Here is a 56268-nt window from a genome sequence, read left to right on the forward strand (position 1 = left end):
TTTCTGCAATGTGCTGCGCTTAACCGCATGATCCAGTTAGGTAAGCCCGACTCTTATAAAGTCGAAGACTAATTCCTCTCCTTACTTCGGATTGGTGTGTCCTTTTTTCCTTTCATGCAACAAAGCCACTGCGAGTTGGTTTGGTGGGTTTGCGGATTTGGGGCAGTACGACTGCGCTGAGTATGAGTTGCTTGAGTCGTTGCAAAGCTTCTTCCCGATTTTGTTCTTGGCTACGGTGTTCTTGAGCTTTGATGACAACAACCCCATCCTGGGTTATGCGTCGGTCGTTTAGCTTGAGAAGTTGCTGTTTATAGAAAGCAGGTAGTGATGAAGCTTCAATGTCAAAGCGTAAGTGAATGGCTGTAGCAACTTTGTTGACGTTTTGACCCCCTGCTCCTTGAGAACGAATCGCGCTAATTTCGAGTTCGTTATCGGGGATGATGATTTTATTCTTAATTTGCAGCATAATTTATATATAGCTTACCCCGTGCGATCGCCTGTTCACCAATTACTTCTCCTTTGAGGAGAGTTTGATAAAACAAGGGTAGAGTTTGAGCTACCACTAATGACTACCACCAAAATTCATTCAGTTGTCGGCATTCATAACGTTACTCTGTTGGTGTTTTACACAGAGGCCGATTGCTGGCAATTTCGGTTGATTAGTTCTGGTGGTGCAGTGAATGGTTACGCGCAAACTTTACTATACGCCCGAAGCTGCGGAGAAAGCAGGGCGTGAGTGGATTGGATAGGGTAATTAACGTTAACGTTGCGTGTCTACTGCTCTAAGTCCACTCTTAGAGGTACTGCCCCTCCTCTAACTGTGTTATCAGCACAGCGCCTCACTTTTCGGCTTCTGGTGGAAGGCGGAAGCTAAGAGAATCGAACTCTTGACGGTGTTAACCGCAGCCGCTTTCAAGGCGGTTTCCTCGTCCATGCCGGACAGCTTCCTTAAAGGGGTGTCTGAGGAGGCTTGAACTCCCTAATGACTGGTTCCACAAACCAGCGCCGCGACCGCTTTGGCTTCAGACACCATCAGTGGATACTGGTCGGATTTGAACCGACATCTTTCTGCTTGCAAGGCAGACGCTTTCCCAGTTAAGCTACAGACCCATAAGCAGGAGTGGTAGGACTTGAACCTACATCGGTCGATTTAGAAGATCGATGCCTTATCCATTAGGCAACACTCCCATAAATTGGTAGCCCTGACAGGATTTGAACCTGTAACCCTCTGTTTGTAGGACAGTTGCTCCACCATTGAGCTACAGGGCTAAAAGAGCGATCGACGAGACTCGAACTCGTACCGTGAGTTTGGAAGACTCTGATGCTGCCTTTACACCACGATCGCATTAAGCTGGGGACAGGAATTGAACCTGCAACCTACTGATTACAAGTCAGTTGCTCTGCCACATTGAGCTACACCAGCATTTGGTAGCGGAGCCGGGATTTGAACCCGGTACGTGAAGGCTTATGAGACCCCAGAGCGCACCATAGCTCCATCTCCGCGAGTACCCCTGACAGGACTTGAACCTGCAACAAACCCGGTTTAAGCGGGCTACGTCTGCCAATTGCGTCACAGGGGTTTGATTTGGTGGGCTGTGTAGGGGTTGAACCTACGCACTTCTGCTTAAGAGGCAGTTGCTCTGCCAACTGAGCTAACAGCCCAAGGTGGGTCGCCCAGGGGTTGAACCTGGATAAGTCCGCTTAAAAGGCGGCTGCATACCCGCTCTGCCAACGACCCAAGTTGGTACTCCCGACAGGAGTTGAACCTGTAACAATTCCGTCCCTCAAACGGAAGCGTTTACCAATTTCGCCACGGGAGCATCAGTACCCTTGACAGGACTCGAACCTGCAAAACACTCGGTCTAGACGAGCGACGGTTTCCAATTACGTCACAAGGGCAAAGGTCGGGATGGCAGGATTAGAAAGAGCAACCTTCAGCTCCCAAAGCTGCCGCGCTACCAAGTTGCGCCACACCCCGTTGGTACTCCCGATGGGATTTGAACCCACACACAGACTGTTTTTGAGACAGCCGCCTCTTCCAATTGGGCTACAGGAGTATAAGCTGGGAAGGAAGGAATCGAACCCTCAAACTTCGCATTCAAAGTGCGACGGCTTTGCCTGTTTGCCTACTTCCCAATAAATGGCTGCCCCAGCAAGAGTCGAACTTGCAACCTCGCGGTTAACAGCCGCTTGCTCTGCCATTGAGCTATGGGGCAATGTGCCAGTCCCCCAGGTCAGAATCGAACTGACGACCTTCTGTTATTCAGACAGACGCTACTACCAAAACTGAGCTACCAGGGGATAAGGCGAGAACGGAGGGACTTGAACCCCCACTCTTGGCTACGCCACGCTACGCGAACAGGTTCGTAATCTGAGATGTTATCCAGTTACACCACGTTCTCATAAAGCGGAGAAGGAGGGATTTGAACCCGCTAATTACAAGCTTGAAAGACTTGCCGCTCGACCACTTCGCTTCTGCACCATATATGCCATGTAAGTTGAAAAAGCTGTTGATTCATAAACAGGAATTGAACCTGCTAACGACTGTTTAAGAGACAGTTGCCTTACCATTAGGCGAATATGTAAGCTTTTTCGGTCAGGACACAGCAACGCAGAGACTAGGACTTGAACCCAGAACAACAGTTTTGGAGACTGTGGTGTTGCCAATTACACCATCCCTGCATTTGGTAGCAGTGGTGGGATTTGAACCCACATTTACCAAGTTATGAGCTTGGGGCTTTGCCATTAAGCTACACTGCAATGTTTGGAAGCCTTGACGGGAGTTGCACCCGCTTCTCTCTGACTGAGAATCAGAACGACTTATCTATTCGTCCACAAGGCTACACGGGGATGATGGGATTTGAACCCACGGTCTTTCGCTCGACAGGCGACTGCTTTAAACCAGACTAAGCTACACCCCCACGTTGGGTGGCAATCTATGAAGTTTTCAAGGTTCAGAAGTGTTTGCTCTATGCCTTTTTGAGGGGCTGTAGTGCTTTACTACATATATACTACATAATGTATTACAAGGTGTCAAGGGCATACTACAAAATTTTTAAAAGAAGTGAGAGGACAGTGTTATGTAATCGCGGTATTGCCCTCTCTGACTAGGATTGAGTAAATTACTCAGATTCACTCAGGCGTTGTGCATTCCAAAATTGTTCGGCAAATGCAACTGCTGGGTGAATTGGGGCTTTGGGCTTGGTTTTCAGTACCATTCCTGCTTCATGTGGCAGACGGTTGCTCTTTCTTGGTTGAGTTGCATTTTTCGCACGCTGTTACAACGTTGTCCCAAGTATGCTGTCCACCTTTTGAGCGGGGTATTACATGGTCAAGCGTTAGATGCTTGGTGCTACCGCAGTATTGGCAGGTGTGGTTGTCTCGTCTCAATACTTCACGACGGTTTACAGGCGGTACTTTCCAGTACCGTTCAGGATTGCCAACAGTCAAGCGGATGTGTTCAGGCACTTGTAGTACAACGCTGGGAGAGCGAACTTGCCACAGCTTAGTGCTATTAAAATCCAACGATTCTGCCTGACCCGTGACTAATAGCACAATTGCTCGTTTGATATTGATACGTGAAGCGTGGTAAGTAGTTCTTGGAGAAAACTACAACTGAATTTTGTAGTATATGTGGCTGCCCAAAAGGTGGTTGAGCTTCCATAAGTTGATTCACTCCTAAAATAAAAAAATAACCCCCGCCAAAGAGTGAAAAGAAGCGGGGGTCACGTAGTTGATACTTTTTGCCCTATATCGGTGCTGTGAGACATTTGCACCTCCCGCTCTGGATAAGTTGATCCGGATTCAGCCAACAGGCTAACGCTCCCTCTTGGCCAACGCTTGCAGATAGGCAAACAGCACAATTGCTCTGCCTGAACCCCTGGCAGGTTTGCAATGCACTTTTGAGGAAGAAGAGAATCTGCGGCTCATCAATTTTTTGTAGTATCTGTAATTTTGAGGAATATTTATATACTACAACTGTAATATATATCTGTCCACTACCAGTGTTAGAGGATATAGGCAGGCAACGAATTTTCCGAAATAGTTAAGCTAGGCGGTGTAGTCCTTATTAGGAAAGCAACTTATAAATAACTTCTATAAATAACTAGGGGAAAATTACCCCAACAAAAGCCCAGTCATCCCGGCTGGGTTTTTGGTTTAAGGCGATGTCTGACGAAAATCCGCTTGCCTTTTGTAATTATTTTAATACATTTGTATTGTTAAACTTGATTAAGGGGATGTTTGCGGAACTAATTGGTTTATTCAGGTTCAGTATCTCCAGACTCTAGATTATCTGAAGATACTGCGCTATCACCTTGCACAGTTTTAAGTGCTGATTCCAGACGATAACCAGCTTCCCGAAGATAATATCCAGCCGCGCCCAGGTCTTCAAACACGTTGTCAAATTGCGGATGCGTTTGCCCAAATATCTTGCTGAAGCGTGAGCTAATTCGCTCCAGTTCTTCTTTGATAGCAATTAGGGATTGAGTATCATCGTCCATACCTACCTACCATAAATATCTTTTAATACAGCTTCTAGCCCCGCATTTAAATCTTGCAGTGCTGCATCCACACTGTCATAACTTTCTTTTCCCTCCCACAGCATTCCACCACAATCGAGTGCGCGTACAAAAGAATTGAGAGGACTATCTACGTCATAACCAATTTCAATCCAACCTTCATGTTCATTCACCCAACGATCAATATTTGGGTAAGTTTTTTCAAATGAAACTTTCATATTTTCCTTAAGAACTAATCACCACATCACTCATCATCGGGTAAATACAACCCAACCCACTGCTCTGCAATCTGTTGGTATCAAAACCTCGGCAGCACTGTACCCGTGCCAGCATCCTTTTTAGAGCGAACATACCCCTTGGTAGTATCGCTTTTTTTCTGCCCCAACTGGTCTTGCACCTCAAACAGTGGCTTAATTTCCACCGCCCTCGTTGCATGAGAATGTCGCAACCAGTGACATGAAAACTTCACCTTCGCTACCTCAGATATATCCTGAATCAATCTTTTAATCGAGCGATCGCTCAATGGCAAACCCCGCTTTTTTGGGTCAGGTGACATATTGGGAAAAACTGGCATCTTGTCACTAGCCATCCCTCGGTACTTTTTGAGCAACTTTGATGTCTTGTGGTCTAAGCCAATCTCCCGGTACTTGCCACCTTTGCCCCGAAACTTAATTGTGTAATACCCGCGCTGTCTATCTTCTGGTAACGGGTCAAATTGCCATTTAAAGTTATGCCAATACAACCCCGGATAATCTTCTTTGGGTTGGCCTGGTTCATCACCGGGAACAGTTACACGTCCTACTTCACCAACCCGCATTCCACTATAAAACAGCAAACTAAAAATTAGCCAGTGCTTACCCCCCAACTGCTTGGCAGCTTGAGCTAGTTTCTCCATCTCCCAATCTTCTAAATACCGTTCTGCCTTCGGTAATTCACTAAAGTTATCGTAATTTATGGTACTGGCTATATTCCGCAAGAAATAGCCACAATTCTCAGCCGAACCATAACTCCACAGAGAGCGCAACATCAAAATCTGGTTTGATTTAGTATAAGGGGAAACCTCACCCCAAGAAGCAACAAATTCAAGTAACAATGGTAGCTGGATTAATCTTAAATCGGGTATGCCTTCATTTCGTACCCATAAGAGTAATTTTTGACCAAACCGATAGTATTTTCGCTTAGTTTGCTCCCGATTTTGACTGCCAGCCCAAGCTAAAATTAACTCTTCATCGTGACTAACAGCAGGTGTGCGGTAATAATACTGTCGAATTACCTCCTCTACCAATTCTGGAGTTACTTGTGGCGAAGTGTTGGGCTTGACAACGTTTCCTGACTTAGCAGGGAGAACTTCTACGGAGCTAACCTCAATATTAGTAACATCCATAAAGGAAATAAGAGTTACGCGACCATCAACATATAGCTTCCTGGAAGTGCGGTTTCAGGAAGCTTTTATTTTATTCTAAGGCTTAAGTGGATGTGCGGGGACTGCCTATTCCAGTATTGGTGGTCAAGCAATGTCGCGTTTTTTGTGAATAGGTGTAGCATTTGGATTTTGAATATGTAGTTTATTAATTGGCGATGCCTGCGGCGGGCGAGTACGCCATCGCCTACTTTGTGCGCTCATCATGATAATGTCAAGGTAAGTATCAAGATAGATGACGCGCTCACTCGGTCGCGGACAATCCGGGTTTACCTAGACATTACCTAGATATGAGCAATACAGGGAAAACAAAGAAGCTGGCATCTTTTAACTGTGACCAAAAGATGTGGGAGGAGTTTATCGCTCATTGCAACTCGAAAGGCACGACAGCAACAGCCACACTCACGCAATTTATTGAGCTATACCTAGATGGTTCTCTAGATGACCTTGATGTAATTGCTGGTAATGAAGATAAACGTCTGGACTCTTTAGAACAAAAAATTGAAGAGATAACAGCCCGAATGACACAGTTGGCTGAGGCGATTATGAAAATTCAAAATTATTTAAATAATCAACCGAAGCGGCAAAATAAATCGTACAACAACAATTCATACTATCAAGGGCAAACTCCAAGAATCCAACCGCTAACGGCAGAAAATTTAGCTGTCAGACTTAATGTAAATGCAGAAACTGTACGTGAGCAGCGAGTTAATCTACCACCACCGCTTTTTGTGGCATGGTGCAAGGGCAAGGATAGAGGAGGGTTAGGCTGGGAATTTAACGAAAGTACAGGACTATATCATCCTGTAAGGTAGTATTTTGAATTTACAGATTCCGTGCGAGGAAACGTAAGCCATCATTTGCGAGCGCATACTTCAAAAGTTGAAATACAAATTAGTGTAAGTCTGAAGTGAGATAAATAAGAGAACGGAAATTTATGATAAACCGCCGTTTTTGGGGTGTAGCTACTTTACTTGCGCTCTTTGTTGGGTGTTCACCAGCCCAATCCCAATTACCACCTAGCACTGAACTTTCCCCATCAATCAGTGTGCATTTGCTCTTGGGAAATCCCAGCAGTGCTACTCCAACAAGCATTACACCCGACAATTACCTGATGGTCAAAAATCAATATGCACTTTCCTACAACAACAGTAAGGGAACTGCTAATTGGGTAGCTTGGCAGTTAAATAAGTCATGGCTGGGAGATGCAGACAGGCAAAATAATTTCCGTCCTGATAATACTTTGCCGAATGGTTGGGTGCGGATAACTCCTTCTATGTATTCTGGCTCTGGTTATGACAGAGGCCATATTGCACCATCGGGCGATCGCACCAAGACAACAGAAGATAATGCGGCCACTTTTTTAATGACAAACATGATGCCCCAGACACCCGATAACAATAGAAATACATGGGGCAATTTAGAAGATTATTGTCGAGAATTGGTAAGCCTTGGAAAAGAACTTTATATTGTTGCTGGGCCTAGTGGTAGTCAAGGCGAACCCCTCAAGGGTAAGGTAACAATTCCTCAAACCACTTGGAAGATTGTTGTGGTTTTAGACACTCCCGGCGCTGGGCTTAATGGTATTACTGCTAATACTCGTGTTATCGCAGTTAATATTCCTAATGAGCAAGAACTAAATAATGACTGGAGAACTTATAAAGTGAGTGTTGATGAATTAGAACAACTGACTGGCTACGATTTTCTCTCCTTAGTTTCGCCAAATATTCAGTCCGTTATTGAAAGCAAGGTAGAAAAGTAAATAACTCAAGTTTCTACAATTTTGGTAGCAATACCTGCCAAATTTTCTGTTGGGGGTTTCACCTACAACATAAACATCAATCTCTATATCACCGAGGCGATAAACCTGCAAATTGCTCAGTTTTTCTTTGAGCGTCTGCACAAGAGATTGAAATCGTTTAACAATTTTTTCTCTTCTTCACCATGCCAATATTCTTCTGTTGTTGCTACTTGAAAAAAATCATCAAACCCTACGATTTTTACGGGTGTGTCTATTGGATGGTTGGTTTGTTGTGAGATTTTCTCTGGTGTGGCAGGACGTGTAATTTCCCACAAGAATACTGAGAATGGGTAATCAGACTCACTCATAAATAATAAGCCGTCAATTGCCAGTTTTAGCTGTTCTAAAATTTCAGAATTAGTTTTAGTCATAATGTCCGCTTGCTGCAAGATTAATATTAATCTCTAGGAAAAATCAAATTAAATATGACAAATTTAGTTATATTAAGGATTTAAACGTAGTTTAAAATAATATAAATAGTAAAATCCCAACCTGTAAGAACTAATACTAAATAACAGTAAAAAATCTTGATTATTATCATACGTAATCGTGCCACGCCAGAACAAATAGAACAGATGCTTGAGGAGCAAAAATTTTATATTAAACTGGCTGTAGACATAGAACGCCGTATTCTGGCTGGCGGCGGTGAAATGCACTACTTTTGTGAACAAGCTTTGCTTGAGGATGGAAGCTCTCAAAAAAATATCTGGGGAGCAGGTTTTATGCCTATTACTCAAAAAATTAGCTATGATTCACTAATCAATATTCGCCCCAGTCAAGGTAATCGTTCAATGGAGATACTTGACGCTACCATTAGAGAACAAGTTGCCCAAATTATTACTGAGTTGCTAGGTAACGTATGACTGACTGGACTAAAAAACAAGAACGCTTCCTGCAATATAATATCCCTACTCGCTTGGGTCACTTAGCTACAAATTTAGCCCAAATTAAATCTTTTTGTGACGATGTAACGCCTGAAGATGTAGTAGCCAGTCTTTTTAAAGAAAGCTTGTATTTTATCGAGTGGACTGTTCCTAACATGATGCAGATAGACATTGACCAAGCATCTGAGATAGTGGATTTGGGAAGGACTCTAACACGTTGGCTATTTAACTGGGAAAAAATTAGGTCTGATGCTACAGCTTTAACTCAAGTTCATACTGAAGTTAGCTTGTGGTCGCAACGTGTTATGGATATGTCGGGATTGTTATCAGAATCAACGGCGATTAGCTACAGTGGGGTGTAGCAAAGTAGGTCTATGGTCGGACGCATCGCTCTTTCTCGCTCAGGTATAGTTGCAGTTTGTCAAAAGTGAGAGCGCAATCATTGTGACGCTACTTGAATTAACCTCTGCTGCAATCGGGTATATCGCTCCTGGGACTTTGTAGAACGAACGCACATACTGATTGCCTTCTGGCTGCCAATAATAATCGCCAGCTTCTTAGCACGGGTTAACCCTGTATAAAGTAAATTCCGAGTCAGCATCATATAATGTTGCGTGTACAAAGGCAAAATCACTACTGGGTATTCAGAACCCTGCGACTTATGTATGCTAACGCTCCAGGCTAAAGCAAGCTCATTCATATCAGCATAATCATAAGTAACTTCGCGCTCCTGGTACTGTACGATTACCTCCTGTTCTTCGGTATCAATAGTAGTAATAAATCCCACATCACCATTAAACACTTCCCTTTGATAATCGTTGGTGAGTTGGATAATGCGATCGCCTGTTCTAAAAATAGTCCCACCCCTGGTTACTTCAATTTTTTCAGGGCTAGGTGGATTAATTAACTGTTGCAGTACGTTATTGAGATTGCGTGTACCCACTAATCCCCGTGACATTGGGCAAAGCACTTGTACGTCAGTAGCAGGATTAAAACCAAGTTGGGGAATGAAATCAGCAATTAACTCGCTAATTGCCTGTACTCCATGTTCTGGCTCAAACCCTCCACCATGCCACAGACAATCAGATTGAGGAGTGTTGGAAATTGATTCAATATTGGGATATTGCCCCCGGTTAATTAGATGCGATGCAGTAATGATTTTGCTAGTAGCAGCTTGGCGAAATACTTGGGTGAGTCTCACTACAGGCACTTTTCCCGAATTTATTAAATCTGCCAGCACGTTACCCGCACCTACCGATGGCAATTGGTCAATATCTCCCACCAACAGGAGTTGGGCATTGTCTGCCACAGCTTGAACTAAAGAATACGCTAGAAACAAGTCGAGCATACTAGCTTCGTCTACAATAATTGCACTATGGGGTAATGGATTAGTGCGATCGCGTTTAAAACTGCGAGTTCTGGGGTCAAATTCCAAAAGGCGATGTATCGTTTTTGCCTCCAACCCTGTCATCTCGCCTAACCTTTGCGCTGCCCGTCCAGTTGGTGCAGCCAGGGCGATTGATTTACCCATTGCCTTCCACAAACTGACTATGGTGCTAGTGCAGAATGTCTTACCGACACCAGGGCCACCTGTAATGACGGTGAATCGAGAGTAAGCAGCCGTTTCTACTGCTTGTTGCTGTTCGGGTGATAGTGAAACTTGGCGGCTACTGCTAAAACGCTCCAACCAAGTGCGGACGCGAGGAATATCAGAACTGATGGGGTAGGTGAGGCGATGGCGTACCAATTGGGCTAAGTTTTGTTCGGTGTAGAAGTAAGTAGGCTTATAACAATTGAGCGTTTTATCAGCATCACGTTCTCTAATTAGCTCATCTTTCAAAGCCATATCTTTAATAGTCTGTGTGATGGCATCTGCTGTTGGTTGATGGTCAGCAGTAGTGAGCAGTTTAGTCACCGATTCAATTAATTCTGTTTGAGGTAAGTAGCAATGTCCATCTTCTGCTGCTTCACTCAAAGCATGAACAAGTCCAGCACAGTAACGAAACTCTGAATCTGCGGGAACTCCCAAATTACGAGCTATTTTATCAGCAGTTAAAAAACCAATGCCGTAAATGTCAGTTGCCAACTGGTAGGGGTTTTCGGTGACGGTGGCGATCGCTTTGTCTTGGTATTGCTTATAAATCTTGACTGCGTATGTTGTAGAGACACCATGACTTTGCAGAAATACCATCACTTCCTTGATGGCTTTTTGGGTTTCCCAGGCGTTTTTAATTAACTTGATGCGTTTTTTGGCAATGCCGTTGACTTCAATTAGTCGTTCGATTTGGGTTTCAATAATATCTAAAGTCTCTATCCCAAAGTGAGTAACAATGCGTTTGGCTGTGACTGGCCCCACACCTTTAATTAGACCACTACCTAAATACTTTTCAATGCCTGTGAGGGTGGCTGGTTTGGTTTCTTTATAATTAACAACTTGAAACTGTAAACCATACTGGGGATGTTCGCGCCAAAAACCAGTTAATTGCAGCGTTTGTCCTGGTTGGATATCTGCAAAGCTGCCAGTAATTGTAGTTAATTCCTTGGCACCAGGGCGTTGTAACCGCGCCACGGTATAACCTGACTCTTGAGAATAATAGGTTAGGCGTTCTACCACTCCCGTAATTGATTCATGTTTGGGAGTAGCGTTGACTTGTTGCTGGCTTGGTAGGGGCGTGGTGGACATCACTTTTAGGAGACGGCGCAATACGGTTCGGTTAACAAATTTATCTGTTGAGGTGAGCAGGGGGGCGGAGGAGCTTCAGGGGCAGGGGAGAGTTACTTGTCAATTCCCCCTTTCACCCCTGCACCCCTGCACCCTTGCTTGCCTACACGAGTAAGTTTCTTATCCGAACCGTATTAGGATACGGCGCAGCCATTATACTCGATGCTCACTGTTTTAGAAGTCATCGAGTTAGCTTTGTATAGTATTTATGTACTATATAGTAAATTATGGAGAATAGCGATGGCTGTGCCAACATTAAGGGCAAACTTAGCGTACAATGCAACCCGTTTTGGTATGGTGATGCCAATATTATGTGTCATAGTCAAACAGGTGTTTCTTAAACGCTATCTATTCTCATGTTTACTCTCAATAAAAAGTATTTTTACTTCACAGTCATTCTATTTTCAATAGAAGTATTTATTGCTATTTTTGTCAATGAAAGTTTTATCCGTCCTTTTATCGGCGATGTTTTAGTAGTTATCCTAATTTATTGTTTTGTCAAAACTTTTCTGAAGATACATTCATCCATTGTCATTTCAGCAGTTTTGGCATTTTCTTGCACTATCGAAATTCTCCAATATTTCAATTTTGTCAAGATTTTAGGATTACAAAAGTATAAAATTATGGCTATTGCATTAGGAAGTACATTTGATGGGAAAGACATAATTGCTTATACCATAGGTGCGATAACAGTCTTATTATGGGAAAATCAAACAAATAGAAAAGTAAAAGATTAATTTCTGACTGGATTTGAGATAGTATCTACTAGCATTTATTGTTGGAGTAAGACACATCATTTTCTCAGGATGATCGAGGTATTTTCTCAGAATTATAGAAACGATTACTCTTATACTTATTTTCAGGATAAACATAACTTTAAAGTTTAGTGTTCTATTATGTTTAGGTTAAAAAAATTCACAGTAATCGCAATTTTAGTCTTTGCAGTTATAATTTTAGGATTTCCAGGCCAGACTCAAGCTGCATTTTCCCGTTCAAGTTGGATAGAAAATCAAATTTATCAATATAATCATCCCTTTGCCTCACAATTACCGCAAGAACTAGCGACAAAAATGCAAAAGATGGCAGTTAGTCCTTTCGCCTTTTATCGAGGAACTGCTCACATCTTCTATAGTGATATGCAGACATTACCAAGTTCAGCATTTGTCAATTCTTCAACAAGAGCTATTTGGTTAGAAGGTGATATGCACCTACAAAATCTTGGGGGGATGCGGGATGCCAATGGTAACAATGTTTTTGATACCAGCGATTTTGATGAAGGTTATCTCGGCCCCTACGTCTGGGATTTGCGCCGGATGGCAGTTTCAATTCTTTTAGCCGCGAAAGAAAATGGACTGAGTTCTAATGATGCTCAGGATGTTGTACGGAATTTTCTGGATACCTACCTCAACAAAATGGGGGATTTTAAGGGAACCAATGACGAATTATCTTACCGTTTAGAATCGAGTAATACAAATGGTGTTGTTAACGATTTAATTCAAAAGACTGCCGCCAACAGTCGTTCTAACTTTTTAAGCAAGTATACGCTAATTAATACTAGTGGCAATCGCCTCTTCCAGACCACTGCTGAACTTCAACCTTTATCTAGCAGTACCTATTCAGCTATTACTACTGGGATGAGTAGCTACATTACTTCAATTGCTAGTAGTAAGCGTTACAGCAATAGTTATTATATTGTCAAAGATATTCGTCTCAAATTAGGCTCAGGAACTGGTAGCCTCGGCAGATATCGATATTACTTGCTAATTGAAGGCCCAACTTCTGCAACCAGTGACGATGTGATTTTAGAAATGAAGCAAGAAACTAGCAGCACCGTAGCTATAGCTGCGCCAGAGTTGTTGCCAAGTTCTGTTTATAGTAACCATCAAAGTGCAAGAGTGAGCATTGCCACGAAAGCGATGCTTGCCAACACTGATCCTTTGGTTGGCTACACTACAGTCAACAATCTCTTTTTCTTTCTACGTGAAAAATCGCCCTACCAAGAGGATTTTGATTACAAGTTGCTCACAAGCAAATCAAAATTCCTGGATGCAATGGGATATGCCGGGAAAGTGGTAGCTAAAAACCATGCTATCTCTGACAAAGATTACAATAGTGCAATTGTTTCCTACAGTGTGGATAAAGAAGTCACAGATGTTGTCGGTAGTAACACTTCTGCATTTAAAAATGAGATTGTCAACTTTGCCTTAGACTATGCCACTCAAGTTGAGTATGACTATGCCAGTTTTGTTAGTGCTTTAAACCGAGGAGTCATACTCTACTAAAGTAGTAGTCTGCCAAGAGAACTTTGCGTGGTGGACAGCAGAGGGGCTTCGGGGCAGAGGGGCAGGGGAGAAAGTACCTTCATTCCCCCCTGCTCCCCTGCTCCCTTGCTGGGTCTACACGGCAATATTGGGTTGGTGAACTAGTAGTTTGCCGCCGCTCTCCTCGCGCCTCTTTTGGTAACTTTTCCTCTCTGCGTTCGCGTAGCGTGTCGGAGACAGACGCTACGCGAACGCTTGAATTTCAGGAGACAGGCGTTAGCGGAGCTTATCGTAGATATCGCTCTTGTATGAGAATTATTAAATGCTGTTGGCGTAGTCGTATTTGCCTCCACGTTCAAGGGCGCGTTTATAGGCAGGTCGCGCATGGATGCGTTCGATAAAATCCTGAATCTTTGGTCGGCTTGAGATAAGTTCGGCTTGTAGCGCAACCAATTCCAGAGGAAAGCTCATTTGGATATCGGCGGCGGTGAATTCTGAGCCGACAAACCACGTACTCTTACCAAGTTCAGCTTCTATATAATCAAAGTGAAGTTTGATTTGGGGCGCGATGAATGCGTCGTTTGCCCTGCTGTCTCCTGTTCCAAAACGGTTAAAGATGAGGTTCATTACCAGAGGTGGCATTGCCGAGCCTTCGGCGTAATGCAGCCAATAGGTGTACCGCAGACGCTCTGGCGTACCGGATTCTGGAATTAGCCGACCATTGCCGTATCGCTCTACTATGTATTCGATAATAGCGCCGGACTCAGCAACAGTCACTTCTGCATCTGTAATTACTGGTGACTTGCCGAGCGGATGAACTTCTCGCAACGATGTCGGAGCCAGCATCGTCTTTGAGTCACGTTCGTAGAACTTGATATCGTATTCGATGCCTAATTCTTCAAGTAGCCATAGCACACGCTGCGATCGCGAGTTGTTGAGATGATGGACAATGATCATAATAGCTAGTTTCTACCTCGCTGTTGCATTTCTTGTTGACGCATGGGCATAGCATCAATTTGCTCAAAAATTGCTGTTGCCTGAACTGGTATAGTGTCACTGCGCTTAACACCACCATCTTTGCCTACCAAAATAACGCGGAAATTATCTTTGTCAACTCCAAAGCGATTTCGCAAATTAGCAGCAGAAGATTCATCTATTAACTGTCCGTTGGCATAGCTTTTATCTGTTGCCAAAACCTGAACCAGAACTAAATCCCGGTCTGTAAAACCACTATTATGCTGTTGAAATAACTGCATCTGCTGTTGATAGATATGGTGATCAACAGACGGTGCAAACACTAGTAGCACGCGGTTTTGCCATTTTTGAGAACTGAGGTTAAATGAAGACATTTTGATGGCATGGGTTGAACCTTGGGCAGTATCAGCAATGCTGACTGGTGATAGAACTATAGACGCGGTGAGAATCAGGTTGATTAATACTAAGTTATTCACTTCGGCGGTTGATATGAGCGTTCCAACAACTCAAACTACCATTAGTTTCCCCGCTCTGACTCTATCTGATGATTGAATAAGTGTGATGCTTACCCCCTCTCTGCTTTGGTGTTTTTCCTCTCTTGATTTTATGGGAGGCGATCGCTCCTCAAAATTTACAATCAATTCAAGCGAGGAAACCCAAGCTTAGGCGTAATCTGTCGCTTTATGCTTTTACATAGATGTTGTAGTGATCGCTCTGGCTGTCTTTATAGTTACCCGTTGATCTAACGAAGTGTGTAAGCTCTCAGTTAACTGGTATCTTAAATTAAGAGCTTGCATTCTTGCAAGAATGCACCTGTTTCGGACAGATATTTTCAACCCAATAACTACAGGGATTGCAGGCATGACAAAACTAGAGGGAAAAGTCGCAGTTGTTACAGGTGCGTCTAAAGGCATCGGTGCGTCGATTGCCAAACATCTGGCAGCCGAAGGTGCAGCAGTGGTTGTCAATTACGCCTCTAGCAAAGAAGGGGCTGATCAGGTAGTAGATGAGATTATTAGCGTCGGTGGAAAGGCGATAAGCCTACGGCATAGCTTCGCTTACCGCAGTTCAGGCAAATGTTGCCAAAAAAGCAGAGATTGAACATCTGTTTACAGAAACACAGCAAGCATTCGGCAGGGTTGATATTTTGGTTAACAATGCGGGAATTTATGAATTTTCCCCAATCGATGACATCACCGAACAGCACTTCCATAAGCAATTCGATCTAAATGTTCTGGGATTGATCCTCACCTCGCAACAAGCCGTAAAACACTTCGACTCGGCAGGCGGCAGCATTATCAATATCAGTTCCATCGTCAGCACCCTCGCGCCCCCGAATGCTTCAATCTATAGCGCAACCAAAGCAGCTGTTGATGCCATCACAAAGTCCCTCGCCAAAGAGTTGGGTTCCCGTCATATCCGGGTCAATTCCATCAATCCTGGTATGGTAGAAACCGAGGGTACGCACACAGCAGGAATTACTGAGAGCGAAGGTCGCAAACAGACGGAAGCGCAAACACCACTAGGTCGCATTGGACAGCCACAGGACATCGCCCCTGCTGTTGTCTTCCTTGCTTCCTCTGATTCCGCCTGGATCACTGGCGAAACGCTGTACATCACGGGTGGACTTCGCTAGTTTTAAAGTTTAGTTGTAGTAATAAAGGTATGGTCATTCAAGGGTGCGTAGTTTACCGCCGCCGGCATCGCTCCTCTTGTGATAACTTTTCCTCTAAGAATTTTTTGGAGAGCGATCGCCACTAACTTTGTGTCAGTTGTTCTATAAGTTGCAGTATATGTTTTTCAATTTCCTCAAGGGCTTCAGTAGCAGAGGTTTTATCGATATCGTGAACTAGCCAGTAGTCAATTGTCTCTGCCCAGTGGGGAAAGCGTTCATTCATTAGTGGACGGTGTTCTAATTCATCTAATGCAATAACTCTAGTAGCTGACTCGAAATCTTGCTCACTTGCTGGCATTGGAAACCGTTCATCATCTGGTAGGTTTACTAAGCGCACTGCTAAAGCCTCAGCCGCATACTGGGAAATTGCCCCCACATTGTTTACACCGCGCTCAAGTGCTAACCCTCTGGAGTCAGCCTGCCAATCTAAACCTTGTTTGGTAGCCAACCAATTAAATAGGTTTTCCGCAAAGCGGCTGCGGTAGTAGTTGCCTGTACACAAGAATAAAATTTTATTCATTTGACCAAATTTTACTAAGCCTACGGGCTTTGTACTGGTAAATCGGGTTATATGCAAGATATCTAGGCTACTTTTCACATGGTTGCGATTGGGGTTTCCTCGCTTGATTGGGAGGGGCGATGTCTGCGACGGCAAACTACGCACTCTTGCACAACTCACAGTATGAGTTCTGGGAATTACCTTAGATGCTCACTCACCATCATTCACCCGACCAACTTTCTTAGTAGGAAAAGTCATCAGACATTATGAAGTTTCGTTGCAATTGGTACAGCTACAGACTTGGTATTGAGCCGAGATACGGATACCGTTGGCGAAACATTACTTAACATAAAAACGCCGATTTTACCGCGTAATACATGGAAAGGTTGGCCCCACTTTTCCGCGTAATACACGGAAGAGAAAAAGTTAAGTTAGCTGCCTCAATTATCAATAAACTAGAAGAAATACCTGTGGAGGTAGTATATGTGCTTACATCCTGAAGAAATTCCTCCTATTCCTGATGAAACGGTACGTGTAGCCAAAGCCGCGTTCGCCAAAGGTAATTTATATATGCGACTGCGTGATGAACTTGGGGTCTTTTACCAGGATGAAGACTTCGCATCACTTTATCCACAACGCGGTCAGCCAGCGCAAGCACCTTGGCGGTTGGCGATGATACGAACTGCCCTCACGCAGATGTCCAGCGCGGGGATACCTTTGAGAACTATTCAGGAAATCTCTGGTCACAGTGACCTGGGGACTTTACAGCGTTATCTGGAGGTCACGCCAGAGCAGAAGCGAAAAGCGGTTTCGGTGATTTGGTTTTAAGTGTGGCGAATTCAGATAAGTCTTTCCGTTTATGGATGCGCTCGCTTATTGGTATTGAGCCGAGATTTGAGCATTTTTCTGCAAGATGGTCGAGAAACCCTTGCCCTGTCTGATTTTGATAACTTCTAAGCAGAAGGACGAAAGGTCATAACCCCGGCGTTGCATAATAAGGTATGAGTATAGGGTGCTAAAACATGAATTGTCCTGAATGTTGCTCTCATCTAGCAATCAGATCAAAGAAGAATGTATTCGGATGTATCTCAAAGGTATGGGTTTTCGAGCTATTGAAAGAGTTAAAGGAGTCCATCACACAACAATTATTATTTGGGTAAAACAACTGGGTCAAAATTTACCAGATGCACCACTGAGCGAAAACATAGTGTTTGATTAATTCATACCGCACTCAGCAACGCCGTCTAAATATTAATTATTTTCCGCAAATTATCATTCATATTTATATAGATTTATATAGTTCTCTCTACTTTAAAACTTTTTCCCCTGATACCTTGTTTTTTATATAGAAATCACCACTCTTCTTATCAAAGCTACAGATAGTATCATCAGCCCAGAGTAAAACTATACTCAAAACTCATAAATATTAGGCTTCATAACCTATTCATAAACAATCTGTTATGGACAATCCGCTAGTCTAAATTGCTGACTATGGCGTGGGCAAAAGCTACTCGCTCAATATGCACTCACGGATTCCAAAAATATGATGAAGAAGCTGGGCTATTTAATATTTCAATGCTTTACAACTGCACATTTGCTGCGAAAAATGTGTTTACTAGGGTTGACTTTACCGTTTTTGCTATCCGTAACCAGCAGTTTGGTTATGGCTAGAGAAAATGAAAACTTTAGAGAGAATGAGAACGCCAATGCAACTTACGAAATCGGTCTTTGGGGTGATTTGCCATACTCACAAGAGCAGGAAATTGGTGTAACACGACTCATCGAGGACATGAATTCGCAAAAACTTTCTTTTACTGTCCATGATGGTGATCTCAAAGCTGGTTCAAATAGTCTTTGTGATAATTCACTGTATGCCAAAGCACTGGGATACTTTAATGAGCTGGAAGCACCAGCAGCCTTTACACCAGGTGACAACGATTGGACAGACTGCGATCGCGCTTCCAATGGTGGATATAACTCACTAGAGCGCCTCGACTATGAGCGTCAGTTATTCTTCAGCACGCCTTTTTCTTTGGGACAACGTCGGTTAAGACAGGAAGTCCAGACAGCGCCGCTATGCCTCGGTGTCAATGGTGCAGTACCCTGTGTCGAGAACCGACGCTGGACTGTGGGTAGGGTGACTTATGCGACACTCAACGTCCAAGGTTCTTGTAATAACCTCTGCGATACTGCACCTAACCCAGCAGAATACGCAGCGCGAAACGCGGCCAATATTGTATGGCTGAAAGAAACCTTTAGAGTGGCAAAAGAACGTAACTCGGCGGCGGTGATGTTGATCTCCCAAGCTGATCCAGGGTGGGATCTGAGTGATTCAACCAGAGCGCCTTTGCGTAATCCGAGAACACTCATGGAAACTGATGGACAACCTGATGGCTTCCAGAGCTTCTTATTAGCGTTGCGTGATGAAGTGATTGCTTTTCGTAAACCAGTGGCCTACGTGCATGGTGATTCTCACTACTTCCGTATCGATAAGCCATTTCTAGATGCTCAAGGCAGACGACTAGAGAACTTCACTCGTGTTGAAACATTTGGTGACAATCAAGGGAATGGCACTAACGATGTACAGTGGCTCAAAGTGAGTGTTGATCCTCGTAGCCGCGAAGTGTTTTCTTATCAACCACAAATTGTTCCTGGTAATCGAGTAGCAGTTCCAACTCCCTAATGTTAGGGGGTGGATCTAGCGAAGACACTGTTGGCGAATTCAGAAACGCCTATGCTCGGTTAGTTAATTCAGCAATGAAACGATTAAAAGCTTTAAGTGCCGTTTTGTATCCAGTGGCTTGCTTACCTTCTCCTAAAGGAGACGCTACGCGAACACGAGTGAATTCCTTATCCGAAAAGTATTGGGTGATGATGCACCTTTCACAGCCGAAGAAGGAGCCGAAACCGCTGTCTACTTAGCAACCCTAGCAGATGGAGGAGCGCAAGGACTGTTTTTTGCACAGATGCGGAAGTTTCGTGTCCCGATTCAATTGCAGTGGTAGATTTATATGGAAAATATACTCATGTTACCTCCGATTTACGCCGATACACCCATAGAATTGGCTCCTGCCAAAATTATTACCTCGTTTCCAGCCAATACTTTTTTAGAAAATCTGGCGATCGCCGCTGATGGCACAATATTTGTAACTAATCATGAGGCTGGCAAAATTGTTCGCATTACCCCAGATGGAAATCAGCAACTTCATGCCAGTGTAGAAGGCAAAGTCAGCGGTTTGGCTTTCACTCTTGACGGGGGTTTGGTAGTCACTGGATGGAATGCTGATTCTCTACCAGTGGTTTCACTAGTTGCCGCGGATGGTGCAGTGGAAACTTTGCTAACATTACCAGATTCGATATTCCTTAATGGTATTACTCCTGTTTCTGACACTCAGTATTTAGCAGCAGATTCTTACCGAGGTGCAATTTGGTTGATTGATATTGATCAGCGTCGTAGTACCATCTGGCTCGAACATCCTTTACTAGCTCGTAGCAATCCAGAAAACGTCATTCCTGCTGCTAATGGTTTGAAGCGTTTTGGTAATTTCCTTTACGTTTCAAATACGGAAAAAATGTTGCTATTACGAATTGGGCTTGGTGTGGACAATGAACCTGGTGAACCAGAAATTTTTGTAGAGCAAACTAATATTGATGACTTTGCATTTGACGTGGAAGGCAACCTTTACGGAGCAACCCACATTTATAACAGCGTGGTGAAGATTGCACCAGATGGTAGTACAACCATTATTGCTCAAGCCGAACAGGGCGTAATTGGTAGTACAGCAGTTGCTTTTGGTCAAACACCGAGTGATCTCACGGCCATCTATGTTGTGATGAATGGCGGAATGTTTTTACCACCGCCTACCGGCGTGGTTGCTTCTAACATTGTCCGAATTGAAGTGAGTAAAGCTGGATATCCCTTAGTAGGAAAATGACTCAAGCATTCACCAACAAGTGCTGAGGAGTTAGTTGGATATGGAACAAGAAGATCAATCTGTAACGGTAGTCATTTCACAAAATGTTAAACCAGGATGCGAAAGTGCTTATGAGGCTTGGTTAAAAGACATTACTAGTGTTTCTAGAACTTATCTTGGTCACTTAGGAACAAATGTGATTCGACCACAACTAGGTGTGCGTTCAGAATATGTGATTATCTTTCGGTTTGACAACTATGAACATCTCTTGGTGTGGATGGAGTCACGCGATCGCCAATATTGGCTGTCTCAAGCTCAACATTTGGTTCATTCTGAACCTCATGTTCAACAACTGAGTGGGTTAGAAGCATGGTTTTCCCTTCCAGGTCAACCATTAAAGACTCCACTGCGCTATAAAACAGCATTACTCACTTGGGCAGTTGTTTATGTCTTGATTAACTTATTGAATAGACTTTTAGCACCCTTGCTTGGCATATTACCTCCTTTGATGATTTCATTCATTATTTCCGCTACTATGGTTGTACTGCTGACCTATGTTGTTATGCCGAGGGTGACTCGTCTGTTTAGCTCTTGGCTATACGCAAAATCCTGAGAAGTTTTTTAGGTTAAAATCTAGAGATTCCATTTTTGAGGATCATAGTGGAATCTCTAGATAATCCAACTCAGATTTTTCCCGTAGACTTCCTCAAACCTCTCTCGGCTTTCAAAGGCTCCGAGCGTGAATAAGTGCTTGTCACGCAAACCTCTAAATTGGGGTATGAGTAGCATTCGCGCAGAAAACCGGGTGAAGAGACATGACACCAGTAATACAAACATATTTCAAAGCTGAAATCCCTATTTTCTCGTTGAGTAGTGACTCGATTATAAGCAGAGCGTCAATAACTTCAGTTCTGGATAAAATCCTTATCTAATAAGACTTTCAAGCTTATCCCAGTTTTCGGTTCGCCTGCTACTCAAGCCCCTAACACTTTGTTTATATTGGTATGAGTATAGGATTAGATACATCACCCCTTTTCCCGACATCACCGGCCACAGCATACAACGTTTTTGACACTGCGATATTGAAAACGGCTCATCGCATCAATTCCTAGCGCGTAGCTTTCGGAATTACTGCTCAAAGAGAAGGTGTGTGTTCCGGGTCTGGTAACTCTGCTAACTCAATCCCTCGGCTTTGAAGTGCTTCAACTATCTGTGATACAGATTTATTTCCCAGATTTTTCAGCGTTCGCAAGCCTGTGACACCATATTTATTTAAATCTTCTATTGTGTTAACTTGTGCATCTTTAAGCACCGTATAAGTATTTCTTTTCAAATTCAATGACTCAATACTGTTTTCATCAACAACGCCATTCGGTTTATTATCCCCATTGATTTCCTCTACGGAATGTACATTACTGTTGGCAACCTCTACAAGCTGATTATCTGGCGAGATTGAGTCTACGCTTTCAGGGAGGCTAATTTTGTCAACACTGTCTACATTGTTATCAATAACGCCATTTGGCTTATTGTCCTCAAGTATTTCTAGAACTCTATCTATTTTTGCTAGTTGCTCATAAACTGTATTATCAATAACGACGCTGTGAGTAGTTATGCCTAACGAGCCAATATTTGGAGAGCTAGTTAAAGTGGAGTTAGAGGCGTGTTTAGCTGCGCCGATAACTAGGTATTTTGACGCAGAGCTTCAGGGCGACCCGGATGTGTTGGCGCAGCTGTTGGCAGATAAACGCAACCCCAATACTCGGCGTGCTTACGAGAAGGATTTGAAGGATTTTTTTATCAAGATGACGGGCTTACCGCCCACTGGGGATAGTGTGCTGGAGTTTCTGCATTTGCAGCGAGAGCAAGCGGTAATGGTGGTGTTGAAATATAAAGCGAAATTGATTACATCCGGGTTGCGGGAGGCAACCATTAATCGGCGGTTGGCGGCGATTAAGTCGTTGGCCAAGATGGGGCGGAAGCTGGGGGTGTGCAACTATTCCCTGGAAGATGTCGAGGGGGAGAAGGTTAAGGCTTATCGAGATACGCGGGGTGTTGATAGCAAGACGATAGCACTTGTACTTGGGCAGTTTGACCGGGAGACTTTGATTGGTAAACGCAACTATGCAATTTTTTTGGTGCTGTGGGGTTTAGCTTTGCGCCGTCAGGAGATATGTCAGTTAAATGTGGGTGACTTTGATTTTTATGGGCGCAAGTTGAGAGTTTTGGGGAAGGGGAAGGGAACTAATGAAGAATATTTGGATATGTCAAAAGATGTGGCGGCGGCGATTGCTGATTGGTTGATTTCTAGGGGGGATTTGAATACAGATTTACCAATTTTTACGGCGTTAGATTTTCATAATAGGGGGCATAGATTGACTACGGATGCTATCTATAAAATAGTGGCGACAGCTTTTAAGAAAGCAGGGGTGAAGAAACCGATGTCACCACACAGGGTCAGGCATTCGGCAATTACGGCGGCGCTGGATGCGACGGATGGGAATATCAGAAAGGTGCAGAAGTTGAGCCGCCATGCTGACCCCAGAACGCTGATGATTTATGACGATAACCGCAATAAAGATTTGTGGGAGATGTCGGAGTTGTTAACGGGGATGTTGAAGAATGCGGGTCAATAAAAATTAAAAATTGTTAACAAGATACTTTAGATGGTGGAAATTTAAATATGAATATCAATTTAATAGAAGCGCGAGTAGAGGAATTAGATGAAAATCTAGAATTAACCACAGATGAGATTTTTGAGATTGTGTGTCGGGAACATCACCTAAATGCTGATTCTCTTGCAAAAGAATTAAGTTGTAAATGTCCCTTTGCATTAACTGGCTTTTTAAGTGAGTTAGAACTGACAAAAATTGCTGATTATTTAACAATTGAATGAATTAATCTTTTTGATCACCGATAGGCTCAAATAGCTAACAGACAAACTTCTTTATGTCCAGCTACAGCTTGTGACCAAGTTGAATATCTCCAGAATTTACCACTGTATTCGCCTCCAAAAATCATAGTTTCAATGTTACCAACGACCGTTGGTGCGAGCGTTAACAAGCATTGCTGTTGCTCCTGTGAAAAAGCAACACTCTTCTGGTAAATCAGGATTGTCTCGACCCTGAATCAGTTGTAAAATTCGCACAGCAACAGACAAAGCGAATAAAGTTAGTCGTTGGATAGCAGCGATTGACTCTAACTTGTCAAGTCAAAAATTTTCCGAAGAAATCCGCGCCATATCTCATAGTGTAAGTGGCGCTACGAGCCAAGGCAAGTATCTTAGAATCAAAGCTATTTTATCTAGCTGTTATTGATAACAACATCTGCGGAGATACAACGCCTCATGCAATTTCTAGTATTTATGAAAACTGAAGAAGGAGAGAGGCACTGGAAAGGATAAGCCAACTCAGTTCAGGAAGCAGAAGAACTTGCCATTGCCTCAATTAATATACGTATCAAAACAATAAGTGACACATCTCTACGCTGCAATTGGTACTGGCAAAATAATTTAGGATATGGCGATACTGAGCATTGCAATAGTTGTGGTAATCCTGTCTGCGGGGATGGCGAAGAGTGTTATTGCTCTTATTGCGCTCGCCAATTGCGGCACTCCGAGGACTCTGGACAACTCTACTCGCACTCTTAAATATGTCTTGACACTTGATCAACGATTATATTGTTTCTCTAATCTTATAATAATAACTAGCTGCAAAATTATTGGTGTCTCTGCCGTGACTGTCCGCGCTGCCGGAACCTTGCCGTAGGCTACGACCTATACAGGATATAGATTGCCGTGATTTATGCCGTATGCCGTGTCCACCCAGAAAAGCCCGTTTTACATCCCTCCTGCTCACTACGGCAGTACGGCAACACGTTCACCAATCGAGTAGGAAGTAGCTATCATTGCCGTCAGAATTTATCTTATTCCTCTCAATTAATTCAGATAACCCATCAAGTAATTCTGCGTCTGAGTAGCCTGATAACCTGTCAGCTTTCTTCAAATCGCGTAATGTCTTTGGCGTTTTATTTTTCACATTCTGGAAGTATTCATAAATCTTTTTAGCTACCTCGGACAATGGTTTTGGTTGAGGAAGGTGAGCAGCAGTTAAATTAAATTCAAGCTCATATACTCTATCTAGATATTCATGATCATTTGCAATTGAATTGGCTTGATTAGATAGATTTGGCATTAATGCAACTACAAAACCACCAACAGAAGCAATCATTACCGGACGTAAGTTTTGATAAGAGGCGGTTTTAATTTCTAGATATTTAGATTTAATTTGCTCCCTTTCTTGCTTACCTGGGATAATGTCACCTCTATTTAAAATCAATTCCAGCACTCCATAAGATTCTTGCTCCCTTCCATTCTTAATGTACTTGTTACCTAACAGCAGTAAGTTGAGGCACATTCGGGTTTGAGCGTCCATTTTTTCAATGCCCAATGCTGCTAAATTAAAAGACTGTAGAGAAGCAATAAACTTAGTATTAAACTCTCGACCAATCAGCAGAACATCAAGTAATTTACTGCCATAATTCCAATCAGAGTAAAGCTTGCTTAAAGAGTCAGCAATTACTAACCAATCATCCAAAATTAGAATCAATGGTGGTAGGGAATCGCGCTTTGACTCTGGTAACTGTTTTCTTAATTTGTAGCTCAGGTAAAAGTTGTCAATTACGTCTTTTGCTAGGTCTGGGTTTTCCTGATCAAAAACAATTACCCTTTCTTTCTCCCGTAAACCGCAGAAACTATCATTCTTAGCACTAATCACCCAGATGTCCGCGTTGGGGCAATCTGCAAGGATTTTCTCAATCAAATAATTGAGGGTGACTGATTTACCGCTTCCTGGTGCAGCGACTAAAGCGGTAGAACTATCGGCTTTGGCTAAGGCTTGCAAAGTGTTAAGGGCAAGAGATTCTGAAGGGTGAAGACTTCCACCGCTATTTTGTTGTAATGTCTGCTGTTCAGTGCCAGTAACTTTATCGTCACCCCTGGCGATATCCTGCATTGACTGCCCCGGCAATGCTCCGGCTGGCTGTGCGGTTGCCTGCTGTAGTTGCGCCCGTGCTTCGGCTTCTGCCTTTAAACGTACCTGCTCTTGAAAAAGGGCTAATTCTTGGGGTGTCATTTTTGACAATTGTGCGGATTTTAGCCGTCGATTCTCAGCCCATTGATGGAATTCGTAATCTAGCTGTGCGGTGTAACTTTCCTTGTGTAGTCTTAAACCTTGCTTGAGTCTGGCAATCAACCAATTGGTGCGGGTTTCTTCTCTGACTTTTGGCAACATCTGCACCAATCGCCATTCCCTAGCTTTGGACAAAGTGTAAGCTCCACATATTAAGGAAACTGATATCAATCCCCACCAAGACTTATCCGGGTTACTTGGGGGGATTGTTCTTAGACGGGTAGCTTTGGCAGGCACAAAACTATCACGTTGAAACTCCGGGTTAGCTGGGGCGTATACTTCGGCGTTAAACTCGCTCTCTGGCATGATGTACCGCTTAGAGGGTGTACAGTACCGCAAACGGTTCACTGGGTTTTTTAGTGTTTCGGGGATAAAGCAATATTCCACCAAACTGATTTGAGTGCCAGTAAATGACTTTGCCCCACAAATTAACCCAATGGCCGCTAGCACCCCGACAGTAATATTGTTGGCTGTTCCCGAACGCAAGTAGTCTTCAAATTGCTTACGTTTCATTGGTTTTTCCCCCTGACGATTGCTGCCAACACCAACAATCCAAAACCAGCTAACCCAATCAACCCCCAAGGCGTTTCATTCTTAGGAGTTGGCTTAATTTCGTAGCTTTTTACCTCCTGATAGAACCGTGTTTTACCTGTTTTAGAGGCATTAGACACTGCCCGATATTCGTCAAAGGCAATCCACAGAGAAGCCCCTACGCTTACAGTTTGGGCAGTCGCTACCAAAAAATCTTTGTCAATGTGAATTTGTCCATCATATTGAAGCTTGGTCAGGGTATTGGCGAAAAACAGCCCCAGTACAATGCTGCCCAGTGTGCCAGAAGCGATCGCCCCAATCCCCAGACTCGTTAGTAGGCTGACTCCAGCATTGGCGGTGAACACTCCCAAAAATGTGGACAAGGCTTTGTTGAGCAGTTGCTTGTTAGCGAAGACATCACGAATGGATTGCTCAAGGCGATCGCCGTCTTCCGATTCTGGGGTCGGTTTTTTTTCTGGAGTTTCACCCCAAATCAGAGGTGTGGACTGTTCGCCGGGGTGGAACTGCGATAGTAGGAATTCCATTTCGTTCATACTTACCTCGCTTGGGGTGAAACAAAAAAAGCCAGAGTCTACCTGTACTCTGGCGCAAGCACAAACTAGAGCTTAAATGCCCATAAAATTGCGGAACCACTGCCCTACACGGCTAATGCCAGCAGTGCGGGAGTAGTTAGGTTTGGGTATGCGGTCAGTTTTCGCTTCACTACCGTTTGTCCACAGTGCGCCAGTTACGGCATTTTCATAAGCGCGATCTGCTGCGTCTTGAGCTTCAGGGACTTTATTAGAAGCTCTAATTAAATCAGCCTCATATTTTGCTAGAGCCATTAGGTCAGCCGTCGCCCCCGATATTTGAATCAGGCTTGACCGTTGAGCGTGTCGGGTAGCCTCGGCAGTAGTCGCGTTAACGTGTTCCGACTGCATCTCGGTCACTTCGTTTTTGAAACGCTGCTCACCAATTTTCGATGTGTTGATAGCTTTAAGTGTTTGCGTTCCGTGCTTCTGGGTCAGTTGCACCAACTCCGCATAGGCTTGATTCACATCCCCAGTTATCTCGATAATTTTCCGATATGCCTCCAATGCCTTGGGTAAATTGGCTTTGGCAGTGTCCGACAGTCGCGCCATATCTGCAATTTTGGTGATTACCGTTTGGTCGCCCTGCACGGCTTTGTTGAAGTCTTCTGCTGACACGTCAAACAAACTGCCCATTGCGTTGAGCGTACCAGGGGCATTATTGGGAATGTGATTTTTCAGTTTGGCGGTTCCATAATTACGAGCCATGTTTCACCCCTAGCGTTGGTATTTGAGTTGATTAATTAATGCTTCCGCCAATCCCAAGTGTTCGCCTATTTTGACTCGTTTATGAATACCTTGAACAATTGGAGAGACGGTTGAAAGTGCCTCTAATGCTGCTGAACCGCCAGAGACATTTATCTCTGCGCTCAAAAGATTTTGGACAACCCCATGTAACAGCAACAGTTTTTCTACCTTGCCCAGTTGTTCAAATGTGCTGCCATATTGTTGCTGAAGCTCGTCTAGGTAGGAACCATCAGAAGGCAGGACACTTGTAAAATAGCCAATGGGTTTATTCATTCTTGGTATGATCCTTGTGGTGACGTGTGCTTAATACGTACATGAGGGGCGCTCGCCATGTTGGTCAGGCAATGCGATCGCTCCTCCATCACTGAAAAAAGCCTTCTCTGGAAACATCAACAGTAGAAGCTGTGGACTCCCATTGCAGAGTATTGAAAAATTGAGTGACATCCCCAAGCGTTACGTCACAATCAAAGTTCAACCTTTGATATTGTGGATGCTGCCGAATTTGGGTTACTAATTGTTGGGCTTGTGCAATCAATTCTGGTAGTGGTTGAGTGTTCATAATTCACCTCAATATCCTTGAAAACTTCAGTTTTGTTTCAGAGCCTACACTGCTACAAAGAGGTAAGTTTTTCATCTCGATATTTGGAGATTGCTTCAGATTTTTAGTTTGCTGCCAACTGGTATATAAATAGCTGCCAACAAATGCAGGAATTACAATGCAAACCATCAGCATTAGGGGATGAACTTTTAATGCTTGCCACTTATAAGCAACTTCTAATCTCTCTCTGTTAGCGTCGATTTTGGCTGACATACATTGCTAAACCTACTGCAAATAAACCCACTCCTAGAGGTGAAATAACTGCTGCTACACCACCGATTAGAGACAGAGTAGCCACACCGGAATAAAAACAAGTCTCAGTAATTAAGTGCATCTTTCTTTCTCTTGAAACCTTCAACAACAACGATAAGAAACGACTGTCTGACAGTGCTAAGGAGTAGGCAACGTCTAGATATTTGCTGCCAGATTCAGGATTTCTTCTAGTGATTTCTGAGCAGTTCGTTGTTTCGGGGTAATCCCCCGTTGAGCTAAAAAATCGTTAGCATCAACTCCTTTGATGGAGTGAGCAGCAGCAGTTAACTCACCCGCCAATTCATCTAAGTAATCTTCTAAGCCACTTCTAATTGTGTTGGAGTGGATGTGAACGAAGTTATTAACAACTGATTGACCACTGATAAATGCCAGAGTGGAAGTAATTTTATCAATGGTCAATGTGTAGTTTCCAGCAAACTCGCTCAGAGCATTCAAAGCTCCATTAATGATTTTTTGTTGTTCGGTAACTGGCAGAGTATTGTTAGTTGATGGAGCAATCGCGGCTATTTCTCCAGTTTGTTCTTGTGAGGCTTTCTGTTTGAGGACTTGGGCTAAAGTTTCAAACTCAGCGAAACTGATTTCTTTGAGACTATCAAAATCATCTGGATGCGATTCTTGCAAGGAGAATCTAATAATTTCCTCTGGCATCTCTAGCCGTTCACAAACTTCTTTGATAGCAATCATGTATGAAGTATTCATGCTGCATTACCTCTAGTTACTTGATGAAATTGGCTAGTAAATTTCGCCGGACTAAAATCTTCGGGATGCTTTTTGATATAGTTCTTGACTCGTTCAGCCGATTTGAGATTTTGCATGACTCGGCCAATACGGGACAAACACCAAGATTGATAGGGTGACAACGGGCAAGAGCGGTCTGTACTGCCATCGGCTTTGACTGGGTAGGCTTGGCGATAGCTATCTATGCGGTATAGTGCAATGCCGTCCCAACTGACTAAAGTTGAACGAGCAACGTTAAGAATTCTTGCGAGTTCAGATTTTGTAACATAACTTTCGCAAAACAGACCAGGGGAATCTAAATCAAGTCCCCGTGCAGAGTTTGACGCTTTCATAGAGCATCTATTGGTTAATGGGCAAATAGTGATTGATAGTCAATAACAAATGCTGACAAGTAGTCAACAGGTATTGGCAACTAACGGTAAATTTGGAGTGTCCACACGCTAAAAGGATTGATTTCTCAGGTTTTTCCTTACTCGGCAGACACGAATTGGTTAACGGCTGTTGTTGTTTCTCTGTCTTGTCTGTTATCATAACGTATATCGCGCAATCGCGCAATACGTGGTAGACGGAGATGCAGGGGGTGATGCGAGAATACTAGATATCGCGCAAATAGAGAAAATGCCTAAGAAAATTCCAGAGGGAATGACTGAGCTAAGTGTCTATGTGGACAAGGATGTGAAACTGAAATTTAAAGTGGCTTGTACTAAGCAAGGTAAGCCTATGGGCGAAGTAATAAACACATTACTCAAGGATTGGCTTAAGACAAATGAGTAAAGACGCGATCGCAGAGGGGAAACTAACCTATCACTCAAGCTATAGCCAAACTAGTAAGATTTAATGGATTTATTAATTGGTATCTATATAAGGATTTCTGATTTTTTACTGACTGTTAGCCAAATGACAATATGTGCCTAGCGTTACTCAATGATATGCTGACAAGCAAACAACACCTTAACCCCAACCAACTAAATTCTATTTATGCTTTTAAATCTTTAAGAAATTGAGCTAATAAGCCAAAAAGTCTGCGAGGTACGAACTCACAGACTTAGGCTCAAATTACTCATTTGATTTTGCTCATTTTTTGTGGATTCGGTGCGTCCAACACCTACCACGCGTCCACCCCACCAGGAAAGACAGAGTGTAAAACCCCCACAGGAATTGAATCAAGTGGAGCCTTTCTTTGATTATAAGTGTCTATCACTTTATTTCCAACAGATTGAGATGAAAAAATAGGCATGAAAAGTTTAGGGCAACTACTTGATTCTTAACCATCTACCGCACAAGTTACGCCAACTGTTCTGTAGATAAAAGTTTAACAACAGTCTTTTCTGAGCGAGGGCAATGTCAACCCAGCTTGGAGAAAGAAATTGAAAAGTTTATCAAGTGTTCTACCATCTGCTCAAAACTTATTGCCAGTCGAGAGCATCGAGGAGTTTACTAGCCGAATTGAGAAAGAATTTATTGCCGGGAGCGCGATCGCCCCAGAACTCTACACAGAAAATATCCGCATCATCAGCGACTTAGAAATCAGTGCAGGCGGGGAGGTCGCCACCCCAATACACGATGCACTTAACTGGAAATACACCAGATTTGGACATCAAGCCAAACCCACACTTTACGCCGCACTACTGCTAAACGAAGATGGCAGCCCTTGGCAAGCCAAACTCAGTACCCCCAGGACTGACACGAAAAAAGGCAAACTGCAAAAATACGAAACCCCAACTGGCAACGGTTCACGCGCCTATCTCCCCACCATTAACCGAGAAACTCGACGCTTAATTGCCCTACGCTACAACGTCGAAGTGCCACCAGCAGGCGAAAGTTTTTGGAACTGGCTAGAACTTCACCCAGAAATCGAGATCATCATGACAGAAGGTGGTAAAAAATCCTTATGCCTGTTGTCAGAGGGATACGTTGCCATTGCCCTTTATGGTGTTAACGGTGGCTACCGCACCAAGGACTCACTAGGCAACCCGATCACTCCCTATCTCATCCCTGACATAGCGCGGTTTGCTGTTAAAGACAGACACATTACCCTAGCCTTTGACCAGGACACAAACACAGCCACCCAGAAACGGGTAAACGCTGCCATATATCGCTTTAGCCGATTACTGATGGCAGCAGGCAGCAAGATTGATATCGCCATTTGGAACGGTCAACAAGGATTGTGTAAAGGTGTTGATGACCTAATAGTTAACGCAGGAATGAAGGCTTGGTCAACCTCCTTAAATCAAGCCCTACCACTTACACATTGGCAACTGTGGCAACGCTTAGAACATCGTTTAACTTACGAACCCTCATTACAACTGACCACAGTTGACTTATCCACCTTGTCAATCAAAGATTTACCCCAGTCAGGAATTATTGCCATCGATTCGGGCAAGGGGACAGGTAAAACTAAGTTTATCGCCCTAACCACGGCTAAATCAGAGAAAGTCTTATCTGCTAGTCACAGAATTGCCCTGTCACAAAATTTATGTGCCAGGGCTAACTTAGATTACCGTGGCGATTTAGATAAATTCAACGGCAATTTTATTAAAGGCGCAGCTTACACCCTGAGAATTGGTTTTTGTGTTGATTCCCTCTTAGCGATCGACCCACAAAAATTTGTTGGCTGTGACTTAATCATTGATGAAATTGTCCAGGTAGTACGTCACTTACTCACCTCTAGCACCTGCGACCGCAACGGCAAACGCCCCGCATTACTGGCCAGGTTTGGCGAATTAATTAAAGTGGCCAGGAGGATTATTGTTGCTGATGCCGATTTAAATAACCAGACCCTACACTACCTCAAAGAACTCAGGGGAGATGGTACACCCATTTTCTTAATTCGCAACGACTATCAGCCGCAACCGTACCATGTAACTTTTATTCAAGCTAAAGATAAATCAGCGATCATTAACGATTTAATTGCTGATGCCCGTCAACTAAAAGCAGGCAAGACGCTGTATGTTACTACAGATAGCAAAGCCACCAGCAAGACAACAGCGCGACTGCTGCAAAAAGCCATCCCAGAAATCAGAATCCTGTTAATTAACTCCGAAACTAGCGGCAATACCGTTGAAAAACGGTTTATGAAAACACCCGATGCTGTCATTGCCCAAGGATTATATGACGTGATTATTTGTACGCCCACAATTGCCACGGGAGTCAGCATTGAACTAAAAGATGTCATTGAAAAAGTCTATGGCATTTTCACAGGCGCATCATCCACCGACGCGGATATGTCCCAATCTTTAATTCGTGTCCGCGACACAGTAGAACGTGTGGTTTGGTGTGCCAAACGTGGTACAAATTACTGTAAAGTTTCCCGCTCAACCAATTCTCTCGAAATTAAAAACCAATTAAAACAAAGAACTGATGCCACCGTTAGCTTAGTTCGTTCCAACCTCAGACCTGACGTTGTGGGAGAAATTGCCAATTACAACTGGCAAGATAACCCCCATATTAATCTCTATGCCCGGATTAGTGCCGAGCAGAATTATTCGATGATGAATCTTGCTGATGCGCTATTAATTCGACTCAAACACGAAGGGCATCACATCAAAATCGATCAGCGACAATCCCAATCAGCAGTCAAAGTGTTATTAAAAGAAGCCAAAGATGAAATTCAATTGCAGGAAGCTCAAAATCTTGTAAACGCCGCCGATTTAACTTATGCAGAGGTGGTAGTTTTGGAATCCCTTGAAGCCATCTCACCAGAAGATACACTAGCGGTAACAAAATTTTATCTCAAAGACTTTTACTCTCTAGACCAGCTAACAGTAGAAGATGTGCTGTGGGATAAAAACGGCCAACGACGCGGAGAACTGCTCAACTTAGAGGCGCAACTCAATCCCGAATTATCACTCGATAAAACAGCCAAATCATTAGAAAAACAAGCCTCTTGGAATCAAGGTGTTTGCCCGTGGGATATCTCCGGTACAGCACTGCGGCGACAAATTCGAGAAGCAATAGGATTAAACGATTTTTTAGATCCTCATAAAGAATGGACGAAAGCCGACCTCAAACCCTACGCCGATAAAATACGCCTTTATGCCCCGGAAATACTCACTCACCTCAACCGCACCATCAGCGAAAAAATGAGTGATATGCAGGTTGTACATCAGCTGCTCTCGCAGTTCGGAATTAAAATTGCATTTCGTTGGTCGAGGTTTGAGCCGGGTTTTGAAAAGCAAAAAATCAAAGTCTGCCGACTTGATGCTGAAGTTTGGCACAGCCTAATGTCCGTTTTAGAGAGACGTGCCACACGACGCGAACAGCTTCATGAGCATGGTGAATTGTCTGGATCTGGTATGCCTTTTAATACTAAAAACACTCTGGGAGATCCAAACCTACAAAGACCCGAATCTATTGCAAATAAACTAATTGGCTGTGTTGTGACAGTTGCTGGAGTTGACGACCAATTTCAGGTTCAGAGCTTGACTCTAGACAATAGAGCTAGATGCCATAACTTAACTAACAATGCTGTCATTTTGCATGACATTTCTGAACTTATACCAGTCGATTGAATGTGAAAGAAACCCTAGAAATTGTGGAATTAATATAGGCACTCAAGATTTAATTGCAGTGCTGTTCATTGTCGTCTTTAATTTAGCTCATTCCCCGGTTATTATAATTTTTGCGCTATGGCATACAAGACATCTACTGACAGTGAATGAACGTTATTAGTCCGCAGATATTCTAAATTTGCTTGTCGAACACGTTCTCTTGCCGTAGGCTCAAGTTGGTCGATTGTACCTCGGAATCCCCCACCTAAAACGATTGTCCACCAATCTTCTGCGCTAGTCAGTTCATGAGTGCCTAGTTCTTCAAAAACCTCAACCTGTGTCGCGCCACCTGCTTCTAGTAGTGCTTGCAGCGAAGCCGGATCTGCAATCCTATCCCACGGTGTAAAACTCCGATATAAATCCGGGCGTTCAGTCTTAATCGCATCCCAGAATATTTGATTACCCGGTTCAAAAACCTTCTTTCCCCAAGAGGTAATCGCTAGTTTTCCACCAGGGCGAACCATCCGCCAAAGTTCTTGAACTGCTGCCACCATATCAGGAACAAAGAAAATCCCGAAAACACAAACAACCGCGTCAAAGCTTGAAGATGTTAAACCTAAATTCTCAAAATCCCCAGAGCGAAACTCGATATTATCAAGACCTTGAAGTTGTGACTTATGACGCGCCAGTTCCAGCAGAGATTCAGCAATATCTATCCCTAAAACTCGACCATTAGAGCCTACACTTACTGCTGCTGGAATTGCAGAAGCACCAGTTCCACAACAAACATCCAATACGAAATTGCCTTTATTCAATGAGATCCGCTCAATAGTTTTTCGACCAAAACGATTCCAGAAAGATAAAGCCGGAGCATCAAAATAATCAGAAGCAGTATTAAAAATTGTTTTTGTCTTCTCTAGTGCCTCTTCTCTACTAACCATTAATTGCAATTACTCCTTGTCTGAAATAGTTATTCGTTTATATTTTGTCAACACTGCAAATTGCCTGCTGTTATTTCTTCTTGCCCTTCGTACTTTTTACAGGGGCTTCTTCAGCTTCGCTGCTTTCAATAACTGCTGACTGATTTTCAGTAGCCTCATTCTCTGACGTACTACTGTTGCTGCTTGGCTCTGCCTTGTGACGGCGACGGCTGCTTTTCTTCAACTCGCCTACTAAATATTTGATTCTGCTGCCAGTCAAATTAATCCCCAGACCCTTCAACATTTCCGACACTTCATCGTAAGTGTAGCCATACTTGTCAGAAGTCAATTTCTCAATGTACCGCCTCATCTGACGAATTGCTTCTCTGTCAGAGATATCTTCTCGCTCTTTTGGCTTCTGTCCTTTTAGCAGTTCGATGGCCTTATCAATCTTGCCCTTAGTGATTGCTTCTGAATTCTGATGCTCACTCATGGTTATTTCATGACTATCAATTAACTGATAATTATCTCTTGTTTGAAAATATCTGATTCAAAATCCTCAAAAAAATTGACTTACCGCTACGCCGAACTAGCTTTTAGTTTGACGGCTACGCCTTTATTTTTACCCAACCTAATGCTTTAAAAAAATCGACTGTTACGGCTACGCCGAATTATCAATTTGTATTACAGCTTCGCTCTCACTATTTTTCTGTGTGCCAGCTTCGCTGTTATTATCCTTCAATCTAAGCCAAAAAATCTAACTATTACAGCTACGCTGAATCTAGAATTTTCATATAGCAGCTTCGCTGTATTTACTTCCCTGTAGCGGCTACGCCGAACCAGAACTTACCTCCTGTTCGATTTTTGAAAATTCCGGCTACGCCGTTGATATATCTCTCTGTACGTTGTAGCATTGACAGCAGCACGGCTACGCCGCCCCTCGGCTCCTGGGGGCTGGCAACCTCACCCCCAAAATCTGGCCAGAAGCAAGCCGTGTCTTTTGCCTGCGGCAAACCTCGCTACGCTCGGACGACAGACTTGCCAAAGGGGGAAGTGTCCCCGCTTTGGAAACCCCCTCTAGTTGTTGCAGTTATGCGCCCAAAACTGTCAAAAAACCTGCTTCGTACTAAGACATTGGAAGCTCGTGTCAACGCAATCGAACACGAGATGATTAAGCAAAAAGCACAAGACGCGGGACTGAGTGTGGCAGAGTTCACAAGACGCAGCGCATTACTAAAACCACTACCAAGACGACTGAGTAAAATAACCCTGGCAACTTATAGAGAATTAGTCCACATCGGCAACAACATTAATCAACTCACCAGAGCAACAAACGCTGCCCTAAAAATGGGATTGCGACCACCAGCAGATCTGCAACAATTACAACAACTACATTTACTCCTACAACAAATTGGTCGGGAATTATCTTCTATTGAAACTGAAGTCACTGATGACGATGACATTGACGATGAAGATAACGAGGAGTGGAAGTAAAAATGATTGGCAACCAAACCAAAGGTAAAAGCTTTCGCGGACTCTTAGAATATCTCTCAAATCGAGAAGAGTCATCTTTAATCGGTGGCAATATGTTTGGGAGAAATGCTCGTGAATTAGCCAAAGAATTCCGACTATCTCGACAACTAAATCCAGAAGCTATGAAAGTAGTTCACCATGTTTCGCTTTCACTATCCCCAGGTGAAAGGCTAGACAATGATACTTGGTGCGAGATTGCCGATAAGTATATGGTGGCAATGGGTTATACATCTAATCAATATGCCATCTATCGCCACAACGACCACGACCATGATCATATACACATTTGCGCCAGCAGAATTAGTTTAGATGACGGCAAAATTACCAGTGATAGTTGGGAGTATGTACGCTCAGAAAAAATCATTCGCCAGCTTGAGATGGAGTACGGTTTACAGCAGACTATTAGTAGTAAAGAGAAACTGAACCGCGCACCAAGTATAGGGCAACAGCAACGAGTTGAAAGAGAACAACGCGAGTATGAACAGGGTTTAAGAGAAACAGTTCCCCAAAAGCCAATTAAAAGCCAACTAATTGAACTAATCGACCGAGCCGCAATAGACAAGCCAACCATGCCCCAACTGATAGAACGATTGCAACTGTTGGGTGTAGAAGTACGTCACGGTGTAACACGCAATGGGAAAAGTAAAGGCATCTCTTATTCGTGGAATGACCAAAAATTTAGCGGTACTTCCTTGGGGCCTGCCTACACCTTCCCAGGATTACAAAAGCATAAAGAAATTGACTACCAGCCAGAACGTGATGATGAGCGCATTAACGTAGTTCTGTTGATTCCTTCTGTTCCACTGCCAATTGAGCAGGTAGAAAAGTTTCTTCAAGAGATTGAACTTAAACAAACTCAATGGGAGCCACCACCAGAAGATGAAAGTTTACGCCCAGTATTGCAAAATTACCTCACTCAAAAACGCGGTTTAACCAATTTTCTTGTAGAGCCATTACAACGCCAGGGCTTAGGTTACATCGACCAACAGCAGCAGCATCGTGTGGTATTTATTAAGCGTTTACTCAATGGTGAAAAGTCAGGCGCACTGGTTTGGGATACCCATCGAGAAGACAATCGCTGCATAGAGTACCCTGAAAATAGCGATCGCTCAAAGGGATGGTTTTACCTAAAATTGGGTGGAGAGCCTGACTCCCAAATCGAGAGAGTTATTTTGTGCGATTCTCCAATTGAGGCACTGTCAATTGCACATATTGATAGGGATGCACACAAAGGACAACCACCAGTCAGAACAATGTATATGGCTGTTGATGATCCGAACTCGTTGCCCCTTGAATTGCTCAAGAATGTGAACAGAATTTCTTTGGCATTTAATAACGATGAACACGGCAATGAAACAGCGCAAGTCGTTCAAAAAATGCTACCGCAGGCTAAAAGAGTTGAACCGTCTGGGATGACTTGGAATGAGATTTTGATTGAAGCGAAGCAGCGAGAAATCGAACAGCAGAAACAACGTTCTAGGGGTTTTAGTCGATGAGTCGTGTTGCGCCGACGAACTCGTTGCCGCTATCGCTCGACTCATGCGGTCTTCTGGACGGGCAGAGTTATCAATCGTTGGGCTGACTAGTCCCGCAAGCCCGCCCCGAAGACTCCGCGTTGCCGCATGATTCGCAACGAGTTCTTAAATCTTGGAGTTGACAGAACTATAAACGGGGTCATTGTGCTATATTGCACCTTACTCATGCAACCCAGCTAAAGCAGTTGAGGGTAGTTCAAAGCTAATTGCAAGAACTAATCGACCCGTTACTTCATTCCTCACCTTCCTTTTGATCTGTGCTAAACAAGTTAGTTGCCTTACTTCCCAAAAGCCCAAAAATAGCACCAATGCCCATATTCCATGTAGTGTTGCAAATTTCAAATACGCGAGTTTGCTCAGGAGAGAGTTCCTTTTGAAAGGCTAACAAAACTGAAGAACCACCAGAGAGGATAGTGAGAAAGATGACTGCAAAAAAGACCTGCTGGAAAGGATGTATAGTTTTGTTGTTCATCCTACGCATAACCTCATTAATGACAATGCGTCTATCTTATAGAATGTGAATTAGAAGTTCAGTCTATGTAAGCATTCTAAGCGGTATCACTTATGCTGATTTTTGATATGAGTTGAGTTTGAGAATTGCTATAACAGGTGTAATGTCTCAATCAGATTATGGTAGGACGATCACTCAAAGCTACTGAAGCAGGTATTACAAAAGCAGAGACGGCACTAACCAGTAAGGGTTGGAGCCGCCAAGAATTAGCTGAGTGTACTACTGTTGCTGGAAAAGTAGCAACTCAGGGCATCGACATTCAGGTAATTCACAAATTCTTTACAGGTAAACCAGTTGATCGGCGATATTTTGTAGCAATCTGCAAAGCCTTAGAACTAAGTTGGGAAGAGATTTCAGGACTGCCTCCAGCCCCTACGGGTTCAAGTCAAACAGATAGCAATGATCTGTTAGAAATTGAAAATCTGGTAGTAAGGATTCGGCTTAGACTTCGACCTGATATTCAAGAACAATGTGGCAAGATGCGAGTGCTAGACATGAACCAACCAATTGGTTTAGAAGATATTTATACCGATGTCAATATCCTAGATACAATTACAGGAAATAGGCGACTAGAACTTAGTGAATTACTCAGGGATTTTGATCCAGAATCAGAAGATTTTGAACGTTGTGGGTTGAGTAGAGTTGTTGAAAAACGAGTACCAGGTTTGGATGTGGTAAGGCGATATCCTAAGTTAATGGTTTTAGGAAAGCCTGGTGCTGGAAAGACAACATTCCTGAAGTATTTAGCAATTCAATGTATTCGAGGAGAATTTCAAGCTCAAAAAATTCCAATTTTTATTACTCTTAAAGACTTTGCTGAAACAATAAATAAACCTACACTGCTTGAATATATTAAAAAAATGTTTACCTTCTATGAGGTAACTGAGGAAGAATTCAATAAATTATTAGTCAATCGTAGGTTGTTAATATTACTCGACGGCTTAGATGAAGTAAGGGAAGAAGATAGAAAAAGAATTTCAAAGGATGTTGAAGAATTTTCTCGTCAGTACTTCTTCTCTGAAGATTTCAGAATTGATCAAAGAAACTTCCTGGCTGAAAGAACAGCAAAATTCAGTAAATTAGAAGAAATACAGACTGAAAGGAGATTATCTAGAACAAGTAAAGATTCTCTTTTCATTCTATTGGAAGAAATTAACTGTTCAATTATCTTTGAGGACATAGTAGCCCTGAAATATTTAGATAAAAAAGGATTGGATAAGGATCTTAATGGTAGAAGCAGAGATCAAATAAAAAACAAAATAAGTGAAAATTTTAATAAAGTTTACCCAGATTTATCAGAACAAATAGATCAAGGGCTAAATTTTTTATCAGATCGAAATTCAAATAAAAATTATAGCAATAACTTCATCATTACTTGTCGTATCGCAGCAAGAGAGTTTTACTTTAAAGAATTTACAGAAGTCGAGGTTGCGGATTTTGATGATAAACAAATTAAAATTTTCTCTCAAAAATGGTTTCAGCGCAAGAACCCTTTAAGAGGGAAAGATTTTATTCAGAAACTAGACAATCAAAGATCAGTTAAAGAATTAGCCATTAATCCTTTGCTGTTAACTTTATTTTGTTTGGTATTTGAAACATCTTCTGATTTTCCCACAAATCGTTCTGAACTTTATGAAGAAGGTGTTTCAGTTTTATTAAAAAAATGGGATGCCGAACGTAGTATTGAACGAGATATTGTTTATAGAAGGCTATCTACAGCTCGTAAAGAAGATTTACTAAGCCATATCGCTTGGATAACTTTTAACAAGAAAGATTATTTCTTTAAGCAAAAACAAGCCGAGCTATATATAGCTGAATACATTCAAAATTTGCCTGGAGCTAGAACAAATTCACAAGCTTTACATTTTGACAGTGAAGTGGTTTTGAAATCAATTGAAGCACAGCATGGTTTGTTAGTAGAAAGAGCAAAAGGAATATATTCTTTCTCGCATTTGACTTTTCATGAGTATTTTACTGCTAGGAGAACTGTTACTATATCAGATCCGAAAGCTTTGGAAGATTTCTTAGGATATTTAGTGGAACACATGACGGAAAAACGATGGAGAGAGGTTATTCTACTTGCAGTTGGAATGCTACCCAGTGCAGATCGTCTGTTTCAATTAATGAAACAACGAACAGATGAGAAGATAAAAAATCATAAAAATAGCGATAAGCTATGTGCTTTCTTGACGCAGATAAAACAAAAATCTCTTCCTGCGGATGTACCTTACCAAGCAGCACTGAAAGCCTTATATTTTTCTCTTTTTCAAGATTCTAAAACCTCTTGTGAGCAAGGTTTTACAAGTGAGGAGATGGAATTACTTAAAGAGTATCACGAAGCCAATAGGCTTTTGATGACGTTTATTAATAGTGATTGCTACGTTACGCTTAAAGTGCGGCAAGATATTGAAAAAAATCTATTGTTGCCTAGATAAGTCAAATAGAATGACTCTTACAGAAATTCCACCACCTGTAGCGTAAACAGCATAACAATCGTAAAATCAGCCTTGACCGTAGTTAGAGATTTAACTGCGGATGAATTGTATATTGGTGGTGAGATTTACCCAATATAAAAATAAACATTGCAAATTTACATATCACCGTTATCTTAGGTTGTAACGGTGCAGTAAACCAACTCACTTATGAGCCGAATCATCGCAGTTTTTAATCAGGCGGGAGGTGTTGCCAAAACCACCCTTACCCAAAACCTGGGCTACCAACTAGCACAACTGAATCATCGTGTGCTGCTGATCGACATCGACCCCCAAGCCAGCTTAACTATCTTTATGGGCTTGGTTCCAAGAGACATAGAGCGAACTGTCAACAATGCCATTGTGGATGAACAACCCTTGCCAATTCATGAAGGGATTCATGGCATGGATTTAGCCCCGGCTAACATCTCTCTGGCTACGGCAGAAATGCAATTGGTTAGTGCTTCCATGCGGGATTTCCGCCTCAGAGAAGCCATCGAACCAATTGAACCAGATTACGATTTTATCTTAATAGATTGCCCTCCAAGTTTAGGTTTACTCTCTTACATATCTCTGGTTGCTGCCACCCATGTTCTCGTTCCTCTAGAAACCCATTTCAAAGCTTTTGAGGGTACAGGCGAATTATTAAAAACTGTCGCTACCGTCCGCAATAAGCCCAACCGTAAATTACAAATCGCTGGGTTTGTACCCACAAAATATGATGCCCGTAACTCTCAAGACACTCGTACCTTAGCAGCCATCACCGAACAACTAGCAAGCGCCGGAACAGTCTTTGCCCCAATTCCTCGCTCTACCGCTTTTGTTGATGCTTCAGAGGAACGAATGCCTTTGGCAGTTTATGACCCAAAGCACCCATCTGTTGCCATCTTGAAAAAAATAGCCCTTAGCTTAGAATCATTAAAATGACACGCACCAAAACCACCCGACCCCTCAAAAGCAAAATTGAAGTACCTTGGGACACCACAGGCGGATTGAATGCTGGTTCTCCCCAAGCCATGCCGTTAGACCAGATTGTTCTGCCCCCGAATCAACCGCGCCGTTACTTTGACGCAGAAGCGTTAAAGCAGTTAACAGAATCCATCAAGCAGCATGGCATCCTGCAACCTCTGTTAGTCCGCCCCCTGGATGGAGAAAAACACGAATTAGTTGCAGGAGAACGTCGCTATCGTGCCGCCCAAGAGATTGGTTTAAAAGAAGTCCCCGTTGTCATTAGGCAATTAGACGACAATGCAGCTTTTCAACTGGCACTGATAGAAAACTTGCTGCGGGAAGACCTGAACCCAGTTGAAGAAACCGAAGGCATCCTGCATTTGCTGGCTCTTAAACTAGGTCGAAGCGTTGAGGATATACCCCCATTATTACGCCGCTTGCAACACGAACGTAAAGAAGCTGCCTTGTCTTCCAATAACGTTATTGGAAAACCAGAATCAGCTTCAGATGATGCGAGTTCGGATGATGTTGTCAAAGATGAATCCGAGAAATTAGATGATGACAATAATGTTATTGGGGAACAGGAATCGAACTCAGAAAAAACTTCCAATAACGTTATTGGAAAAGGCGGAGACCATGAACAGCAAGGCTCACCCTCAGTAAATTCAGACCTCAAAGTTGTTGAGGCAGTGTTTGAAGGCTTAGGTTTAATGACTTGGGAATCATTTGCTAATAACCGCCTGCCACTGCTCAACCTTCCAGAAGATATCCTTGATGCACTAAGGGAAGGTTCACTTGAGTACACCAAAGCCAAAGCCATTGCCCAAATTACCCAGTTGAATGAGCGTGTTGAGTTTTTAGAACAAGCTATTGCTAACAAATGGTCATTAAGCGAAATCAGACAGCGCATTAGTGAGAAGAAAGCCGCCACGTCTACCGAAAACACCGAGCCGAAAAATTATAAAGAGCGTTTTACTGCTGCGACCACCAAGTTAAGAAAATCACGCATTTGGTCAGACCCTAAAAAACGCAAGCAAATAGAAAAATTGTTGGCGCAACTGGAAACGCTCACAAATGTTGAGTGACATTACCTACCCATAGCATGATGCAGAAAACAGAAGATTGAAATATTTTTGATACTTAGCTTGTGTTCCTTTTTAAGTTTAAGTCCCTATGCTAGAGTCAGAAAAACTGCTCCAGATAGTAAAAGCTTGGTTAGGCTACATTAGGTTAGAGGAACTGACTCAAGCTGAAGTCGAGCGTTCTTCTGATATTTATTCAAAGGTAGTAGATAAGGGAGTCCAGCTTGTTGGCAACAAGTTACTCCTCGATAGTGAAGTATTTACACAATTTCAGCAACAGCAACAAGCAGCCACTAGAGGTAACAAAAATGATGTGCAGGTGGCTGTTGCTTTCCCACAAATCTATATAATCAACGGCAAGGGCAAAGACCAAAAGCTGAAATACCTGCCTCTGTTCACTATCGATATTTCAACTATTTTAAAAGGGAATTACCGCAAAACTGGCTGGGACTTAACCGAATACGAGTTTCAGCCAGTGATTGTTAATTTAATGCGGCTATACAAACTAGAGGAAGAACAAGCAGAATCACTGATTGTTGCATCAGGGATTTTAAAATTCTTAGAAGACACATTTAAAGGAAGATTCCCAACGCTGCGAGACTTTCTCGAACTGGTAGACTTACCAGGAGGAAACTACAAAACATCTCGACAACCTTATTTGCTACGCTGCGACTTTACACCCTATAACGCCTTACTTAAGCAAGACATACAAGAAATATTCAAGGAACTGCAACAACCTGACTCTAAGGCACAATGGCTAACTGAAACTCACCCAGCCATGCAGTACCTTTGTGGTCAGCCACAATCGCCCAGAGATGAGGTCATATTCTGCGGTGCTTTCCCCTCCCATCCGCCTGATGAATTTCAAGCTTCTGTCCTCAAACACACCCAGGAGAACTTATTAACTGCTGTTTGTGGGCCACCGGGGAATGGAAAAACCGAGGTGTTTCTGCACCTCATAGCCCAACAAGTAGCAAATCGAGCGTTACGGCTTGTTCACGGTCTTGATGATGCAAATAATTTAATCTTCTTTGTCGGCGCTAATAACAGCACCGTTAAAAAATTCCAACAACGACTGAGTATAAATTCTCCGGCTCACCAGTTTTATCTTTCAGGTGGCAATCAAGCTAATATCCGTAAGGAAACCTTACCCAAACTGCAATCAACCCAAGATTGGCTGCGTCATACTCAATTTAATCAAGATTCTTGGCAACAAGCCAAACTTGAATTACTACAAGCAGAAAATGAAATTCAACAACTCCAAGAGCAAGACCGCTTGAATACTGCTCAAAAAGTTATTGACATTGAACAGCGATCGCAATTGAATGGAGAAATCCAATCTCTCAATAACGAGATTGCAGCTAAGTCTGCCGAGTTAGAAGCCCAAACTGAACAGCTATCAAGTTTGGCTGCTTACGAAAATTTTCCCATTGATGCCTACCAGCAAATACAAGAAGCGTTATTCCAAGCAGAACGCGAACTGCCAAAAGATTCTGACTCTATTACAAAACGCGCTTTGGACTGGCTCAATGCTACTACCGACAGGCGAATTTTTCAGCGTTTGGCGAATCGGATAAACGCGGCTGTTTTAAACACCTTAGCTACAGCGCATCCCTTTCAAATACCCGTTGACCCCTCTAGTTTAAGCACAGCAATCACCAGCATTAACCAAAAAATTGATTTGTCCCGCCAATGGCGCAATCAAAACCTGGAAGTAACTGAAATTCAAAACCAAATAGCGGTTTTAACTAAGGAACTAGAGCTAAAACAGGCTCAACAGCAACAAATCCAAAAACAACTTGATAGTTATCCTCAAGCGGATTTTTACAGTCGTTTTTACCGTGACTACCACCAATTGCAGCTAGAACTATTTCAATGTGCCTGGGCGTTTCTGTTACAAGAAACTCTCCGACGCAAAGATAGCGTAATGAGGGGATTAGAAACTTATGGCAGTGTATTAGCAGGAGATGGAGAGTCATTGCTAAAACTGTCAACTGATAGTGATGCCATCTACCGTGACTTGAGCTTGATTTTCCCGGTCATTACCTCCACCCTTCAATCAATGCGTAATATGTTGCCAATTCTTCAGCCTAATATCATCAAGCTGGCACTGGTGGATGAAGCGGGGACAACTCTTATACACCAATTATTTCCTTTGCTAGTGCGATCGCAACGGGCAGTAGTGGCAGGCGACCCCCAACAGATTGAGCCAATCGTTAATATGAGCGACGATAGCATCAAGCAATATTTCAAAACTGCCTTTCTGGAGCGGGGCATGAGGAATGAAGATTATTATCGCTATGCCCCCACTGCCAAATACACAGCTACGGCTTATCATCGCGCTGCTGGCTCTAGTGGTACAGAAGGCGATTTAGGCAATGGCATTATTCTGAGAAATCATTACCGTTGCACCCCAGATATTATTCAGTTTTGCAGTTCCAATTATCCCGGTGGTCTGCAAATTCTTTCTGATGCTCACCGGACGGCAACAGAACCGCATCTATTGGCTTACCATGTCGAGGGAAGCCACACCCATAACACTAATCCAGAAGAAATCGATGCTGTAGAAGCTGTAATTACATCCTTGCTTCAGCAAGGTTACTCTATTAGCTCGGATGACAACTCAAAGACTATTGGGGTAATGTCGCCGTTTTTGCAGCAAGCTAATGCGCTCAGGTATCGACTTTCTTCCCGATGGCGAAACTTTTCTTGGGATGATATTGGCACGGTTCACACTTTTCAGGGAGGAGAGAAAGCAGCTATTATCTTTTCTGCTTACCAGTGTCACCAAGAGCATAGTTTTTGGTTCCTCAACCGCAAACCCAATTTACTGAATACAGCCGTTAGTAGGGCAAAGGAAATGTTTATTTTGGTGGGTAATATTAGGGAATTAGAATTGGCAGGCGGTGAAACTAAGCGGTTAGTTGAACACATTCGGCAATATGGGGAAATTCGCACTTGAGTGAGTCTTGAAACCCCATGAATTCGGTCAAGGATGCTTGGGGGGTGTCGGTTGACCTGTGTAGTAGGCAGTTAATTCTTACTGTGAGCCTGTTTCACTGCTATGTCGGGATAGTTGTAAAAAACTCTATATTTTACTTCATCAGAGGCTTAATATCATTTAATTGAAGAGTTTCTCCTGATATCTCAATAACTAATTTATTTACAACATTTTCAATCTCTTGAGAAGACTTACAAAACATTAATTTTTTATTCATTTCGGTTAGTTGATTCTGAAGACTATCTTTTTCTTCTCCGTCCTTAATTTTTTTTTGTAGTTCTTCTCTTAGCTCATAATGAATATCTTTGTATTCGGGATTAATGTGGGCAGACTCAGAACTTCCTAAGTGATGCCCAGCTAAATGGTCAATTTCCCGAATCCAAAATTCTAATTCTGGTTCTGTTAGACATCTATAAAGTATTTCTTCCACATTTTCTTTGTCTTTTTTTTGTAGATAAGCTAAGGAGCATAACTGATAATATCTCATTTTATATTCTTGTAGCATATTCACTGATTCTTCAGAATCTTGTGTGTTGGATTCTTTATCAATTTCTACTTCTACAATTTCTTTATGAAAATAGAAACGTAGTTGATATGTAGCTTGTCTTGCTTCTCGTCTGATTTCGGCTTCAGTAAAGTGTTTTTGAGTGTGTAATCTTTTGTACTTGGCGATTTGAGCGTAACTCATTTTGCCGTTCATAATCATTTCTAAAATTTCATAGTAAGATACAGAAAAATTTTGTAAAACTTTCAAAGAAATTTGAATATTTTTGATGTCTTTCTCTATCTGTTGTTCTGAAATAAATACTTCACTCTCTGAAGTAAACTTTTTTTGTTTTGGTGCTTCAGATACCATCATTTTAAAGCTAATCCACCTTAAAAGACTTGTTATGCTATTAACATCTAATTTAGGAATACCGTAATTAATAATGGCAATAATCAGCATGGCACGCCAAAGATAGTTACGAACAATATTTTTCTGTTTCAAAACCCTATCTTCAATCTCATCTTTTCTAAGACCTCTCTCTAAAGAAGATTCTACGAAAGATAATTGCACTGCAAACCGTCTTATGACTTCTGATAGTGACCAAAAGATAGGGATAGGAGGTTCTAAAAAACTTTTGAGACGCGAATTTAGTGGAGTTTCAAGTACTGAGGCATCGCGTCCTACTCTTTCTATAAATTCCGAAGCTGATACTCCTTCAGCATCTGCTTTTTCCTTGATAGCATCCCAGGCTTTGTCCGTGACAGACAAACTTCGCACTACTTTTTTTTCATTAGGATTTTTCTTTGGTTCCCGTGCCGAGTTTGTTTTATTTTTTACTGACATAAACAAATAAAATTGTGAGTGGATTAAACAATATTTTACACATATTCTATTAAGTTACTAATTTATATAAGTTATTAAATTACTAAATTACAAATATATTTTTTATATATTTGTAAGTGTTTCATTTTATTAAGTACTAAACAAATACATAAACTTTTTGCTAAGTTAAAAATATAACTAATTATGAGGTTTAATTAGCCATTACGCTAAAAGGTAGTTTAAAGCTTAAAACCTTACGGTATATGTATTTCAACTACCAAGATTTAGTAAAGTACTCAAAGTGCTAAATAATTTATGAATTATTTAGCACAGTAAGAATTTTAAATCTTTAATTTTAACTGTATAAATTAATGCAGTGATTGTTCTGGCGATTGCTTTCCCCCTGCCCCCTGCCTTATCCCAACGATAATTATTCACGCCTAGTTACTTACGATAAACACAATAAATAAGAAAAACATGTCGATAAGTATTTGGAAGCGCACTACCGACTTTTTCAACAAAAACTGGCCCATACTTGCATCAGGTGGGGCTGGAATAATCGTAGGTATGTTCATACTTGGTCAGCTTGTTAGTGGTATTAAAGTCAGCACAAAAGATGGATTTGAGGTTGTTATTGACAGGACAACGCTGCCAACCGAGTTGGACATAGATGGCGATTGGTACTACAAAGCTGAGACGAATGAAGCTGAAACTCGCTTTACTGAGGACAAATGCAGAATACGAGTTGGAACTGTCGGAATAAAGCACAAGTTTGGAACTTCCGAAGTAATTTTATCAGGACATAGAATCGTTCGTACAGAATGTGGCAAGGATAAACCTACTATTGTTGGCACTGCGATTCGTTGGAAAGGTAATGATGCAGCAGTGAAACAGAAAGAAGGGGAACTGTTTTTCTGGTTAGATACCGACGACAATGAACCAAGATATGGATATGTCTCTACTACTATTAAAACTGAAGACGGAAAAAAACCTTCTAAGATGAATGGAACGATGTTTTATTTATCTTATTTAGAGAATGGCAAAAAAACATGGTTTAAAGCAAAAATTGACTTTTATCGAATTGATACGCCTCAAGCGATCCAACTTAAGACTATTTATCCAGATTTACAAAAGTATTAGTCAATAATTAATTTTTCGATTCTCACTGCCGTTTAACCCTAACCCCTCGAAACCGTTTCTGTGTTAGGCTTCGGGTCTACGTCAACAAAGTCTGTTTTTCTGACAACATTGCGGTATCTTATGTTCAGGAAACCATAGTTAGCCTGTGTAGTACGCTCCTAACCTTTACTGTGAGGCTGTTTCACCGCAATGTCGTCAAAACCCTATTTACCGACCTTGTTCAAAAATCCAAAGCTGATATCGCGTTCTGCTTCTGCTTCTCAGTTACCCCCAGATAACGCTCCAAAGCTGCCAAAGTCCGATGCCCCGATATCTCCTGTATGTGCCGCAACGGTATCCGGGTAGCCACCGAGATACGCGCAAAATGGGACACGTTGTAAAGTTTTGTAAAGTTAATCGTCAAAAACCTTGATTTACCGTTGTTTCAGCCTCAACCATTACTTAACTATTCAAATGAAGACATTCCCAAAAAGAGTCATTTATGGGCAAGTGCAAGGGACGAAGAAACGTAAAAGCTTGGTTTTGAGTAGTAAATTTTTATTCATCCCCTATCATTTTTGGGCAAGTTAGTAAATCAACAAGAGCTTCTCTACAATATTTATTTACAACGTGTCCCATTTTGCAGGTATCTCGGCGGCCACCCATTTACATTCACCCATCCAATCTTTCCTTTGCCCGGTTACATTTTTAGGCTAAATGCTTCCTTGGGCTTTACTTTCCGCTTCACACACCGCCGTTACCAGTGGTGCATGGGAAGGTTAGGAACAGTCTTGGACACCAGACTGGAGGAATCGGTTCCTCACTCATCTTTTGGAAGCTTTATATATAGGGGCTTCCAACCCTTCGTGCGCCATCGTGTCGCACCCAAAAAAAGGAAAATCTTACGTAGTAAACCACAACCGCGCAAGTTGTTTGCCCAGCATTGGCTCCCAAAACCCTTGCTATTCGAGCTTTTTAGCAGAGCTATCAATTTTTTTCTTACTTCTGTTTCTTACTTTTAGATTTATTATCAGTAAAAGACTCATAAATTTTAAATACCATTGATTTAAATCTATATTTGAATTGATTCTCTTTAGCCGTGAAAAAATTCAGGTTTAGACAACACAAACTTGGTCAATCGGCTGATGTCTGCAATCATTCGTTACATAATTAGCAGCCTTGACAGCGATCGCTCTTGATTTTTACTTTGAGTAAATACTCAAATGCTCAGATGAGGTTTTACTCAATCTTTGGGGGCTGGGGTATCAAGATATGCCTCTAGTGCCTTGATCACAATGTTAGTGATGCTGCTGCCTTTGCCTTCCTCTATGGCCCGCATCTTAACTTTGTTGTGTAAGCTGACTGGAATTTCTGCATTGAGGCGGGTGGTTTCTTCCTTGCTGGCTTCCTCAATCGCCAAGTTTTTCTGCTCGTGGTCTCGTCGTGTTTTCTTTGCTTTAAGCACCATGCTTGAGTACCTCCAACACTTCCTTTTTAAGTGCATTAATTTCTCTAGCTGCATCACTGCTTGGGTCACTGAAAACAGTTAATCCCTCTGCTGCCGTTGTTGGGTAGACTACCCGTTGAGTTGTGCCTGCCTTCAACACAGGTAAACCATAATCTTTTAGTGCTTGATTAATTTCCCCACTTAGCTTTGTATTTTTAATTGCTCTGCTAATGACAAAAGCGGCTTGTGGTTTACCGTTGGTAACTTCTCGACGTGCGGCGATTATGTCAACCAAATCAGCACAAGCCCAAATATCGTAAGGGCTAGGCTGTACAGGAATAAGAACCAAGTCAGCGGCTTTGACCGCAGCTGCACTAAGCTTGGCGATTTGCGGCGCACCGTCAATTACAATCCAGTCGTACCCTTGCGAAATAGCTTGCAAGTCCTTAGCTAGTGTTTCCCGGTCTAGCCCAACAACCGGGATTATGTTACCCCCACTTGCCTCGTTCCAATCCCTAGCACTACCTTGTGGATCGGAATCTATCAGTAAGACTGTGTAATTATCTAGCTTCAGTGCATGAGCAAGATTAGTAGCAATGGTTGTTTTACCTGAGCCTCCTTTCTGGTTCAGGACGGCGATAACTGTTGGCATTTCTTGACCTCAGCATTTTGAGTAAACGCTCATTTGAGTATTTACTCAAATCATCAAAGCATTAATTCTGGGTAATGGCAAGTTAAAAACATAACAAAAGATTATTCTGCTTCTGGGACAGCTTTCTTTTTTATAGGCTTTGGTAATGGGGTTTTTGATTCCTGTTTAGCTTCTGGTTTCTTATTGGGATTACTTTTTCTTTTCTCAGCCGCCACTGTAGCCTTATCTGTTTTTGATGCCTTGAGAAAATGCGGTAATTCTTCAGTAGGTAATCCCATCAATGAATCAAAGATAAAAATATTTTTATCAGGATTAAATTTGGCTTTTAACTGTACGAAATAACGCTTACCTTGTTCTTCTTTAGGTACTTTAGGATTAAATCGAAAGGGCGGAACAATAGCATCTTTCCAAACGATTGGTAAGTGAGATGCTTTCATAAATTTTACTTTTAATGAAGTCTCAGCAGATTTAATAAAATCTAATCTTTCGGGGTTAAAATTTTTGAAAATTGAAATGCAAGGAGTTCGACATACAGGGATAAACTGCCATACTCCAGATAGCTTAAATTCTTCGTTGTTGAGTTCTTCAAATAATCCCGAAGCGGTTTCTTGGTGTGCCACTAATTGAAAGTAGATTTGATGTGGTTGGTCGGGCTTAGGAAAGTGAATTACTTTTGGATAAACCAACAAAGTAGCTTCGTTAGTATCTTTTTTCTTGAGACACATTTTCAGCGCCTCAAATGGCTTAGGTTTAGAGAAGATTGGATATTCTTGTTTACCAATTTCAATCTTTAGTTTCTTGTCTTCAGTGAAATTTATCTTTCCTGAAATCATCCCAATTGCTTGGAAGTAATTCTGTTGTGATTGCTGTTGTGATTGCTCAACTTGCTCTGACATTTTTCTTTCTCCTGTATTAACATCACGCTATTTCGGGCATCAGCTTGAGGCAAGATGAGCGTGATGGGATTACGGGTAACACGGTGTAACTGTATAGCTTTAGTGTATGACCAAGATTAATAGCAATGGTTGGTTTATCTGAGCCTCTCTTTTGGTTCTGTATGGCGATAAGTATTGGCATTCCTAAACTCCCGGAATTTGAGTAAATACTCAAATGAGCTTTTACTCAAATTATCAAAGCATCTATTCTGCGTAATAGCAAGTTAAAAATAAAACAAGTTTTAGAATTGCTAAGAGCGAGTTTTAGTTAATGCGATAGCTCCTGTATTTTGAGTAAACCTTCATTTCAGTAATCATTCATTTAAGTAAATGCTCAAAGTTATTTAATAGGAACATTGTTACAGACTCAGCAGGCTATGCTTAATCCAGTGAAAAAGCCTACTGCCAATGTCCTAAATGAATCCTATTCCTGAATTTCCCATTATTTTTGTTACCAAAGCCGATTATGAGCTTTCCAGTAACGAAGCGATGGGCAGCAAGTATAAATTTTGGTTTCAGCATGAACAATTTGGTCGCTGCCTCTATAAACAAGCGCGACAAAATTTAGGAGAAGATTGGGCCGAGAAAGTAGCATCAGAGTTATCTGAACTTCTAGGATTACCCCATGCCACTTATCATCTAGCAGAAACTTGGGAGGGTAATCGGGGTGTAGTTTCACCCAACTTTTTACCACTAGGAGGGACACTTGTTCATGGCAATGAAATTCTCACGCCAATTGTGCTAAATTACCCTACTTTCGCCACCTACGGCGCATCCCAACATACAATAGATATTGTTTTGCAAGTAATAGAAGCAGATCATGTGGGTTTACCAATAGCTTGGACACCACCGAGCGGTATCCAAAAAGCAGTAGAAGTGTTTGTTGGCTACATTCTGTTAGATGCTTGGATTGGCAACGGAGATCGTCACCACGAAAACTGGGGTTTTATAAGAAATAAGGTAGCATCCACAGAAACTATACACTTAGCACCCACCTATGACCATGCCTCTTGTCTAGGACGTGACCTCCCTGACGAACAGAGACAGAAACGCTCAGTCGAGGCTTATGCAAATAAATGTTATTCTGCTTTTTATAACAGTGTTGAAGACAAAAAGCCCCTAAAAACTTTTGATGTATTTCACCGAGTTGCTTTCCGTTACCCCCAAGCTGCCCATATCTGGCTGGCTCGTCTTGAGCGCATCTCAAGCGCGAATACGCGCTTGATTTTTAATCGCATTGACAAATCGCGTATCTCAACTGTTGCCATTGAGTTTGCACAGAAGATTTTGTCAGTCAACCAAAATAGGCTACTTGATTTAAGGAAATCGCTCCAGTGAAGACACAAAAAACACTATTTTTAGCTTGGCAAGACCCGGAGAGCCGCTCTTGGTTTCCCATTGGTCGGTTAACATTTGACGGTGCAAGATACAAGTTTGTCTACACCCAAGGTGTAAAAGAGGCACAACAGATGTGCAGTTTTTCACCTTTATCTTCATTTCCTCACTTAGAACAAGTATATACATCAACCCACTTATTTCCAGTTTTCTCTAATCGGCTGATGTCCCGTTCCCGTCCAGATTACGCCAATTTTCTGCAATGGCTGAATATTTCAGAGCATGAAGTAGATCCACTGGCAATTTTAGCCCGTAGTGGTGGACAACGGGAAACAGACAGTCTCGCCGTCTTCCCCTGTCCAGAGCCAGATGCAGCAGGCCAGTATCAGTTACACTTTTTCGCCCACGGACTAAGACATCTACCTGAATCTGCAATTGAGCGGATTAATCACTTGGAGCCATTCGAGAAGTTATGGTTAGCTCATGAATTTCAAAACCCTCATGATTCCCTGGCATTAACTCTCCATACTGAGAATCACTATATCGTAGGTTACTGCCCACGGTATTTACGGAGTGAAGTTTTTGAGCTTCTTCGGAAAGATCCTACTTCAGTAGACCTGCGTGTAGAGCGTGTCAATTTACCGCCCACACCATTCCAGTTCCGTCTATTGTGTAGGATAACTACTTTATGCAATCAGGACTTTCTCCCCTTTTCTGGTGAAGAGTATCAACCGCTCATCAAGGAAGATTTTGCTACAGCATCCTTAATTTCTCCTGCTTAAATTATTTTCAAAGCATGAATTTAAGCATCATACTTTAACAGTAATACTATGTAACTAAATTGCTTCAGTGTACGAGAAATATCTGTATCAATAAGTGTTGTCTCCAAGCTTATGTTTTGCTTTAAAACCGCTATAGCTCCTGTTAGTTAAATATTCTAGCATTTTGAGTAAAGACTCATTTGAGTAATTACTCAAATAATTACCAAATTTATCTAAGTAATAATAAGTAAAAAATAAAACGAAATTGAATTAGCTTTTCGGCTTGTCTCAAATTAAGAAACTCTAGTAATTAATTTCTTACTAAGGATTTTCATAACTTACAAATATTAAGGTGTTTAAGAAGCAATGCGGCGCAGCTTTATTGCTCGGTATTGGCAGTTAAAGTTTTATAGGAATAGATTTCAAATCTTTATCTTCAATTACAAATTTATCTACCTTGATACCTTTAGGTGTGTCAAACAGTAAATCTTCAGAACGAGCTTCACCTGGAGAGAAGGGTTTACTTAACAAATCAGTATCATATTTTATTTCCTTATCTTTAATATCGTATTCGTTGCCTTTTGAGTCAACTAATTTTGAGAATGAAAGTAAGAACCATCCGTCATCATCTCGTTGTCTTTTGGCACTTGTATTTTTAACAGTTATAGAAACTACTGTCCAAACTTCAGCTGCTTCATACGTCGTGTACTTTCCTTGGATTTTCTGTCCTGCATATTTAACGCCTGTGACGCTAACTTCCCAACCTTTGCTATTAACTTTACCGTTAACTGCTTTTGAAACTGGTTCAATATTAGTAGTATCGGCAGCATTTGCTTGAGATGATGAAGGCTCTAATTTGGCTTGTTGCGAAGATGTACAGGCTGAAATGACAAATAATAATGCTGCGATAGATAAGTATTTAAATTTATTCATATTGCACTCTGGTTATATAGCCAAACCTCTTTAACGCTTTTTAGAGGTTCGTTATTATAATTCCCAAAAATTACTATTCAATTTCACATCGAATGCGGATATATATTCTCTAATACTATTCATTTACCCGCTAGTGAATAGATGTCGTCATAATCCTATAAACCGACATCTGACCACAAACATCAAATATTTCTGCAAGCCTACGAAACTGTAAAATAAAGTAGGTAAGCTTTTTAGAAGCTAGGAGTTAGGTTTATCTGGATAAATTTCCCAAAGTTCGTTTTGAAAATCAAACGTCAATTCTGTCTTATCTCTCAATTCAGAGAGCTTGTTATAAATTTTTTCTAACCCATCTTTGATAGAGGACAAAGAATACTTAAGAGCCGAAACTCTAGGCTTTCCATCTCTCTCATCGCTTTCACCATAGAACATAAGTGGATAATACGAGTCAGTTTGATCGACTAGGACAAACCCTTTGGGTATTTTATTGGTTCCCTTTGCAAGGGAGGTTCCCGCAAATGGGTACAACTCAATAAAACCTTTGCATTGGTAGTAATTATCCTCCTCCAGCGTTTTGATAAGGTTATCTACCTGTTGAGCCATCCAATCATGCTTTTCACCCTTGATGATATTTATGGCAATTGAATAAGTGATAGCGTGTCTGTAATAAATAGGGTATCCAACATTCCCATCACCTCTCATACCTTCACGCAAAAACCAATCGTCTCGATCAAGAATCTCTAAATTGCGAGGCATAAGCCACTTATCCTTTGAAGAACTAATTATCATAGTTCCCCTAATTTGTGCCATTGCTTTTGATCAGGATAATCTGAGATTGAATGCTTTACTGTTGGCACTTTTAATCCCATATCGGTCTCTAACTCTACAAATCAGCATTGAGTAGGCTGAATTCGCTGCTAAAGGCTGTACCATTTAAACCCTACTGAATTTTGTAGCCTGAAACCCTTGTGGTTACGTTACCAAATCCTGAACTACGCCCTAATATTAACTGGCTCTGTCGGGCTGCTTACTGGGCATGATAGCCCCTGGACTAACATGGCGATGATTATTTCCTGGTTGATTTTCGCTTCCAGCTTCTCGCCCAACTCCCCAAGATGGGTGCGCCCTCCCACCTCAGCACATCTTTCCTGAAATGAGCGCACATCCAATAAAAAGCGAATCAGACAGGAAACTTCACTATCCAATGCGCTGAATTCCTGCAAAAGATGGAACAAACATTCATCGCTTACTGAGCGTAAATAAATACTTTCCATTTGGTTGATTCTGGTTGCTTAATACTTTTTTAACAATTTTGGCATCACTCGTGGAGAGTAAAAATAAAATAATATCCAAACTTTTTATTGCGTAAAATTACATAAATTATTGAAGATATTTTTACCATTAGCTTGACCGCTGGCACTTAAAGCCCGAAAATACTTATGTGAATTGCTTTTCCAATCAGTAATTATCAAAAATTCCTTTATATGGAAGCGTGAGCGACTATCTTTGGCTCACAACGTTCAATCTATTTCCAGTTCTAAACCATCAATCCAACCCATCCATTAACAACTCAGACATTTCCAGCTGATCACGGTTACGGTTATCGTCGTAAATCTGAAGCGTATTTAGTTTGGCGTGTCTGCTGAGTTTTTGAGCTTTGCGGACATTGCCATCAGTTTTTTCAAGTACAGCAGTGATAGCACTGTGACGGCAACGGTGCGGACTCATGTGCTTTTCAACACCAGCCCGTTTAAATAAACGCTTGACTATTTTATAGATGCCATCCCCCGTTAACCTGTGACCTTCTGCATAAAAATCAACCGAAGTAAACAACGGGCGGGACAAAGACATATCACCACCACGCGCAATCAACCAGTCAGTAATAGCTGTCACAGTGACTTTTGGCAGGTTAATTGTCTCTCGGATTTGTTTGCCCTTACCCAAAATTG

54 protein-coding genes, 22 tRNA genes and 6 pseudogenes (1 of these 82 only partly in view) are annotated in these 56268 nt (G+C 42.1%); 29 read left to right on the top strand and 53 right to left on the bottom strand.

All coding sequences use genetic code 11. The annotated features are described in order from the left end of the window. Window positions 1-112 precede the first annotated feature (112 nt). Complete coding sequence (gene arfB / locus IQ244_RS22030; RefSeq protein ID WP_193898025.1) at window positions 113-466, bottom strand: alternative ribosome rescue aminoacyl-tRNA hydrolase ArfB; 354 nt, start codon at window positions 464-466, stop codon at window positions 113-115. Between the two features lie 99 nt (window positions 467-565). Here arfB and IQ244_RS22035 point away from each other — a divergent pair. Continuing rightward, window positions 566-749: pseudogene (locus IQ244_RS22035) on the top strand (hypothetical protein). A gap of 115 nt (window positions 750-864) precedes the next feature. On the opposite strand, the gene IQ244_RS22040 reads toward IQ244_RS22035, so the two are convergent. The 26 genes and pseudogenes from IQ244_RS22040 to IQ244_RS22165 all read right to left on the bottom strand — a co-directional run bounded on the left by IQ244_RS22040 (window position 865) and on the right by IQ244_RS22165 (window position 5904). Beyond that, window positions 865-948, bottom strand: a tRNA-Ser gene (locus IQ244_RS22040). Window positions 949-1036: 88 nt separating this feature from the next. Continuing rightward, a tRNA-Ala gene (locus IQ244_RS22045) sits at window positions 1037-1110 on the bottom strand. Window positions 1111-1115: 5 nt separating this feature from the next. Continuing rightward, window positions 1116-1188 (bottom strand) — tRNA-Arg (locus tag IQ244_RS22050). A gap of 6 nt (window positions 1189-1194) precedes the next feature. Beyond that, window positions 1195-1269 (bottom strand) — tRNA-Val (locus IQ244_RS22055). A gap of 5 nt (window positions 1270-1274) precedes the next feature. After that, a tRNA-Gly gene (locus tag IQ244_RS22060) sits at window positions 1275-1345 on the bottom strand. Window positions 1346-1349: 4 nt separating this feature from the next. Continuing rightward, a tRNA-Thr gene (locus IQ244_RS22065) sits at window positions 1350-1423 on the bottom strand. A 3-nt stretch (window positions 1424-1426) separates the two neighbouring features. Continuing rightward, window positions 1427-1504: transfer RNA gene (locus IQ244_RS22070), tRNA-Met, on the bottom strand. A gap of 2 nt (window positions 1505-1506) precedes the next feature. Beyond that, a tRNA-Leu gene (locus IQ244_RS22075) sits at window positions 1507-1580 on the bottom strand. Window positions 1581-1586: 6 nt separating this feature from the next. Then, window positions 1587-1662: transfer RNA gene (locus tag IQ244_RS22080), tRNA-Lys, on the bottom strand. 4 nt (window positions 1663-1666) lie between these two features. Further along, window positions 1667-1738 (bottom strand) — tRNA-Lys (locus IQ244_RS22085). Window positions 1739-1742: 4 nt separating this feature from the next. Next, window positions 1743-1820: transfer RNA gene (locus IQ244_RS22090), tRNA-Leu, on the bottom strand. A 5-nt stretch (window positions 1821-1825) separates the two neighbouring features. Further along, window positions 1826-1899 (bottom strand) — tRNA-Leu (locus IQ244_RS22095). 5 nt (window positions 1900-1904) lie between these two features. After that, window positions 1905-1978: transfer RNA gene (locus tag IQ244_RS22100), tRNA-Pro, on the bottom strand. Between the two features lies 1 nt (window position 1979). Then, window positions 1980-2057 (bottom strand) — tRNA-Leu (locus tag IQ244_RS22105). Between the two features lie 5 nt (window positions 2058-2062). Further along, window positions 2063-2136: transfer RNA gene (locus IQ244_RS22110), tRNA-Gln, on the bottom strand. A 5-nt stretch (window positions 2137-2141) separates the two neighbouring features. Further along, a tRNA-Asn gene (locus tag IQ244_RS22115) sits at window positions 2142-2216 on the bottom strand. 9 nt (window positions 2217-2225) lie between these two features. Continuing rightward, window positions 2226-2301: transfer RNA gene (locus IQ244_RS22120), tRNA-Phe, on the bottom strand. Window positions 2302-2307: 6 nt separating this feature from the next. Continuing rightward, a tRNA-Arg gene (locus IQ244_RS22125) sits at window positions 2308-2402 on the bottom strand. A 208-nt stretch (window positions 2403-2610) separates the two neighbouring features. Further along, window positions 2611-2682, bottom strand: a tRNA-Trp gene (locus IQ244_RS22130). Window positions 2683-2685: 3 nt separating this feature from the next. Beyond that, window positions 2686-2760, bottom strand: a tRNA-Ile gene (locus IQ244_RS22135). Between the two features lie 5 nt (window positions 2761-2765). Next, window positions 2766-2842, bottom strand: a tRNA-Glu gene (locus tag IQ244_RS22140). 3 nt (window positions 2843-2845) lie between these two features. Beyond that, a tRNA-Asp gene (locus IQ244_RS22145) sits at window positions 2846-2921 on the bottom strand. A 201-nt stretch (window positions 2922-3122) separates the two neighbouring features. Further along, window positions 3123-3664, bottom strand: a pseudogene (locus IQ244_RS22150) (HNH endonuclease). 595 nt (window positions 3665-4259) lie between these two features. Then, on the bottom strand, window positions 4260-4502 hold the full coding sequence (locus IQ244_RS22155; RefSeq protein ID WP_193898027.1) for a hypothetical protein: 243 nt from the start codon (window positions 4500-4502) through the stop codon (window positions 4260-4262). A gap of 2 nt (window positions 4503-4504) precedes the next feature. Beyond that, entirely contained in the window at window positions 4505-4738 is a 234-nt protein-coding gene (locus IQ244_RS22160) for a hypothetical protein (RefSeq protein WP_193898028.1), read from the bottom strand. An 80-nt stretch (window positions 4739-4818) separates the two neighbouring features. After that, window positions 4819-5904, bottom strand: a complete 1086-nt coding sequence (locus IQ244_RS22165) for a tyrosine-type recombinase/integrase (RefSeq protein ID WP_193898029.1) — start codon at window positions 5902-5904, stop codon at window positions 4819-4821. A 326-nt stretch (window positions 5905-6230) separates the two neighbouring features. On the opposite strand from IQ244_RS22165, the gene IQ244_RS22170 reads away from it, so the two are divergent. Both IQ244_RS22170 and IQ244_RS22175 read left to right on the top strand, forming a co-directional pair. Beyond that, a complete protein-coding gene (locus tag IQ244_RS22170) occupies window positions 6231-6755 on the top strand; it encodes a hypothetical protein (RefSeq protein ID WP_193898030.1) in 525 nt (174 codons plus the stop codon). Window positions 6756-6877: 122 nt separating this feature from the next. Beyond that, on the top strand, window positions 6878-7702 hold the full coding sequence (locus IQ244_RS22175) for a DNA/RNA non-specific endonuclease (protein ID WP_193898031.1): 825 nt from the start codon (window positions 6878-6880) through the stop codon (window positions 7700-7702). Here the strand turns inward: IQ244_RS22175 and IQ244_RS33420 are convergent. Next, window positions 7652-8112, bottom strand: a pseudogene (locus IQ244_RS33420) (nuclease A inhibitor family protein). The gene IQ244_RS22175 and the pseudogene IQ244_RS33420 sit on opposite strands and share 51 nt — an antisense overlap. A gap of 156 nt (window positions 8113-8268) precedes the next feature. Between IQ244_RS33420 and IQ244_RS22185 the strand changes: the two are divergent. Then, the gene (locus tag IQ244_RS22185; RefSeq protein WP_228059067.1) at window positions 8269-8604 is read left to right on the top strand and encodes a DUF5674 family protein; all 336 of its coding nucleotides are present in this window, start codon (window positions 8269-8271) and stop codon (window positions 8602-8604) included. After that, window positions 8601-8987 carry a hypothetical protein gene (locus IQ244_RS22190; protein WP_193898032.1) on the top strand — a complete coding sequence of 129 codons (387 nt, stop codon included), beginning with the start codon at window positions 8601-8603 and terminating at the stop codon, window positions 8985-8987. The genes IQ244_RS22185 and IQ244_RS22190 overlap by 4 nt, the downstream gene beginning before the upstream one ends. Before the next feature lie 77 nt (window positions 8988-9064). Here IQ244_RS22190 and IQ244_RS22195 read toward each other — a convergent pair whose 3' ends face one another. Next, complete coding sequence (locus IQ244_RS22195; RefSeq protein ID WP_193898033.1) at window positions 9065-11308, bottom strand: ATP-dependent RecD-like DNA helicase; 2244 nt, start codon at window positions 11306-11308, stop codon at window positions 9065-9067. 395 nt (window positions 11309-11703) lie between these two features. On the opposite strand from IQ244_RS22195, the gene IQ244_RS22200 reads away from it, so the two are divergent. Then, entirely contained in the window at window positions 11704-12084 is a 381-nt protein-coding gene (locus IQ244_RS22200) for a DUF2809 domain-containing protein (protein WP_193898034.1), read from the top strand. Window positions 12085-12243: 159 nt separating this feature from the next. After that, window positions 12244-13629 carry a DUF2252 domain-containing protein gene (locus IQ244_RS22205; protein ID WP_193898036.1) on the top strand — a complete coding sequence of 462 codons (1386 nt, stop codon included), beginning with the start codon at window positions 12244-12246 and terminating at the stop codon, window positions 13627-13629. A 297-nt stretch (window positions 13630-13926) separates the two neighbouring features. Here the strand turns inward: IQ244_RS22205 and IQ244_RS22210 are convergent, their stop codons facing one another. Beyond that, window positions 13927-14565 carry a glutathione S-transferase family protein gene (locus IQ244_RS22210; RefSeq protein ID WP_193898038.1) on the bottom strand — a complete coding sequence of 213 codons (639 nt, stop codon included), beginning with the start codon at window positions 14563-14565 and terminating at the stop codon, window positions 13927-13929. Between the two features lie 5 nt (window positions 14566-14570). After that, window positions 14571-15059: a DUF4174 domain-containing protein gene (locus tag IQ244_RS22215; protein WP_193898040.1), complete on the bottom strand. Its 489-nt coding sequence runs from the start codon at window positions 15057-15059 to the stop codon at window positions 14571-14573. A 385-nt stretch (window positions 15060-15444) separates the two neighbouring features. Here IQ244_RS22215 and IQ244_RS33035 point away from each other — a divergent pair, with 385 nt between their 5' ends. Further along, entirely contained in the window at window positions 15445-15684 is a 240-nt protein-coding gene (locus tag IQ244_RS33035) for an SDR family NAD(P)-dependent oxidoreductase (RefSeq protein WP_265578943.1), read from the top strand. 4 nt (window positions 15685-15688) lie between these two features. Then, window positions 15689-16219, top strand: a complete 531-nt coding sequence (locus tag IQ244_RS22220) for an SDR family NAD(P)-dependent oxidoreductase (RefSeq protein WP_265578946.1) — start codon at window positions 15689-15691, stop codon at window positions 16217-16219. Window positions 16220-16340: 121 nt separating this feature from the next. On the opposite strand, the gene IQ244_RS22225 is transcribed toward IQ244_RS22220, so the two are convergent. Further along, window positions 16341-16778 carry a low molecular weight phosphatase family protein gene (locus IQ244_RS22225; RefSeq protein ID WP_193898042.1) on the bottom strand — a complete coding sequence of 146 codons (438 nt, stop codon included), beginning with the start codon at window positions 16776-16778 and terminating at the stop codon, window positions 16341-16343. A 462-nt stretch (window positions 16779-17240) separates the two neighbouring features. Between IQ244_RS22225 and IQ244_RS33425 the strand changes: the two are divergent. The 7 genes and pseudogenes from IQ244_RS33425 to IQ244_RS22260 form a co-directional block, all read left to right on the top strand. Further along, window positions 17241-17435 (top strand): annotated as a pseudogene (locus tag IQ244_RS33425) (IS5/IS1182 family transposase); the annotation flags it as partial. Continuing rightward, window positions 17436-17585, top strand: a pseudogene (locus IQ244_RS33430) (tyrosine-type recombinase/integrase); the annotation flags it as partial. 223 nt (window positions 17586-17808) lie between these two features. Next, a pseudogene (locus tag IQ244_RS22240) lies at window positions 17809-17967 on the top strand (IS1 family transposase); the annotation flags it as partial. Between the two features lie 453 nt (window positions 17968-18420). Continuing rightward, entirely contained in the window at window positions 18421-19440 is a 1020-nt protein-coding gene (locus IQ244_RS22245; RefSeq protein ID WP_228059069.1) for a hypothetical protein, read from the top strand. Between the two features lie 181 nt (window positions 19441-19621). Beyond that, window positions 19622-19762 carry a hypothetical protein gene (locus IQ244_RS22250; protein ID WP_228059070.1) on the top strand — a complete coding sequence of 47 codons (141 nt, stop codon included), beginning with the start codon at window positions 19622-19624 and terminating at the stop codon, window positions 19760-19762. Between the two features lie 6 nt (window positions 19763-19768). After that, window positions 19769-20692 carry a gluconolactonase gene (locus IQ244_RS22255; RefSeq protein ID WP_193898046.1) on the top strand — a complete coding sequence of 308 codons (924 nt, stop codon included), beginning with the start codon at window positions 19769-19771 and terminating at the stop codon, window positions 20690-20692. A 40-nt stretch (window positions 20693-20732) separates the two neighbouring features. Further along, on the top strand, window positions 20733-21284 hold the full coding sequence (locus IQ244_RS22260) for an antibiotic biosynthesis monooxygenase (RefSeq protein ID WP_193898048.1): 552 nt from the start codon (window positions 20733-20735) through the stop codon (window positions 21282-21284). A gap of 522 nt (window positions 21285-21806) precedes the next feature. On the opposite strand, the gene IQ244_RS33250 is transcribed toward IQ244_RS22260, so the two are convergent. Continuing rightward, window positions 21807-22349 carry a DNA-directed RNA polymerase subunit alpha C-terminal domain-containing protein gene (locus tag IQ244_RS33250; protein ID WP_322746096.1) on the bottom strand — a complete coding sequence of 181 codons (543 nt, stop codon included), beginning with the start codon at window positions 22347-22349 and terminating at the stop codon, window positions 21807-21809. Here IQ244_RS33250 and IQ244_RS22270 point away from each other — a divergent pair. Then, complete coding sequence (locus IQ244_RS22270) at window positions 22282-23304, top strand: tyrosine-type recombinase/integrase (protein ID WP_193898053.1); 1023 nt, start codon at window positions 22282-22284, stop codon at window positions 23302-23304. The two genes, IQ244_RS33250 and IQ244_RS22270, sit on opposite strands and share 68 nt — an antisense overlap. Window positions 23305-23351: 47 nt before the next feature. Then, a complete protein-coding gene (locus tag IQ244_RS22275) occupies window positions 23352-23564 on the top strand; it encodes a hypothetical protein (RefSeq protein ID WP_193898126.1) in 213 nt (70 codons plus the stop codon). 135 nt (window positions 23565-23699) lie between these two features. Here IQ244_RS22275 and IQ244_RS33040 read toward each other — a convergent pair whose 3' ends face one another. The 9 genes from IQ244_RS33040 to IQ244_RS22320 all read right to left on the bottom strand — a co-directional run bounded on the left by IQ244_RS33040 (window position 23700) and on the right by IQ244_RS22320 (window position 29666). Next, window positions 23700-23828, bottom strand: coding sequence for a hypothetical protein (locus tag IQ244_RS33040; protein WP_265578944.1), 129 nt, complete (start codon window positions 23826-23828; stop codon window positions 23700-23702). 718 nt (window positions 23829-24546) lie between these two features. Beyond that, window positions 24547-26370 (bottom strand): hypothetical protein, encoded by a 1824-nt coding sequence (locus IQ244_RS22285; RefSeq protein ID WP_193898055.1) that lies wholly within the window; start codon window positions 26368-26370, stop codon window positions 24547-24549. Further along, window positions 26367-26942, bottom strand: coding sequence for a hypothetical protein (locus IQ244_RS22290; RefSeq protein WP_193898057.1), 576 nt, complete (start codon window positions 26940-26942; stop codon window positions 26367-26369). The genes IQ244_RS22285 and IQ244_RS22290 overlap by 4 nt, the downstream gene beginning before the upstream one ends. 72 nt (window positions 26943-27014) lie before the next feature. Further along, the gene (locus IQ244_RS22295; RefSeq protein ID WP_193898059.1) at window positions 27015-27686 is read right to left on the bottom strand and encodes a hypothetical protein; all 672 of its coding nucleotides are present in this window, start codon (window positions 27684-27686) and stop codon (window positions 27015-27017) included. Window positions 27687-27695: 9 nt separating this feature from the next. Continuing rightward, window positions 27696-27998, bottom strand: a complete 303-nt coding sequence (locus IQ244_RS22300; protein WP_193898061.1) for a hypothetical protein — start codon at window positions 27996-27998, stop codon at window positions 27696-27698. An 88-nt stretch (window positions 27999-28086) separates the two neighbouring features. Further along, entirely contained in the window at window positions 28087-28284 is a 198-nt protein-coding gene (locus IQ244_RS22305; protein ID WP_193898064.1) for a hypothetical protein, read from the bottom strand. 229 nt (window positions 28285-28513) lie between these two features. Continuing rightward, on the bottom strand, window positions 28514-28657 hold the full coding sequence (locus tag IQ244_RS22310) for a hypothetical protein (protein ID WP_193898066.1): 144 nt from the start codon (window positions 28655-28657) through the stop codon (window positions 28514-28516). Between the two features lie 74 nt (window positions 28658-28731). Next, window positions 28732-29295, bottom strand: coding sequence for a hypothetical protein (locus IQ244_RS22315; protein ID WP_193898068.1), 564 nt, complete (start codon window positions 29293-29295; stop codon window positions 28732-28734). Beyond that, window positions 29292-29666: a hypothetical protein gene (locus tag IQ244_RS22320; RefSeq protein ID WP_193898070.1), complete on the bottom strand. Its 375-nt coding sequence runs from the start codon at window positions 29664-29666 to the stop codon at window positions 29292-29294. Before IQ244_RS22320 ends, IQ244_RS22315 begins: the two co-directional genes overlap by 4 nt. A gap of 226 nt (window positions 29667-29892) precedes the next feature. On the opposite strand from IQ244_RS22320, the gene IQ244_RS33255 reads away from it, so the two are divergent. Together IQ244_RS33255 and IQ244_RS22330 are read left to right on the top strand one after the other, a co-directional pair. Next, a complete protein-coding gene (locus IQ244_RS33255) occupies window positions 29893-30108 on the top strand; it encodes a plasmid partition protein ParG (protein WP_322746095.1) in 216 nt (71 codons plus the stop codon). A gap of 593 nt (window positions 30109-30701) precedes the next feature. Further along, window positions 30702-33845 (top strand): plasmid replication protein, CyRepA1 family, encoded by a 3144-nt coding sequence (locus IQ244_RS22330; protein ID WP_193898072.1) that lies wholly within the window; start codon window positions 30702-30704, stop codon window positions 33843-33845. A gap of 101 nt (window positions 33846-33946) precedes the next feature. Here the strand turns inward: IQ244_RS22330 and IQ244_RS22335 are convergent, their stop codons facing one another. Next, complete coding sequence (locus IQ244_RS22335) at window positions 33947-34765, bottom strand: class I SAM-dependent methyltransferase (protein ID WP_193898074.1); 819 nt, start codon at window positions 34763-34765, stop codon at window positions 33947-33949. A gap of 70 nt (window positions 34766-34835) precedes the next feature. After that, on the bottom strand, window positions 34836-35237 hold the full coding sequence (locus tag IQ244_RS22340; protein ID WP_193898076.1) for a hypothetical protein: 402 nt from the start codon (window positions 35235-35237) through the stop codon (window positions 34836-34838). Window positions 35238-35608: 371 nt separating this feature from the next. Here IQ244_RS22340 and IQ244_RS32615 point away from each other — a divergent pair, with 371 nt between their 5' ends. After that, the gene (locus IQ244_RS32615) at window positions 35609-36238 is read left to right on the top strand and encodes a MobC family plasmid mobilization relaxosome protein (protein ID WP_228059073.1); all 630 of its coding nucleotides are present in this window, start codon (window positions 35609-35611) and stop codon (window positions 36236-36238) included. A 2-nt stretch (window positions 36239-36240) separates the two neighbouring features. Continuing rightward, window positions 36241-37773, top strand: coding sequence for a relaxase/mobilization nuclease domain-containing protein (locus tag IQ244_RS32620; RefSeq protein ID WP_228059074.1), 1533 nt, complete (start codon window positions 36241-36243; stop codon window positions 37771-37773). 271 nt (window positions 37774-38044) lie between these two features. On the opposite strand, the gene IQ244_RS22355 is transcribed toward IQ244_RS32620, so the two are convergent. Further along, on the bottom strand, window positions 38045-38284 hold the full coding sequence (locus IQ244_RS22355; RefSeq protein WP_193898078.1) for a hypothetical protein: 240 nt from the start codon (window positions 38282-38284) through the stop codon (window positions 38045-38047). A gap of 158 nt (window positions 38285-38442) precedes the next feature. On the opposite strand from IQ244_RS22355, the gene IQ244_RS32625 reads away from it, so the two are divergent. The 4 genes from IQ244_RS32625 (at window position 38443) to IQ244_RS22375 (ending at window position 45789) form a co-directional block, all read left to right on the top strand. Then, on the top strand, window positions 38443-40758 hold the full coding sequence (locus tag IQ244_RS32625) for an NACHT domain-containing protein (protein WP_228059075.1): 2316 nt from the start codon (window positions 38443-38445) through the stop codon (window positions 40756-40758). 207 nt (window positions 40759-40965) lie between these two features. Next, window positions 40966-41721, top strand: coding sequence for a ParA family protein (locus IQ244_RS22365; protein WP_193898080.1), 756 nt, complete (start codon window positions 40966-40968; stop codon window positions 41719-41721). After that, entirely contained in the window at window positions 41718-42830 is a 1113-nt protein-coding gene (locus IQ244_RS22370) for a ParB/RepB/Spo0J family partition protein (RefSeq protein ID WP_193898082.1), read from the top strand. Before IQ244_RS22365 ends, IQ244_RS22370 begins: the two co-directional genes overlap by 4 nt. An 88-nt stretch (window positions 42831-42918) precedes the next feature. After that, window positions 42919-45789, top strand: coding sequence for a DEAD/DEAH box helicase (locus tag IQ244_RS22375; protein WP_193898084.1), 2871 nt, complete (start codon window positions 42919-42921; stop codon window positions 45787-45789). A 133-nt stretch (window positions 45790-45922) separates the two neighbouring features. Here the strand turns inward: IQ244_RS22375 and IQ244_RS22380 are convergent, their stop codons facing one another. Further along, on the bottom strand, window positions 45923-47158 hold the full coding sequence (locus tag IQ244_RS22380; RefSeq protein ID WP_193898086.1) for a hypothetical protein: 1236 nt from the start codon (window positions 47156-47158) through the stop codon (window positions 45923-45925). A gap of 456 nt (window positions 47159-47614) precedes the next feature. On the opposite strand from IQ244_RS22380, the gene IQ244_RS22385 reads away from it, so the two are divergent. Then, the gene (locus tag IQ244_RS22385; RefSeq protein ID WP_193898088.1) at window positions 47615-48277 is read left to right on the top strand and encodes a hypothetical protein; all 663 of its coding nucleotides are present in this window, start codon (window positions 47615-47617) and stop codon (window positions 48275-48277) included. Window positions 48278-49499: 1222 nt separating this feature from the next. Here the strand turns inward: IQ244_RS22385 and IQ244_RS22390 are convergent. The 3 genes from IQ244_RS22390 to IQ244_RS22400 all read right to left on the bottom strand — a co-directional run bounded on the left by IQ244_RS22390 (window position 49500) and on the right by IQ244_RS22400 (window position 51251). After that, window positions 49500-49724, bottom strand: a complete 225-nt coding sequence (locus tag IQ244_RS22390; RefSeq protein WP_193898090.1) for a hypothetical protein — start codon at window positions 49722-49724, stop codon at window positions 49500-49502. Further along, entirely contained in the window at window positions 49714-50355 is a 642-nt protein-coding gene (gene parA, locus IQ244_RS22395) for a ParA family partition ATPase (protein WP_193898092.1), read from the bottom strand. The genes IQ244_RS22390 and parA overlap by 11 nt, the downstream gene beginning before the upstream one ends. A gap of 101 nt (window positions 50356-50456) precedes the next feature. Beyond that, window positions 50457-51251 (bottom strand): hypothetical protein, encoded by a 795-nt coding sequence (locus tag IQ244_RS22400; RefSeq protein WP_193898094.1) that lies wholly within the window; start codon window positions 51249-51251, stop codon window positions 50457-50459. A gap of 456 nt (window positions 51252-51707) precedes the next feature. Between IQ244_RS22400 and IQ244_RS22405 the strand changes: the two genes are divergently transcribed. After that, complete coding sequence (locus tag IQ244_RS22405) at window positions 51708-52628, top strand: HipA-like protein (RefSeq protein ID WP_193898096.1); 921 nt, start codon at window positions 51708-51710, stop codon at window positions 52626-52628. Next, window positions 52625-53407: an HIRAN domain-containing protein gene (locus tag IQ244_RS22410; protein ID WP_193898098.1), complete on the top strand. Its 783-nt coding sequence runs from the start codon at window positions 52625-52627 to the stop codon at window positions 53405-53407. Before IQ244_RS22405 ends, IQ244_RS22410 begins: the two co-directional genes overlap by 4 nt. A gap of 378 nt (window positions 53408-53785) precedes the next feature. On the opposite strand, the gene IQ244_RS22415 is transcribed toward IQ244_RS22410, so the two are convergent. The 4 genes from IQ244_RS22415 to IQ244_RS22430 form a co-directional block, all read right to left on the bottom strand. Continuing rightward, window positions 53786-54319: a DUF4352 domain-containing protein gene (locus IQ244_RS22415; protein ID WP_193898100.1), complete on the bottom strand. Its 534-nt coding sequence runs from the start codon at window positions 54317-54319 to the stop codon at window positions 53786-53788. A gap of 240 nt (window positions 54320-54559) precedes the next feature. Further along, entirely contained in the window at window positions 54560-55075 is a 516-nt protein-coding gene (locus IQ244_RS22420; RefSeq protein ID WP_193898102.1) for a hypothetical protein, read from the bottom strand. A gap of 236 nt (window positions 55076-55311) precedes the next feature. Next, on the bottom strand, window positions 55312-55593 hold the full coding sequence (locus IQ244_RS22425) for a hypothetical protein (RefSeq protein WP_193898104.1): 282 nt from the start codon (window positions 55591-55593) through the stop codon (window positions 55312-55314). Window positions 55594-55864: 271 nt separating this feature from the next. Beyond that, window positions 55865-56268, bottom strand: the 3' end of a protein-coding gene (locus IQ244_RS22430) for a tyrosine-type recombinase/integrase (RefSeq protein ID WP_193898106.1). The gene runs 607 nt beyond the window's last position; 404 of the gene's 1011 nt are visible here — the last part of the coding sequence; its start codon lies beyond the right edge, outside the window; the stop codon is at window positions 55865-55867.

The sequence above is a fragment of the Nostoc sp. LEGE 06077 genome (assembly GCF_015207705.1).
GTDB lineage: Bacteria > Cyanobacteriota > Cyanobacteriia > Cyanobacteriales > Nostocaceae > Nostoc_B.

Coding starts and splice junctions, on each gene's coding strand:
- arfB (WP_193898025.1), bottom strand. CDS start 466: ATGCTGCAAATTAAGAATAAAATCATCATCCCCGATAACGAACTCGAA.
- IQ244_RS22155 (WP_193898027.1), bottom strand. CDS start 4,502: ATGGACGATGATACTCAATCCCTAATTGCTATCAAAGAAGAACTGGAG.
- IQ244_RS22160 (WP_193898028.1), bottom strand. CDS start 4,738: ATGAAAGTTTCATTTGAAAAAACTTACCCAAATATTGATCGTTGGGTG.
- IQ244_RS22165 (WP_193898029.1), bottom strand. CDS start 5,904: ATGGATGTTACTAATATTGAGGTTAGCTCCGTAGAAGTTCTCCCTGCT.
- IQ244_RS22170 (WP_193898030.1), top strand. CDS start 6,231: ATGAGCAATACAGGGAAAACAAAGAAGCTGGCATCTTTTAACTGTGAC.
- IQ244_RS22175 (WP_193898031.1), top strand. CDS start 6,878: ATGATAAACCGCCGTTTTTGGGGTGTAGCTACTTTACTTGCGCTCTTT.
- IQ244_RS22190 (WP_193898032.1), top strand. CDS start 8,601: ATGACTGACTGGACTAAAAAACAAGAACGCTTCCTGCAATATAATATC.
- IQ244_RS22195 (WP_193898033.1), bottom strand. CDS start 11,308: ATGTCCACCACGCCCCTACCAAGCCAGCAACAAGTCAACGCTACTCCC.
- IQ244_RS22200 (WP_193898034.1), top strand. CDS start 11,704: ATGTTTACTCTCAATAAAAAGTATTTTTACTTCACAGTCATTCTATTT.
- IQ244_RS22205 (WP_193898036.1), top strand. CDS start 12,244: ATGTTTAGGTTAAAAAAATTCACAGTAATCGCAATTTTAGTCTTTGCA.
- IQ244_RS22210 (WP_193898038.1), bottom strand. CDS start 14,565: ATGATCATTGTCCATCATCTCAACAACTCGCGATCGCAGCGTGTGCTA.
- IQ244_RS33035 (WP_265578943.1), top strand. CDS start 15,445: ATGACAAAACTAGAGGGAAAAGTCGCAGTTGTTACAGGTGCGTCTAAA.
- IQ244_RS22225 (WP_193898042.1), bottom strand. CDS start 16,778: ATGAATAAAATTTTATTCTTGTGTACAGGCAACTACTACCGCAGCCGC.
- IQ244_RS22245 (WP_228059069.1), top strand. CDS start 18,421: ATGGCTAGAGAAAATGAAAACTTTAGAGAGAATGAGAACGCCAATGCA.
- IQ244_RS22255 (WP_193898046.1), top strand. CDS start 19,769: ATGGAAAATATACTCATGTTACCTCCGATTTACGCCGATACACCCATA.
- IQ244_RS22260 (WP_193898048.1), top strand. CDS start 20,733: ATGGAACAAGAAGATCAATCTGTAACGGTAGTCATTTCACAAAATGTT.
- IQ244_RS22270 (WP_193898053.1), top strand. CDS start 22,282: ATGCCTAACGAGCCAATATTTGGAGAGCTAGTTAAAGTGGAGTTAGAG.
- IQ244_RS22275 (WP_193898126.1), top strand. CDS start 23,352: ATGAATATCAATTTAATAGAAGCGCGAGTAGAGGAATTAGATGAAAAT.
- IQ244_RS22285 (WP_193898055.1), bottom strand. CDS start 26,370: ATGAAACGTAAGCAATTTGAAGACTACTTGCGTTCGGGAACAGCCAAC.
- IQ244_RS22290 (WP_193898057.1), bottom strand. CDS start 26,942: ATGAACGAAATGGAATTCCTACTATCGCAGTTCCACCCCGGCGAACAG.
- IQ244_RS22295 (WP_193898059.1), bottom strand. CDS start 27,686: ATGGCTCGTAATTATGGAACCGCCAAACTGAAAAATCACATTCCCAAT.
- IQ244_RS22300 (WP_193898061.1), bottom strand. CDS start 27,998: ATGAATAAACCCATTGGCTATTTTACAAGTGTCCTGCCTTCTGATGGT.
- IQ244_RS22305 (WP_193898064.1), bottom strand. CDS start 28,284: ATGAACACTCAACCACTACCAGAATTGATTGCACAAGCCCAACAATTA.
- IQ244_RS22310 (WP_193898066.1), bottom strand. CDS start 28,657: ATGCACTTAATTACTGAGACTTGTTTTTATTCCGGTGTGGCTACTCTG.
- IQ244_RS22315 (WP_193898068.1), bottom strand. CDS start 29,295: ATGAATACTTCATACATGATTGCTATCAAAGAAGTTTGTGAACGGCTA.
- IQ244_RS22320 (WP_193898070.1), bottom strand. CDS start 29,666: ATGAAAGCGTCAAACTCTGCACGGGGACTTGATTTAGATTCCCCTGGT.
- IQ244_RS22335 (WP_193898074.1), bottom strand. CDS start 34,765: ATGGTTAGTAGAGAAGAGGCACTAGAGAAGACAAAAACAATTTTTAAT.
- IQ244_RS22340 (WP_193898076.1), bottom strand. CDS start 35,237: ATGAGTGAGCATCAGAATTCAGAAGCAATCACTAAGGGCAAGATTGAT.
- IQ244_RS32620 (WP_228059074.1), top strand. CDS start 36,241: ATGATTGGCAACCAAACCAAAGGTAAAAGCTTTCGCGGACTCTTAGAA.
- IQ244_RS22355 (WP_193898078.1), bottom strand. CDS start 38,284: ATGAACAACAAAACTATACATCCTTTCCAGCAGGTCTTTTTTGCAGTC.
- IQ244_RS32625 (WP_228059075.1), top strand. CDS start 38,443: ATGGTAGGACGATCACTCAAAGCTACTGAAGCAGGTATTACAAAAGCA.
- IQ244_RS22365 (WP_193898080.1), top strand. CDS start 40,966: ATGAGCCGAATCATCGCAGTTTTTAATCAGGCGGGAGGTGTTGCCAAA.
- IQ244_RS22370 (WP_193898082.1), top strand. CDS start 41,718: ATGACACGCACCAAAACCACCCGACCCCTCAAAAGCAAAATTGAAGTA.
- IQ244_RS22375 (WP_193898084.1), top strand. CDS start 42,919: ATGCTAGAGTCAGAAAAACTGCTCCAGATAGTAAAAGCTTGGTTAGGC.
- IQ244_RS22380 (WP_193898086.1), bottom strand. CDS start 47,158: ATGTCAGTAAAAAATAAAACAAACTCGGCACGGGAACCAAAGAAAAAT.
- IQ244_RS22385 (WP_193898088.1), top strand. CDS start 47,615: ATGTCGATAAGTATTTGGAAGCGCACTACCGACTTTTTCAACAAAAAC.
- IQ244_RS22390 (WP_193898090.1), bottom strand. CDS start 49,724: ATGGTGCTTAAAGCAAAGAAAACACGACGAGACCACGAGCAGAAAAAC.
- parA (WP_193898092.1), bottom strand. CDS start 50,355: ATGCCAACAGTTATCGCCGTCCTGAACCAGAAAGGAGGCTCAGGTAAA.
- IQ244_RS22400 (WP_193898094.1), bottom strand. CDS start 51,251: ATGTCAGAGCAAGTTGAGCAATCACAACAGCAATCACAACAGAATTAC.
- IQ244_RS22405 (WP_193898096.1), top strand. CDS start 51,708: ATGAATCCTATTCCTGAATTTCCCATTATTTTTGTTACCAAAGCCGAT.
- IQ244_RS22415 (WP_193898100.1), bottom strand. CDS start 54,319: ATGAATAAATTTAAATACTTATCTATCGCAGCATTATTATTTGTCATT.
- IQ244_RS22420 (WP_193898102.1), bottom strand. CDS start 55,075: ATGCCTCGCAATTTAGAGATTCTTGATCGAGACGATTGGTTTTTGCGT.
- IQ244_RS22425 (WP_193898104.1), bottom strand. CDS start 55,593: ATGGAAAGTATTTATTTACGCTCAGTAAGCGATGAATGTTTGTTCCAT.